The sequence below is a fragment of the Verrucomicrobiia bacterium genome (assembly GCA_035495615.1).
Classification (GTDB): domain Bacteria; phylum Omnitrophota; class Omnitrophia; order Omnitrophales; family Aquincolibacteriaceae; genus DATJFP01.
The window spans coordinates 1-57,671 of sequence record DATJFP010000047.1; the positions used below are offsets into that span (position 1 = coordinate 1).

Sequence of the window (57,671 nt, forward strand, 5' to 3'; positions counted from 1 at the left end):
GGTGCGCATCTCGAGCCTTCCGGGCACTGACCCGTGGGCGGTGACCAGCGTATCGGCGGGCCTTTTCCAGATCGTGGGCGCCCTGCAGATGTCGGTGCCGAATGATACGACGCCGGTGCAGTGGCGCATCAATTCGAGCGGAAATGAAATCAAGTGGAATGCGACCGGTTCCATCGCGAACGTGAAACTGGAATATTCGACCAACGGCGGCACGAGCTGGTCGACGGTGATCGCGTCCACGCCTTCAGGCGCGGGTAATGACAAGAGCTACGCGTGGACGATTCCGTCGAATGCGACGATCACCAACGGCGGCCTGAGATTCCGCGTGCTGGATGCCGCCAACACCAACATCAGCGACACGGCGGACGCGGCCAGTTCGCTCCTGGCGAATTTCGCGATCACGGCGCCGGTGCTTGGGAATGTGTGGGTGGCAGAGAACACGCAGACGATTCAGTGGTCGACGCCGCAGGCGGGCGTGCCGGCGAACGTGAAGATCGAATACGACCTTGGCGGCGGCTGGCAGAATCTGCCGGAAACCGACGGCACGGCCAACGACGGCATCGTGACCAACAGCGGAAGCCGCAACTGGACGCTCGGCACGACGCTGACGACCTCGGCCAAGATCCGCATCTCGGATCCGGCGAACGCGTCCAGCATCATGGTCAGCGATCCGTTCAAGATCCGCGGCAGCCTGACCATGACGGCGCCGAATACGGGCACGGAATCCTGGGAAGTCGGCACGACGAACAATATCACCTGGACGAAAAAAGGCGCGATCACGGCCGTGAAACTGGAGCTTTCCACGGCAGGCGATGATCCGCTGGCTTACGAGCCGCTGGTCGACGACAACGGCCTGGATACGCAGAACATCGACGTGTCGGGTGCGGGGCCCTACACCTTCGCCTGGAAAGTCCCGAATCAACCCGGCATTACGACGACGGCCGCGCGCATCCGGGTGGTCGATGCGTCGGATCCGACGGTCTATGATCCGGCGAACGCGAATTTTACCGTGAAAGGCCGTGTGCAGCTCAGCACGCCGAACGGGGGAGAAAATCTGATCGTCGGGAACCCGTTTGCCGTGACCGGCACCGTCTTCGGCCCCATCAGCAGCGTGAAACTTTACTACTCTAAAAACGGCGGCGCGACCTATGACTTTCCCATGGAAGGCTGCGAGACCGTCGCGGTTTCCACCGGCGCCTTCAGCTGCAACTGGAGCGTGCCGGACATCATAGGTTCCAACCTGAGCGTCAAAGTGACGGACGCCAATAACGCCCTCGTGAATGACGTTTCGGACGCGGTTTTCAGCGTGAAGGGCAGCGTGACCTTGACGGCGCCGGTTTCCGGCAACGTATGGACCGCGGGCAGCGTCAACAACATCGTCTGGGACCGCACCGGCACCATCGGCAACGTCGACCTTTTTTACAACGTGAACAACGGCTCGTGGAACACGATCGCGTCCGGCGTGGCCTCGCCTCTTGCAAGCGGCAATTCCTTCGCCTGGACCGTGCCGACGAGCAACATCGTTTCGGCCAACGTCAAAGTCAAGATCGACAGCCCCAGCCTTTTGTCCTCGGCCGTGTCGAGCTCCTTTACCGTCAAGGGCAGCCTTACGCTGACCTATCCGGATGCGGCGGGCATTGATGTGACCCTCGGCGATACCATGAATGTCACCTGGAACGTGGCCGGTAACATCGGCAACGTGAAAGTCGAATATTATGACGGCACCGCGTGGAGCACGATTACTTCATCGGCTCCCGAGGCGGGCCCGTTTGCGCTGCTGCTCGACGCTCCGAACACGACGGCGGCCACTGCGGCAGCCAAGGTGAGGATCAGTGACGCGGACGACGCCACGGTTTTCGACACCTCCGCGAACGACTTCCTGGTCCGGCCGTTCCTGCAGGTGACGAGTCCCGCGGGCGGCGAGGCCTGGGTCGTGGATTCGACGCACAACATCACCTGGAACAAAATCGGTTCGAACGTGGCCAACGTGAAGATCGAATACTCGACGGACAGCGGCGCGACCTACCCGAACGCCATCACGCTTTCGACGGCCAACGACGGAACGCACCCGTGGCTGATCCCGGACAACATCCAGAACGTCAAAAACATGAAAATCAAGATGTCCAGCCTTCCGACCAGCGATCCCTGGGCCGTGACCGCGCTTTCGACCGGCCTTTTCCAGATTGTGGGCGCGCTGCAAATGGCGGTGCCGAATGACACGACGCCCGTCCTCTGGCGCGCCGGTTCTTCGGCGAACGAAATCAAATGGGACGCCACCGGCTCCATCGCGAACGTGAAGCTGGAATATTCGACCAACGGCGGCACGAGCTGGTCGACGGTCGTGGCGTCCACGCCTTCAGGGGCGGGCGCGGGCAAGAGCTATGGCTGGAACATTCCTTCGAACGTCGCGCTGACGTCCGGCAATTTCAGGATCCGCGTGCTCGACGCGGCCAACACCAACGTGTTCGACGTCGCGGATGCCGCGAGCTCCATGATGACGGATTTCACGATCACGGCGCCTATCGCGGGGAACGTCTGGCAGGCGGAAAATACGCATACGATCACCTGGTCCACGCCCCAGGCCGGTGTTCCGGCAAACGTGAAGATCGAATACAATCTGAACGACGGCAACGGCTGGCAGCCCATCGCCGAAACCTCCGGCACGGCCAACGACGGCATCGTGACCAACACCGGCAGCCAGAACTGGACGCTGGGAACCGGCATTTCCGCCTCCGCCAAGATCCGGATCTCCGACTCGACGAATGCGCAAAGCGCCGTCGAAAGTAATCCGTTCAAGATCCGCGGCAGTCTCACCGTGACCGCTCCGAACAATCTCGAATCCTGGGAAATCGGCACGATCAACAACATCACGTGGACGAAGAAAGGAAATATTTCGGCCGTGAAGCTGGAACTTTCCACCGCGGGAGATGATCCGGCGCAGTATGAGGCGATGGTCGACGCCGACGGCAAAGACACGCAGAACATTGACGTTTCCGGCGCGGGCCCGTACACCTTCGCCTGGAAAATTCCGGACCAGGCCGGCATCAATACCGTCAATGCCCGCGTCCGGATCACCGACGTCTCGGACCCCACCGTGCTTGATCAGTCCAACGGCGATTTCACCATCAAGGGCCGCGTGCAGTTGAGCAATCCCAACGGCGGCGAGACGCTCACCGTCGGGGTGCCGGCGGCCGTCAACGGCACCGTGTTCGGCCCGATCCCGAGCGTGGACCTCTATTATTCCATCAACGGAGGCACGACCTACGACTACCCGGTGGAAGGCTGCGCGACCGTCGCCACCTCCGCCGGTAATTTCAGCTGCAACTGGAACGTGCCGGACCGCGTAGGCCCGAATGTCCGTATCAAGGCTGTTGACAGCGGCAATCCGCTCGTCTTCGATACTTCCGACGCGAATTTCGCCATCAAGGGCAGCGTGACGATTACGGCGCCTGTCTCGGGAAACATCTGGTATGCCGGTGACACGAACAACATCGTCTGGGACCGCACGGGCACGATCGGCAACGTGGACCTTTACTACAACGTCAACGGCGGCGCCTGGACGACAATCGCTTCCGGCATTGCCTCGCCGCTTCTCTCGGGCAACTCTTTCACGTGGAGCGTGCCGACCGACCAGATCGTTTCCGCGAATGTGAAGGTCAAGATCGACGGCGCGAACCTTGTGGCCCCGTCGGTGTCCAATGCGTTTACAGTCAAAGGGAAATTGATCCTGAGCTATCCCGACGCGGCCGGCATCGACCGCTCGCTCGGCGACAACCTGACGGTCACATGGACAGTCGCCGGCGACATCGGGAACGTGAAGGTCGAATATTATGACGGCACGGCCTGGAGCACCATCAGCACGACGGCGCCGCAGGCGGGCCCGTACACGTTCGTGCTGGACGCGCCGAACACGACCGCGGCGACTGCCACGGCACGCGTGAGGATTTCCGACGCCGATGATGCCACCGTGACCGACACGTCCGCCAATGATTTCATGGTCCGGCCGCTGCTGGCAGTCACGAGCCCGGCCGGCGCGGAAGAGTGGGTGGTCGCGACCACGCAGAACATCACGTGGAATCACATCGCCTCCAACGTCGCGAACGTCAAGATCGAGTATTCGAAAGACAGCGGGGTCACTTATCCGGACGTAATCGCGTCTTCGACGGCCAACGACGGCACGCATCCGTGGCTCATTCCGGACGACATCCAGACCATCAAGAACATGCGCATCAAGATCTCTTCTCTCCCGACGACAGACGTCTGGGCCGTCGCGGCGTTTTCCCAGGGGTTTTTCCAGATCATCGGCGCGCTGCAGATGGTGACGCCGAACGACTCGACGGGCGTCAAATGGCGCGTCGGCACGGCGCAGGACATCAAGTGGAACGCGACCGGCTCGATCGCCAACGTAAAACTCGAGTATTCTTCCTCCGGGTCCGGAGGCCCGTGGACGACGCTCGTCGCTTCCGCGCCTTCCGGAGCGGGGACGAATAAGTCTTACACCTGGACAATCCCGATCAATATTCCGTTCGTCAAAGATAATTTCCGGATCCGCGTCCTTGACGCGTTGAACACGAACGTGTTCGACGTGGCGGACGCCAGCAGCTCGATTCTGGGCGACTTTACGATCACTGCTCCCGTCGCGGGGAATGTCTGGCAGGCGGAAAATACGCACACGATCACCTGGGCCACGCCTCAGGCGGGCGTGCCGGCGACCGTCAAAATCGAATATGACCTCAATGACGGAAACGGCTACCTGCCCATCGCGGAGACCTTCGGCACGGCCAATGACGGCGTCGTTTCCAACAGCGGCAGCCAGAACTGGACGCTGCCCGTGGGGCTTTCGGCCGCGGCCCGCATCCGCGTCTCGGATCCCGCCGACATCGATAGCGCGCGCACGAGCGATCCGTTCAAGATCCGCGGCCGCCTGACCTTGACGGCGCCCAATGGCCTCGAGTCCTGGGAAATCGATACGCTGCATGACATCACGTGGACCAAGAAAGGTAACATCGCGGCCGTGAAACTCGAGATTTCGACCGCGGGGGATGATCCGGCGCAGTACGAGGCGCTTGTCGACGCGGACGGCAAGGACACGCAGAACATCGATACGACAGGCGCGGGTCCGTACACTTTCAACTGGAAAATCCCGAACCAGGCCGGTATTACGACGATCAACGGCAGGATCCGGATCGTGGATGCCACGGACTCGACGGTGCTCGATCAGTCCAACGGTGATTTCACGATCAAGGGCCGCGTGCAGGTCCTCACTCCGAACGGCGGCAATTCTCTGACCGTCGGCGTGCCTTACGCGGTCACGGGCTCGGTCTTCGGCCCCATCGCGAACGTCAATCTCTATTATTCGACCAACGGCGGCGCCACCTATGACTACCCGGTGGAAGGCTGCGCCACGGTTGCCGTGAGCCAGGCGGCTTTCAGCTGCAACTGGAATGTTCCGGACATCGTCGGCCTGCCGCTGCGCATCAAGGCTGTCGACGCGAATAACCCGGTCGTGTTCGACACCTCCGACAGCAATTTTGCGGTCAAAGGCGGCGCGACGCTGACCTCGCCGACTTCTTCCAGCGTCTGGATCGCGGGCGAAGCCAACAACATCACCTGGGACAGGACCGGAAACATCGGCAATGTCGATCTGTATTACAGCGTCAATGACGGCCCATTCAACACGATCACGACGAGCGTGCCGTCGCCTCTGGCCACCGGCAACAGCTTCTCGTGGGTGCTTCCGACGACGGCCATCGTATCGAATAATGTGAAGGTCAAGATCGACGGCGCGAATCTCGTCGGGCCGAATGTCACGCAGGCGTTTGCGGTCAAAGGCAAGCTGACGCTCACCTATCCTGATGCCGCCGGCATCGAAACCGTCCTTGGCAATGTCATGAACGTCACCTGGACCGTGGCCGGCGATATCGGAAACGTCAAAGTCGAATACTTTGACGGCACGTCCTGGACGACGGCAACCACCACGGCGCCGGAAGCAGGCCCTTATGCCATGACGCTCAATGCGCCGCTCACGACGGTCGCGACCATGGGCGCCCGCGTCCGCATTTCCGACGCGGACGACGGCACGGTCTCCGATACTTCCTCGAACGATTTTGTGGTCAGGCCGCACCTTCTTGTTCTTACTCCGGGCGGCAGCGAAGCCTGGGAAGTCGGAAGCACGCACAACATCACGTGGGAGGCGATCGGCTCGAATACGGCGAACGTCAAGATCGAATATTCGACCGACAACGGAGCCACTTATCCGAACGTGATCGCGGGTTCCACGCCGAACGACGGATCGTTCGGCTGGCTGATTCCCGACAATATTCAAAGCGTCCAAAACATGAAGGTGCGCATGCAGACCCTGCCGGCGACGGACCCGTGGTCGGTCACGGCGGCATCGAACGGCCTTTTCCAGATCATCGGCAAGCTTCAGTTGACGCAGCCCGGTGACACGACGGGCGTCAAATGGCGCATCAACAGTTCCGGCAATGAAATCAAGTGGAACGCCACGGGTTCGATCGTGAACGTCAAGCTCGAATATTCGACGAACGGACTGACCGGGCCCTGGAGCACGATTGTCTCCTCCACGCCTTCCGGTTCGGGCAATGACAAGAGCTATTCGTGGACGATTCCCTCCAATTTCCCGATCGTGAAGGATAATTTCCGGGTCCGGGTGCTGGATGCCGCGAACACGAACGTGTACGACACGGCGGATGCCGCCAGCTCCACCCTCGCCAACTTCACGTTCGTTGCGCCGGTGTCCGGAAATGTGTGGGTCGCGGAAAGTTCTCAGACGATCACGTGGACGACGCCGGTCAACGGCCTGCCCGCCAACGTCAAGATCGAGTACAACCTGAATGACGGCTCGGGCTGGCAATTGCTTCCCGAATCCGACGGCACGCCGAACGACGGCATCGTGACTAACAGCGGAAGCCGGAGCTGGACCCTGGGCACGGGACTGTCGGCGGTGGCCCGCGTGCGCATTTCAGATGCCCTTGATTCGGACAGCCTGATCACCAGCGATGCGTTCAAGATCCGCGGCTCGCTCACCATGACCGCGCCGAACACGGGCATCGAATCCTGGGAAATCAATACCTTCAATAACATCAACTGGACGAAAAAAGGAAACATCACCGCGGTCCGCCTGGAATTCTCCAACAACGGCGACGATCCCGCGAGCTATGAGCCTCTGGTCGACGCGGACGGCAAAGACACGCAGAATATCGATACCACAGGTCCCGGCCCCTATACCTTTAACTGGAGAATTCCGGACCAGCCGGGCATCACCACGACTTCGGCGCGCGTGCGGGTCCTGGACGCCTCGGATCCGACGGTCTACGATCCCGCCAATTTCAATTTCACGATCAAGGGCCGCGTGTCGCTCACGACCCCGAACGGCGGGGAGACGCTGGGAGTCGGAACGCCTTATGCCGTAAGCGGCTCAGTCTTTGGCCCGATTACGAGCGTGAAGCTCTATTATTCCACTAACGGCGGCCTGACCTATGACTATGCCATGGAAGGCTGCTCGGTGGTGGCCGTGGCGGGCGGCGCGTTCAGCTGCAACTGGAGCGTGCCCGACAAAATCGGCTCGAACCTCCGCGTGAAGGTTGAAGACGCGAACAACCCGCTTGTCTTCGACGTTTCGGATGCGAATTTCTCGATCAAAGGCAGCGCGGTCATCACGGCCCCGATCTCGACCTCGGTCTGGGGCGCCGGCGAAAGCCGCAACATTATCTGGAACGCGAACGGCACGATCGGCAACGTCGATCTTTTCTATTCCAACGACGGCGGCACGAACTGGACCACGATCGCTTCCGGCGTCGCGACCACACTGGCGGTCGGGAATACGTTCAACTGGACGCTTCCCACGGACAACATCGTTTCCCTGAACGTCAAAGTCAAATTGCAGGGCAACGGCCTGATTGCGCCTGCGATTTCGGACGCGTTCACGGTCAAAGGAAAAATTACGCTGACCTATCCGGATGCGGCCGGCATCGAAACCACGCTGGGCGGTACGCTGAATGTCACCTGGACACGCGCAGGCGACATCGGGCCCGTGAAGGTCGAATATTACGACGGGACGAGCTGGTCCCTGATTACCATGAGCGCGCCCCAGGACGGCCCGTACGCCATGCTCCTCGACGCGCCGAACACGACCCTGGCGACGGCGGGCGCTTTGATCCGCGTTTCAGATCCGGACGACGCGACGGTTTCCGACACCTCCTCCAATGCCTTCAAGGTGCTTCCGCTCCTGCAGGTCACGGCGCCGGCCGGCGGCGAATCGTGGAAGGTGAGCGACACGCATAACATTACCTGGAACTTCAAAGGAACGAACGTGGCGACCGTCAAAATCGACTACTCGAAAGACGGCGGCGTCACCTACAACGACGTGATCGCGGCATCGACGGCAAACGACGGCGACTTTGCATGGCTGATTCCGGACAGCATCACGGCGGCCCCGAGCGTGAAGGTGCGCATTTCGAGCCTTCCCGAAGCCGATCTGTTTGCCGTGCGCGCGGTGTCGAACGGCCTTTTCAAAATCATCGGCGGCCTGCTGCTTTCTTCGCCGACAGGCACGGACAAATGGGGCGTGGGCACGGCCCATGACATCAAATGGACGCGCACGGGATCGGTGGCGAACGTCCGTCTCGATTATTCCACCGACAACGGCACCACCTGGAACCAGATCGCGGGTTCGGTTCCGGGCGGCCAGGGCGACACCGGATACACCTGGACCGTCCCGAACGCCGCGGGCATTGTATCGACGACGGTGAAGGCACGCGTTTCCGATGTCACGGACGCGAGTGTGTTCAACGTTTCGCCGACGTTCTCGATCACGCCTTCCTTTATTATTACGGCGCCCGCGCTCGGGCAGAACGTGCCGGTCAACAAGAACTTCACGATCGCGTGGACGCGCCAGGGCCAGAACCCGACCGTGAACCTCTATTATTCCAAGGACGGATTCTCGGGCCCCGGCATTCCGATTGCGCTCGGCGCTTCGAACAACGGTTCCTATGCCTGGGCCGTTCCCGATTTTGCCGAGCTGAGCACCGGCCCGCTGCCTTTGCAGGTCCGCGTGGCCTATCCCGCTGACGAGACCGCTTATGACGATTCGGATGTGTTCCATGCCGTTGCAGGCTTCACGGTCGTGTCGCCGAACGCGGCGAGCGACAAATGGGATGTGGGCAGCGCGCAGACGATCCGCTGGAAATCCACCAGCGCGAATTCGCCGCAGGCCAAAATCCGGTATTCCGTGGACGGCGGCGCGACGTTTCCTTTCACCCTCACTTCCACGGCGGGCAACAGCGGCGCGCCCGATGCGGAACGCACCTGGAGCTGGCCGTCGGTTCCGGATACGATCACGTCTCAGTTCAAAGTGCGTGTCGAAGATGCGAATGATGCGACCGCCTTTGATGATTCCGATGCCAACGCCAAGATCAAGGCTTATTTCGAGGTCCTGACGCCGTCGGCCGTGAACATTACCGCCACCGTAGGATCGACCTACAACATCACGTGGGGATGGGAAGGTACGGTCACAGACGTCCTGTTGTCCTACTCCAAAGACAATTTCGCCACTTCGTCGACGATCAACGGCGGCCTTCCCACGGCCAATGACGGCGTCTACGAATGGACCGTCCCTGACGACATCACGTCTTCGCCGCTGGTGAAAGTGCGCGTCCGCAGCAGCCTTGATTCGGATGCGGTCGACATTTCCGACAACGCGTTCAAAATCCGCGGCAATTTCACGATCACCAAGCCGAACGGCACGGACCGCTTCAAAATCGGGTTGAGTGATACGATCCAGTGGACGACGGTCGGCAATATTCCGAACGTGCGCGTGGTCGCTTACTCCACGCTGCCCGGAGACACCGGGTTCCCGTACACCGCGGCCGCACCGCTCGTCATCGCCAACAGCGTGGCGAACGTCCCCAACGGCAATAAAACCTACACCTGGTCGCCGATCCCGAACATGCCTTCGGCGAACCTGCGCGTGCGCGTCCTCGACGTCAACGATACAACCGTCTACGACGATTCGGATGCCGATTTCCGCATCCAGGGCCAGTTCACGGCCACCAATCCCATGTTCACCGCCGTGCCGGTGGGCTCGACGCAGACGATCACCTGGACGTGGGGCGGCAGCATGCCGAACGCGGTCATCGAATACTCCGTGGACGGGGGAGCCTACGTTCCCATCCAGGAAAACGAGGGCACGCCCAATGACGGCATTGTCACCAACGACGGGTCCTTTGACTGGGTTGTGCCGGACACGATTTCCGCAGACGTGAGAATCCGCATCCGCGATCCGTTTGACAACGAAGTCCAGTCTGTCACCAATCCCTTCAAGATCCACGGCTTCCTGGACTGGACGTTTGCGCAGCCCGCGCAAAAATGGGTCGTCAATGAGAACCATGCGCTGACCTGGACTTCAACGGGGAGCATTCCCAACGTCCTGATTGAAGTTTCCACCAACAACGGCATGAACTGGTCTCCCATCAAGGAAAACGAGGGAACAGCCAATGACGGCATCGTTCCCAATACCGGCACTTACACCTGGAACATTCCCGACACGCCGTCGCCGACCGTCAAGCTGCGCATCTCCGATCCCAACGATCCGACGACGGTCAAAGACGTGACCGGTTTCACGTTCACCATCGACTATTACTACATTACGTGGCAGGTGCGCGACCTCCTGACCAACAACAGTCTGGACCAGTTGACCGTCTCTTCGAGCGACGGCTGGAACGCGTCGGCGCTTAACTCGCCGGTCGTCCACGGCCATCCGGCCGGCACTTACGTCGCCACCTGGACGCGCGTCGAATACGGCGACCAGCAGGTCAACTTTGTGGCCGACAGCGACCAGACCGTGACGATCTTCATGGAAACTCAGGTCGTCCACCTTTGGGAATCCGTGACGGAACTGGCTTATAACGCGGCCGCGGATACCGTCTCCATCGCTTCGACGCTGCGCCGCGATGGCAGCACGGTTTCGGGCGTGGTCAGCTGCACCATTCAATTCTATGACGCGGGCACGCTCATCAAGCAGTTCGACAACAACGGCGCCCCCGATGCCCAGGGCTTTTATAATTTCAACTGGGCCGCTCCCACCGGCCTGCAGTCCGGCAAGGTTTATAACGTCGTCACCACCATGAGCATCGCTTCCGGCGGCGTGTTCAAGACGCCGCGCACGTTCAACATCACCGACACCAAAAAACTGGAGGAGGTGTCTTCCGAAGTCGCGTCGAAGATCGACGTGCCTCTGTCCCAGGTCCGCGACAGCATTTCGAATACCGTGACGAACCAGCTCAGCGCGCAATCGGTCGTGATCCAGGGCCAGCTTGACGCGCAGACGACGGCTCTCAGCTCGCAGTTGAACAACCAGACCTCGCTCGTCTCGAACAAGCTGGACCAGCAAACCACCATTATCCAGACGCAGATGAACACCCTGACCGGTTCTCTCGTCAGCCTCGAGAACGCGACCACCGAGGTCCAGAACGCGACCGACGACGTCAAGTCAGCGACGTCTGACCTCGAAGAAACAAACATGAAATTTGCCGGACGCCTCCTTATTCCCACGTCCGTCCTGCTCGGCGACGACTTCGTCATCCGTTACCGCGGCGGCAAGACGGGCCTGATCCCGTTCCTGCGCGTCCTGAGTAACGAGGGTGAGCCCATCCTGCAGCAGCAGCCCATGAAGCCGGTGCCGGACGTCGAAGGCCTGTACGAATACGTCTTCCCGAGGATCAGCACCGCGGAATTCACGGCGGGCAAGGCTGTCACCGTCATGGTCGAAGAAAACGAGACGGGCAATTTCGAAGCCGGATCGGTCTTCATCGAATCCACGACGCTCAGCGAAGTGCAGGGCCTTGTGGCCGCGGGCATGGGTAAGAGCAAGGAACTGCAGGAAATCAGCGAGCAGATAAAAGGCGTTTCGAACGTGGTTTCCGAAAAAGGCTACATCGGCCAGATGCTGGAAGCGCTCAAGAAGCAGGTCACCGAGATTCCCGAAGTTCTGCGCAAGGACAGGTCGAACAAGAAAATGCAGAACCAGATCCAGGAAGTCGCCGAACAGATCAGTACGCTGGCCGGAGACAAGGGCCTGAATCTGGGCGAGCTCATGGACGTCAGCGTCCAGGAAGGCCTGGAACAGTCCCCGAGCCTGCGCGAAATCCGCAAGCGCTCCGATAAGATGCAGGGCGCCATCGAAGTTGTCCAGCAAACCATTGAACGCGAACTCGTAAACGATGAAACGCCGATCGTGGAAGTCGTTTACTCATAAACGGGCCTCGCGCCCCGGAGAAGCAACGATGAAGACCGTCCCGTCCGCCGCCCCGCAAAAGAAGAGTTCCCCGCGCTTTCTCATGGCCGGCCTCGCGCTTCTCGGGCTGGCGTGCGCGTCCATGGCCACAGCCCCGGACCTGCGTGCGCAGGAAGCCGAACGCGAGCCGGTCACGATCAGCGTGGTCGTCTCCAATCCGTCCAAGGAAAAGACGCAGACCATCCCGGTCAAGATCGACCTGCCGAAGGAAATCACGCCCTCGGAAATCGTCGAAAACGAAGGCCTTCAGGTTCAATACGACGACCAGCGATCCATTTATTTCCTGTACAACTCCAAGGTGGAACTCAAACCCAAACAGACGCGCGTTTTCAACGTCCAGGTCAAAGACGTCTGGTTTATCCCGAAGTCGGCGCTCGCGGAGGTAGGATCCGAAGCGCAGCGGCTGCTCGCCCGCCTGAAGGGGACGGAGTATTACGATTCCGGCAAACGCCTCTATGATCTCATCGGCGAAAAGGTTGCCGGCATCGAGGCCAAGCAGAATGACGAGACGCTCGGGCAAAAGCAGCGCATCGGCGCCTACCGCCTCAATCTCCTTGCCATGGAAGAGATCAAACAGCTGCTCGAGAAGATGGAAAAGATCCTGACGGTGACCGGCGGCGTGCCGACTCCGAACATTCCCGAAAAGCTGAAGTCCGACGCGCCGTCGGCGAAGACGACCTGGATGATTATTTTCGCGATCCTGATTTTCGTGGGATCGGTCGGATTGGTTTTTTTTGTCACCTGGTACCGGAAAGCCGCGGCCGAAAAAACGGTCCGCGACGAATCTCAGGGCGCTATGCCCGGCGATTTGCCGGGAGAGGACGTGAGAAACCGGGTGGCCTGATAAACCCTTCAACCGCGCGGCCGCGCCGCGCCGGAGGTAGGAGAAGTGCTGAAGGTAGTGTTGTTCAGTTCGAAGCAGATGATTTACGAAGGGCAGGCGCGAAGTGTGACCCTGCCCGGGGAACAGGGATGGTTTGAAGTGCACCCCTTCCACAAGCCTCTGCTTACCCGGCTCAAGGCCGGCTCCCTTCTCATCGATAAAACCCCTTTCGCCATCCGGCATGGCGCCGTCAAAGTCAAAAACAACGAAGTCGTCATCATGGCAAGGCCGGTGGGCGCCCTATGAGCCGGAACATCGCGCTGACCATCATTTTCATCATTTGCATCCTTGGGCCCTCGGGCGTATTCGCGGCGACCGGTTTTTCGAGCATCCAGGCCCTGGGCAGAAATCCGTCGGCGGCGCCGAAGATCATGAGCGCCATGACGCTTTGCCTGCTGTTTACCGAAAGCGTGGCGATCGTCGCCTTTCTGATCGCCTGGCAGTTGTTCGCGCCTAATTAAGGAATAACGACCGGGCCCGGGTGACGGGGCCCAAGGAGAAAAAATGCCTTTCGTCGGAACGTTTTTGTTTCTGCTCATTTTTTGCGGGGGACTGCTTTTCATTATGAACCGTGTCCTGAACACCCAGGCGCACCAGGTCACGCGCCAGCTCATGACCATTTCTGAAGAGCAGGACAAGAAAATCACGGAGCTGCAGAAACAGGCCAAGGACAACGAGCTCAAAGCCGCCCAGCTCATCAATGAGGCTCGCCAGGAAGCCGAGCGTGTCAAAAAAGAGGCGCGCGAAAAGGCGGACATGATCCTCGATCAAATGCAGCAGCAGGGCCGGACCGAGGCCGAGCACATCGTCAGCGAGGCCGTGAAAACGCGCGACGCCATGCGGCAGGAAATGGTCCAGCAGATGGAAAAAAAAGTGGTGGTGCGGGCCTGCCAGGTCGTACTGGAGATCCTGTCCGCCGAAGCCCGGAAAAGCGCGCATGAGCAGATGCTCTGCCAGCTCATGGAAGGCGGACTGCAGACGCTCGAGAAGATGGACTCGAGAGAGAAGATCGCCCGCGTCCGGATCGTCAGTGCCTTTCCCCTAGAGAGCGGGCTGCGCGCCAAGATCGAAGAAACCGTGCAGAAAAAACTGGGGCACCTGCCCGAAATCGCTGAGGTCGTCGATGAGAAACTCGTCGCGGGGCTGCGCATCGAATTGGGCCATCTGGTTCTGGAGGGTTCCCTGGCCTCACGCGTGAAGGAGTATCTGAAAAATGCCGCTTAATCCGGCCCGTTCTGCCCAACCGGGAAACGTTTTTGACGTGAGAGAAGTAGGTCGCGTCACGACCGTCAAGGAATTCATCGTCGAGGCCGAAGGCCTGCCTTCCTGCCTGAACGGCCAGAAGGTCGAATTCGAGAACGGCGACGTCGGCATGGTCATGGGCTTCAGCGAAAGCAAGGTGAAGATCCTGGGATTCGGCAATAAATCCGAACTGCACGCGGGCGACCAGGTGTATTCCAGGGGAGAGCCCTTTCACACGCCCGTGGGTGACGCATTTTTGGGGAGAATCATAACGAGCCTCGGAAAGCCGTTTGACGAACGCGAGGCGCCTCAGGCCGACAATTCTTTTCCCATCTTCAAGGACGCGCCCGGCGTCATGGACCGCAAGCCGCTTTCCGACCCGCTCGAGACGGGGCTGCGTATCATCGACGCCGCGTTTCCTCTTGCCAAGGGACAGCGGCAGCTCATCATCGGCGACCAGATGACGGGAAAGACCTCGATCATCACGGATACGATCCTGAACCAGAAGGGCAAAAACGTGATCTGCATTTACTGCGCGATCGGACAAAGCCGGTCGTCGTTCCTCAAGGTGCTGCGGCTTCTGCGGGAAAAAGGCGCCATGGATTATACGGTCGTCTATGCGGGCATCGCTTCCGTGCCTTTGGGCGAACAGTACCTCGCCCCGTATTCGGCCTGCGCGCTCGCGGAATATTTCGCGTCCAAGGGCCGCGATGTCTTCGTGGCCTTCGACGACCTGGGAAAGCACGCCTGGGCCTACCGCCAGCTTTCGCTGCTCTTGCAGCGTTCTCCCGGCCGCGAGGCGTATCCGGGCGACATCTTCTACATCCATTCGCAGCTCCTCGAACGGGCGGGGAAATTCGTGAGTGACCTGGGCGGCGGCACGATCAGTTTCTTTCCGGTCGTGGCGACGATCCAGGGCGACATCACCGGCTATATCCAGACGAACCTGATTTCGATCACCGACGGCCAAATTTATCTGAACACGAACCTTTTTCAAAAAGGCTTCCGGCCGGCCATCGACTTCGGACTCTCGGTTTCCCGTATCGGCAACCGCGCGCAGACCGAAGCGCTCCGGGAGATGAGCGGGAAACTCAGGCTGGAGTACCTTCAGTTCCAGGAATTGCAGCGGATGACCACGATGAAGGCGGATCTTTCCGACTCCGCCGAACAAAGGCTGCGGCGCGGCGAACTCATGAACCAGCTTTTCGTGCAGCCGAACACCAAGCCGTCGCCGCTTGCCGAGCAGCTCCTCTTTCTCTATGGGCTGCGTTCGGGCATTCTCGAGCAAAAGCCGCAGGACTGGCTCCGTTTCCGGGACAACGTGTTTGCGTGGATGCGCCAGCATTATCCGGGCATTCTCGAGGAGATCGGGGCCAAGAAAAAATGGGACGACGCGCTGAAGCAGAACGTGGATGAGGCGTTTAAGCGGTTTTTTTCACCCGGAGGCGCGGCATGATCCCGCTTGTCAAGCTCAAGCGTGAAGTGGAATTCAATGTCGAGCTGAAAAGCATCCTGAACGCGCTGAAGGGTATTGCGCTAAACCGCTTTTACGCGCTCCAGCGCCAGCTCACGGTCTTCGACCGCTTTCCGGCACTCGCCGGCGATATCCTGTCGGGCATCCCGCTGGAAAACATCGATCACCCTTACGTGCGTCCCGCGACCCAGAGGCCGGTGGTGCTGATGGTCACGACCGATTCCGGTTTCATGGGAAGCCTGAACGCGCAGATCGTCAATGCGGGCATCGCGGAAGCGGGCGCGGAGGGATACCTTGCCGTGATCGGGGAAAAAGGCATGGGCCTTATCGGCGACCAGCGCCGGGAGACCAAGCTGTTTCCGGGCATCAAGGAAAAGACCCAGTCAAAACTTGCGACGGAGGTCTGTGAGTTCCTCCTGGGAAAAATTCTGAGCGGGGAATGCGGCCGGCTCATCGTGGTCTTTCCAAAGCCGATTTCGCTCGCGCTGCAGGAAGTCACCGTCGAGACCGTGCTGCCGTGCAGCACCTGGCTGGCCACGGAAAAAAACACGGCCGCGGCGCAGGACGTGATCTGGGAATCCGAGCCCAAAGACATGCTGGCCTACGTCATGACCTTCTGGGTCGAAAACCGGCTGGATTCCGTCTTCGCGATGAGCCGCGTGTCCGAATTGGCCGCGCGCGTCATGCACCTGGAAGGAAGCATCCAGGAGCTGACGTTGCAGGGAAAACATCTCAAACACCAGTATTTCAAGACGCGGCATGCCATGATCGACCGCAGCATGCGCGAAGTGTTCGCCTCGCAGCTCCTTCTTTCGGAAGTCAACCAGATGCTCGCGGCCGAGGAAGAAAGCGGCGGCGGGCCCTTACCCTGAGCGCAGCGATGGATGATTCAAAATCCGGGAAAAAATTGAACGGCTGGGTGGCGGGCGTTGAAGGCCCGGTCGTCGAAGTGAAATTCGACGCCGGCCAGGCGCTGCCCGCGATTTTCGAAATCCTCGAAACAGACACCAAAGACGGACGCAGGGTCGTACTCGAAGTCGCCGAGCACAGCAAGGGAAACATTGTCCGCTGCATCGCCATGTCGTCCACCCTCAACCTTCAGCGGTCGGCTCCCGTCCGCCGCGCCGGGCCTTCGATCGAAGTCCCGGTGGGCGCGGAATGTTTCGGGCGGATCATGAATGTTCTCGGCGAGCCGATCGACAAGCGCGGGCGCATCGAGACGTCCGAGACCAAAGCGATCCGGGTCCACCTCGGAGGAAACAGGCTGGACAAAAAAGAGATCAACGTCCAGAAGGCGGAGCTCCTCGAGACCGGCATCAAGATCATCGATCTGCTTTTTCCCATGGTGAAAGGCAGTAAGACGGGGATTCTGGGCGGCGCCGGCCTGGGCAAAAGCGTGCTGATCCTCGAACTCATCCAGCACATCGCCGAGCGCCATCACGGCGCTTTCGTCTTTACCGGCGTGGGAGAGCGCGTTCGCGAGGGCAATGAACTGTATCATGAAATGAAAACGCACAACCTGCTGTCCCGCGGCATGCTGGTATACGGGCAGATGAACGAGCCGCCCGGCGCGCGTTTCGGCGCGGCCTCCACCGGCATCACGCTGGCAGAATCCATCCAGAAACAAAACCGCGACGTGTTGTTTTTCGTCGATAACATCTTCCGTTTCGTGCAGGCGGGCGCGGAGATTTCCACGCTTCTGGGCCGCGCCCCGTCGGAAACCGGATACCAGCCCACGCTGGCTTCCGAAGTGGCCGAATTTCACGAAAGGATCCGGGCCATGGAAGGTGCGGGATCGGTGACCTCGATCGAGGCCGTGTACGTGCCCGCCGACGACTTGACCGACCTGGCGGTGGTCACGATCTTCACCTACCTGGATTCGATCATCGTGCTTTCGCGCGAACGCGTGCAAATGGGCCTTTATCCCTGCATCGATCCGCTTCAGTCCTCGTCCTCCAACATGGCGCCTGAAATCGTGGGCAGCCGTCATTATAAAACCGCGATGGAGGTGCTGAAAACGCTCAGCCGTTACGAAGAATTGCGGCGTATCGTTTCCGTCGTCGGCGTGGATGAACTTTCCAAGGCCGACCGGACGCTTTACGAGCGCGCCCGGAAGATCCAGAATTTTCTCACCCAGCCTTTCATCGTGGCCGAAGTCTTTTCCGGCACAAAAGGCGTGTATGTGACACTTGATCAAACCCTGGCCGGCTGCGAACGGATTTTGTCAGGCCGCCTGGACCGGCAACCCGAAGAGACTTTCTACATGATAGGAGCCTTGACGTGAACCCGCGCGGAAAAAAATTGGGGGAAATCCTGATCGAAAAACGCATCATCAATGAAACGCAGCTCAAGATCGCGCTCGACGAACAGAAGCAGTCCGGAGAGTTCCTCGGCAAATGCCTTATGGCTCACGGCTGGGCCACCGAAGAGCAGGTCATCCAGGCCCTGTCGGAACAATTCGGGATTCCGTATATCCAGATCAGGCCGGGAGATGTCCAGTGGGAGGTCGCGGGGCAGTATCCTTCCGCCGTATTTACCGAGCACCATTGCTTCCCGATCCGCCAGGACACGGTTTCCGTAACGCTCGCGATTTCCGATCCTCTGAATGCCTGGGTCATGAGCGAAATCCAGACGCACGCCCGGGGCCGCGCCGTGAAGCTGGTGCTCGCCGTGCCATCGCAAATCGAGAAAATCATCGACGAATACACCCGGCGGATTGCCGGAGCAAAATGAGATGAGAAACGCCGCGCATGACAGCTTAAAGGGCCAAAGATCATGAAAAGCAGAATGAAGATCGGCCAGCACCTGGTGGAAAAAGGGCTGATCACCGAAGACCAGCTGAAGCAGGCGCTCGACGCCCAGGCGAAGAAAGACCGATTCCTCGGCGAGATTTTCGTGGAAAACGGATGGGTCACCGAAGAGCAGCTCATGGAATCCCTGGCCGAGCAGTTCAAAATGCAGCTGGTCCGTCTTGCGGAAACGGCTGTCGACCCGAAGCTCAAGGAAGTCTTTCCCCTGAAGGTGGCGCTGCATTACAAGGTCATGCCGCTCGAGCTCAAAGGCACGCAGTTGACGATCGCGATTGCCGCGCCGCAGGACATCCTGCTTCTCGACCATGTCAGCCTTGCGCTCCGGCAAAAGTACGTGTTGAACGCCGTCCTTGCTACCGGGCATGAAATCGACAAGGCCATTTCCCGTTTTTATGGTCTCGGCGCGGAAACCGTGGACAGAATTCTGCTCCGGGAAGGACAGCCCCAGGCCCAGGCCTCGGCCGAGCCCGCGGTTCAGGACATTCAGAAAAGCGAAGAAGCGTCCGTCGTGAAGCTGGTGAATCAGTTTCTGCTGGAAGCCTACCAGCGGAGGGCGACGGACATTCATCTCGAGCCGTTCCGGGACAAGATCCGGCTCCGGTACCGCGTGGACGGTGTGCTCGAAACCGCCGATCTTCCCGACACGATGCGCCGTTTTTTTCCCGCGATCATTTCGCGCATCAAGGTGCTTTCCGGGCTCAACCTCGTGGAAAAACGCGCGCCCCAGGACGGCCGCGGCAGCGTCACCGTGGGCAGCCAGAAGCTGGACCTCAGAGTGTCTGTCCTGCCCAGCTCCGCGGGGGAGGGCGTCGTCATCCGCATTCTGCCCAACGCCATGCTCTATAACCTTTCCGAACTCGGCCTCGAGAGGCGTAACCTCGAGATCATGCAAAAAATGCTGGCCAAGCCTTACGGGCTGATGTTCGTCACGGGGCCGACCGGGAGCGGCAAAACCACGACTCTGTACTCGGCGCTCAAGCAGATCAACACCGAAGAGAGGAAAATCATCACGATCGAGGACCCGGTCGAATACGAGCTTCCGGGCATCATGCAGGTTCCCGTGAATCCCCAGGTCGGCATGGGGTTTGCGCAGGGGCTCCGAAGCATGCTGCGCCATGACCCGGACGTCATGATGGTCGGCGAAGTCCGCGACGTCGAGACCGCGGAACTGGCCATCCGCATTGCCTTGACCGGCCACCTGGTGCTCTCCACGCTGCACACCAACGACGCCGCCTCGGGTTTCGCGCGCCTGACGGACATGGGCATTCCGCCTTACCTGCTTGCGTCTTCGGTGAGCTGCCTCGTGGCGCAGCGCCTGATCCGGAAAATCTGTGACAAATGCAGACAGGAAGTCCCCGGCGTTGTCCCGCGCTCTTTCCACGGGGAGGGCTGCAATGCCTGCCACCGGACCGGCTATAACGGACGCATGGCGATTTACGAAGTCCTTCCTGTCACGGCCGAGATCAAAAAACTCGTGCTTCAGAAAGCCTCGGTCGACGAGATCCGCCAGCTTGCCGTCGATCAAGGCATGACGAGTCTTCAGACCGAAGGCTGGGCGAAAGTCAAGGAAGGGCTGACCTCGCCCGAAGAGGTGCTTCGGATCACAAGCAACGAAACCATGGAGATCTGATGCCTCAGTTTCGATTCCTCGCCAAAGTGAACCCGACGCAGACCGTTGAAGATGTCTTGGAAATGGAAAGCAGAGAGGCTGTGCTGCAGTATCTTTCCAAGATGGGATACACGCCGCTGAAGGTCATCCAGATTCAATCTGCGGCGCCCGCCGCGGGCAAGATCAGCGGCCGCGCGGTTTCTTTCCATCATCTCCAGTCCTTTACGCGTCAATTTGCGAGTCTCATCCGGTCGCAGACGCCGGTCTTGAGAGCGCTCCGCGTCCTGGAAGAGCAGGCGGAAAGCCCGCGCCTGAAAGCGATCCTCAACGCCGTGCTCGATAACATGGAGCGCAACGGCGCGACGCTGTCCGAAGCCTTGCGCTGTTTCCCGGAAACCTTTCCGGCCGATTACGTGAACCTCATCAATGCCGGAGAGCTGGGCGGCGCCATAGAAGAGATCCTGGACAAGCTGGCCGAGAAAATGGACCGCGAAGCCGCGCTGCGTTCGAAGCTGCAGAGCGCTGTCGTTTACCCCGCGTTTGTCGGCGTGATGGGCGCCGTCACGGTGGTCGTCCTTCTTGTTTTTGTGATGCCGCGCATCCTCGTCATGCTGAAACGGCTGCACGTCGAATTGCCCTGGCCCACGAGGGCGCTCATAGCGCTGACGCATATTTTGACGCATCCCTTTTTCTGGGCCGGAGCCGCGGCACTTGCCATCCTCGGGATCATCGTCTGGAAGGGCCTGTCCTCGCAGGCCGGCGAGCTCTTCGACAAACTCTTGCTGCGCGTGCCGGTGGCGGGCCGAGTGGCTCTCTATACGGAAATGGTGAGATTCTGCCGTTCACTGGGACTGCTCATGGACCACGGCGTCCTGATCATCCAGGCGCTGGAGGCCAGCATCGCGGTGGTGGGGAATCGCTGGATCCGCAGCCAGCTGGAGACGCTGCCGAAAATGGTCAGGGAAGGGCATCTGCTGACGGAAGGGATGAAAAAACTCCCTCTGGCTTCGCCGTATCTGCTCCAGACCCTGAAGGTCGGGGAAGAGGGCGGGCGGATGCCGGAAGGATTGCTGGAGGCCGCGAATTTTTTGGAAAGGGAGGCGGTAAGCCGCATGCAGGTGCTGGCGTCGCTTCTGGAACCGGTCATGATTCTCGCGGTGGGAGCGGTCGTCGGATTCATCGTCATGGCCACGATGCTTCCGATCTTCGAAATCAGCAGCTCGATCCGGTGATGGAGACAGAAAAGAACCAGGGTAAAGTCGAAGGTAAGCAGAAAGGAATATTATGGAACCGCGAAAAAAAACGGCCGCATTTTTTGAAAGCCAAAGAGGTTTTACGCTCATCGAACTCATGATCGTGATCATCATCATCGGAGCTCTCGCGGCCCTTGCCGTGCCCAGGCTGGCGGGACGGACCGAGGCGGCAAGGCAAACGGCGGCCGAGGCGGACATTAAGGGAAATATTGCGCTCGCCCTCCGGCTGTATGAAGTCGACAACGGCCGGTATCCGAGCACCGAGCAGGGGCTCCATGCGCTGCTGGAAAAGCCCTCCTCTTCTCCGGTGCCGGCGAATTGGAAAGGCCCTTATCTTGAAGAGCTGCCGATGGACCCCTGGGGCAAACCTTACGATTATAAATATCCCAGCACGCATCCCCCGCGGGATTTTGACCTGGCTTCGCTAGGGCCGGACGGGGTCGCGAGCGATGATGACATCGCAAACTGGCGTCAGGCCGAGGCGTCGAAAACGTGATGCCCCGGGCGGGCCGGAAAAAAGGATGGCTGAACTGCCGGGGGATGACGCTCATCGAAGTTCTGGTCAGCCTCGTCATTCTTTCCACGGCCACGGTTTTCGTGCTCGGAGCCCTTGTCAAGGCCGCCGAAGTCCAGAGGGTGCAGGAGTGCCGGAGCAAAGCCCAGTTCTTCGCACTCTCGAAATTCGCGGCCCTCGAAATGCGCGTCTTGCCCCCCCAAAAAATCGATGAAAAGCAAAAAGGCCGCTTCCAGGACGGCAAGGATGCGTTCGAGTGGGACGTCCAGAACTCGGTCGAAGCCGGGGAAACCCAGGACGAAAACGGCGAAGCGCTTCAAACCCCGCTTATTCTGAAAAGGGAATTGCATGTTTCTTGGAACCAGGGAGAAGAAAAAAACAGCATGTCGTTTCAGACGCTGTCATGGTACCGCCCGCCCGCGGAATGATGTCCGCCGCGGCGACGCGGGCTTCACGCTCTTCGAGCTTCTGATCGCCATGTCGCTGATGACCTTGGCCCTCATGGCCGTGGGCAGCGTGCTCATGGGCGGCTCGCGCATCTGGCAGCGCCTCGAATGCGGCGGCTCGCAGGAACAGATGCTGCTCATCGGATTTCAGGAAATGAAGCGCGACTTGCAGTCTTATCATGCTTTTGTGCCGGTGCCGTTTGACGGGCAATATGAGCGTGTCACGTTCCCGGCGCTCGTGCGAGCCGAAACGGAAGAAGAAAGTGAACTCCGGGAGCCCGGCCGTCTGGCCTATTTTTTCGACAAGCGGAAAGGGCTGTTGTGCAAATCTTCCACGCCGTACCGCACCCTGCGGCAGACCCGGCCCGAAGATCAATGCGTCGTCCTGGCGGAGAATGTCGACAAGGTCAGTCTGAAGTATTACCACTATGACGCGGAACAGAAGTCGTTCGGCTGGTCGGGCACCTGGCGCGATCAAGAACCTCCGCTGTCGGTAGCGGTTGAGGTTGTTTACCATGATTCCTGCACGCTCGAAAAAAGAAAAAAAGGCGTCGAGATCGCGATTCCTACGGGACCAATCGGGTAGCGTTCTCATTCTCACCGTATGGGTGACGGCGCTCCTCGGCCTTATGGCCATAGGCTTCGGCGCGGTCTCGCTTTTTTCCATCAACGCCACGGAGACGCTTCGTTACAGCCTCGAATCGTACGGGGCTGCACGCGCCGGGCTTCCGTACGTCCTTTATCAGCTCGAAAACGACAAGTCCCCTAAATATGACGGAAGCGCCGACGGCTGGAGCGATAATGAATCGCTTTTCCGCGACCATCCTCTCCAAGGCGGTGTTTTCAGCGTCTATCATGAAGTCTTGAACGAATATTCCGGACAAACCGAGCGCAAATACGGTATTCTGGATGAAGAAAGCAAGTTAAATGTGAACCGGGCAAAGACCGATATACTTAAAAATTTGCTCGTGCTGGCCGCCGGGCTCAAAGAAGAGGACGCGGCCGTTCTCGCGAACAGGATTACCGACTGGCGCGATGACGACACCGAACCCACTTTGCCGGGAGGCGCCGAGAAATACGACTATCTTTCCATGCGCGGCGCATACGAACCTAAGGACGGAGATTTGCAAAGCATCGAAGAGCTCCTGCTTGTCAAAGGCATGACCCCTGAAATTTTTTCCTCCATCCGCCCCTATGTCACCGTTTACGGCGACGGCACCGTCAACGTCAACACCGCGGGCAGCAAGGTGCTTCTCTCGCTCGGCCTCAGTGAAGCCGCCGTGAACGGCGTGCGTCTTTTCCGCCTCGGGGGAGACGGCGAGGCAGGGACTCAGGACGACGGCATCGTCACGTCCAAGTCCGCGATCTCCGGCGAATTGGGGACCTACATTCCCATGGAAGACATGAACCGCCTCAACGAGTTGCTTCAGGGAGATCTGCTCGGTGTCAGCTCTTCCACCTTTTCCTTCACGAGCGAAGGCCGTCTCGAGCACGAGGCCGCGCCCGTGATTATCGATTGCGTCCTCGAGCGGACGGGGGAAATCGTGTCATGGTCGCAAAGATAAAAGCGCCTGCGGTTCCGGGTTCGCCGCGCTTCGGCGCGTGGTTCCGCCGTCCGTTAAAGACTTCCCGGTCGCCGCTTGTCGTGCTTTCGATGCACGGAACTTCCGTCAAGGTCTTGGCGGCCGCCGGGACCCCGGAAAAGCCGCGGATTGCGCTCGCCAAAATTCCTATGCCAAGCGACGGTTCGGAAGAAGAAGCCGTCACGCAGCTGCGGCAATTTCTTTCCGCTCACGGCATCAAAGAGCCCCGCATCATAATTTCCTGCGCGTCGTCGTTCGTGCGCGCGGCGCAGCTCAAGCTGCCTTCCACCGACATGAAAGAGCTTCGGACCATGGTGGATCTGGAAGTCGAGAAAAGCAGTCCGGAGGCGAAGGACGAGACCTTGAGTTATTTCTCGCTTCTGGCTTCGCGCCCCGACGGTTATTCCCAGGTCTTCGTGGTCACCTGCCATGCGGACATCGCGAGAAAAGGCGTGAGCCTTGTCGAACGGCTCGGGGGCCGGCTGACGCATGTCACGTGCGATCTCGACGGCTTTCTCATCTGGCTCCGGGAAATCAAAAAAGGAAAAAAAGACGCCGACGCGTGGATCATTCTCGTGGACGTGGACAATGACTGCACGACACTCACGGTCCTGCATAAAAAAAAAGTGATCCTCCACCGATGCCTTTCTTTTGGGGCGCAGGATCCCGCTTGCGAGGACAAGCTTTCGCAGGAATTCGAGCGGTCGGTGGCCCTCCTGAAAGAAGAAGAAGGCGAGGTTTCCATTTCGGAGGTTCTTCTGTCCGGCATGGTCCCCGAATCCTGCGTTTTTCTTGCCGACAAGACGGGAACACCGCTGCCGGTCCGCGTCGTCCCGGCCTTTCCGGGCGCCGAACTTTCGCAGGAATCTTCTCAGGCCTTGACGAGCGGTTCCTTCACCGCGCTCGCGGGCTTCATGTCCGGCGTTCCGCAGGGCGATTTGACGCCGCCGGCTTTGCGGATCCGGCGCCGGTTCGAGCAAAGAATCCGGGCGGGGACGATCCTCATGGGCCAGCTTCTTTTTGCGGCGGTCATTCTCGGGGGCGTCTTCCTCAAGGGGCTTCATGAAAAGACGGGCCATGAAAAAGCACTGTTTGCCAAGGTCAAAGCCACCGAAAAAGACGCTAAGGATGTGGAAACTTCGCTTATGATCCTCAAGGAAATCAAAAAGCGGATGAACGACCGCGGGAATCTGCTGCAATCCATTCTGGACATGAGCAAGGCGACACCGGCGCCCGTTCAGTGGGAAGCGCTGACCTACACCAAGGGCGAGGGCGTCGAATTGAAGGGCTTCTCGCAGGAAATGCCCGAAGTCTTCAAGATGGTGACCGAGCTCGAAAAGTCCGGCCTTTTTTTGCAGGCCAAGCCCCAGCACGTGGCAAAACGCAAAACGGAAAACCAAAGCGACGTCACCGCATTCGAAATCAACGCTCCTTTTTTCCAGGCCGCGGAGGACCATGCGTCTCATTCCTGATTTCTCGAATATCCAGCTCTCGCGGCGCGAGAAAATAATGATCCTGGCGGGAGCCCTTGTGGTGAGCCTCGTGGCCGCGGACAGGCTCGTGTGGTCGCCATGGCGTCAGTACGGCCGGAAACTCGACAAGAGCCTCTCGGAGCTCTCGATGCAGGCCCAAGGCCAGGAGATGCTGCTTTCGAGGCAGGCGAGCGTGCGCGCGGAGGTCGCGGCCTATAAAGATTTCATCCATCCGAGCCGTTCTCCTGAGCTGGAAATGGCGGAGTTCTTGAGGGAAATCGAAGAGCTCGGCCGCCAGAGCAATGTCAGTCTTCCGGAAATTAAGCCTCTTCCCACGAATGCGTCTCAATATTTTACCGAGTTCGGTCTGGAAGTGCGTTTCGAGGCGGGGCTTTTGGACTGGATGAAATTCGTTTATCAGACGGAATCGTCCCATTCCCTTTTCGTCATCGATAAAGCGTCCGCCGCCCGCGCGGATGCGAACTCGGAAATGCTGAAAGGCTCCATGCAGATACGGAAAATGGTCCTCAACGACGATTCGATCGAGGCCTTGAAATGACGGCGCGCGCGCTTGGCGTCCTGGCCGTGGCGGCGGCTTTTCTGTGTTCGCCGCGGGCCCTCTCCGCGGAGGAAAAAAGCCCTCACGATTACGTGACGGTCAAATCGCAGGAAGGCCTTACCTTCAACGTGCCGGAAGACTGGCCGGTCGAAAAAAGAGGCAGCACCGTCGGACCTGTGCCGGTCGAGGAATATCTGGCCATGAAGTTTGCGAAGGTGAACGAGAGAATCGACGCGCTTGAAAAGCGGGTATCCCAACTTGAGTCCGAAGAAGAGAAACGCAAACATGCGGCGCGGCAAAAAATGCTCGGCAGCGAACCTGCCGTAGAAAAATCATCCGAGGAAGAAAAATCATGAGCCGAAAACTCTTTCCTGAAGCGGCGGGAGCCGTCTGTCTTGCTCTCCTTGTTTTCCTGGGCCCGGCCTGTTCGCGCCGGAAACCTCCCGCGGATACAGGCGCGGGGAAAAGCGCTGCGGAAAGCCAGCGCAGCGCGGCCGCGCCGGACGCCGACAAGGAAATCGCCGGCGAAATTTTCGGGGTCCCCGTTCCCGCCGGAAATTACTATTTTGCCAAGCAGGTGCACAGCACTTTCCAGGGGCCCGGGGAGAAGGAAATGACCCCGGAGCAGAAAGAAAAATTTATCTGGCACAACCTCATTCTTCATTATGAGGCAACCCGGCGCGGCATCGCGCCCACAGCCGATGAAATGAAGCAGTGGATCGACAGCGTTTTCCAGGCGCTCGACCTGAAAATAAAACCTTCCGAAAATTCGGCCGCGTATAAAAGCTGGGTTGAAACGACGTTGAAATCGAACGTCGAATTTTTTGAAAACCAAATGCGTTATCTGGCGACGATCGAGAAGCTGCGGCGGGAAGTCGTTCCGGACATGACCGTGCAAGTCAGCGACGAAGAGATCCGGAAAGAATTCTCGAACGTGGAAAACCACGTCGGAGGGGAATACCTCCTCTTCGATAAGAAGGAAGAGGCGCAGGCTTTTTACGAAGCGCACCAGTCTGAAAAGGAATGGGAAGCCTATAAGAAAGATCATGCGGACGCGATCCGGCCTTTTGCCCTCATCACCGAGCAGGCCATCATCGATTTGTGGGGCGTGCCTCAGGAGCAGATCGACGCTTTCCACGCATTGCCGCTGGGAACGGTCGGGGAACCGCTGCCTTTCGGGCAAAAGTGGGGTGTTTTCCGTCTTTTGCAAAAACGCGAGGCCGACCCGTCCAAGCTCGACGACAAACTGAAGGAAGATTACCGCAAGCGCGTTGAAATGAAAAAGAAGTTTGCGGCGCGCGACGAATGGCTCGAGCACATCGACGAACGCGCGAATCTGAAAGTTTATCTGAAACCCCAGGCCGCTGAGGCGGCGCAAAACTCCGCTGCCGCACCTTCCGCGGGAACCGCCTCCTGATCCCGCACGGCGGCAGAGATCCCGGCGAAGTAACGTCCTTGTTTCCCGAGGGCGATTTTGCTACAATTCCGCGCTATGCCTTCTAAACCGCTGACATTCCAAGAGTTAATTCAAAAGCTGAACGAATTCTGGGGCAAAAAAGGCTGCCTTATTGCCCAGCCCTACGACCTGGAAGTGGGCGCCGGCACGTTTTCTCCGCATACCTTTTTGAGGGCGCTCGGCCCCGAGCCCTGGAATGCCGCTTACGTCGAGCCTTCGCGCCGCCCGACCGACGGCCGTTACGGCGAGAACCCTCACCGCACGCAGCACTACTATCAATATCAGGTCATCCTGAAACCCGCGCCGCAGAATTCTCAGGAGCTGTATCTCGAAAGCCTGAAGGCCGTGGGCATTGACCCGCTTTCCAACGACATCCGTTTTGTGGAAGACGACTGGGAATCACCGACGCTCGGCGCCTGGGGCCTGGGCTGGGAAGTGTGGCTGAACAGCCAGGAAATCACGCAGTTCACGTATTTCCAGCAATGCGGCTCGATCGACCTCGACGTCATTTCCACCGAAATCACGTACGGCCTCGAACGCATCGCCATGTTCCTGCAGAAAAAACATTCCATGTTCGACATCGAATGGGTGGAAGGCGTGACCTACGGCGACGTGCATCACCAGGGCGAGCGCGAATTTTCCAAATTCAATTTCGAGGCGTCGAACCCCGAGATGCTGAAGCGCCACTTCGAAGATTACGAAGCGCAGGCCAAACGCCTCATCGAGGAGAAGCTCGTGCTGCCGGCCTACGACGCCTGCCTCAAGACCTCGCATTATTTTAATATGCTCGATGCCCGAGGCGCCGTGAGCGTGAACGAACGCCCGCGCTACATCGGCCGCGTCCGCGCGATCGCACGCGCCTGCGCCCAGGGATTTTTGGAAAGCCGCGAAGCGCTCGGATTTCCGATGGTGAAAAAAGCCAAGTCCAAGGCCGCCAAAAGCGCCAAGAAAAAGAAATAACATGGCCAACCTTCTCGTAGAACTCGGAACTGAAGAACTGCCGTCCGGCGTGCTGGACGTTGTGTATGCCGAGCTTCCGGTGAAAGCCGCGGAAGCGCTGAAGACGGCGCGCCTTTCCTATGAAGACCTCAAGGTCGAAGCCACGCCGCGCCGCATCGCGCTTTTCGTGAGCGGCCTCGCCGTACGCCAGGCGGACGAGAAAGTCGAAATCTCAGGGCCCTCGCTGGAGAAGGCCTATGCCGCGGACGGGAAACCCACGCCGGCCCTCGAAGGATTTTTAAAAAGCAAAGGAGCGGCGGTGAATGATCTCACCGTGAAAGAAACGCCGCGCGGCAAATTCGTGGTGCTCCTGCGCGAAAATAAAGGCCGCGCCGCGGACAAAGTCCTGCCGGAACTCCTGCAGGCGCTTTTCGGCTCGGTTACGTTTCCGAAGAACATGCGCTGGGAACCCACGGGCTTCCGTTTTCCGCGTCCGGCCCGCTGGCTTGTCACACTCCTGGATAAAAAGCCGCTCGCCTTTACCTTCGCCGGGCTCAAAGCATCGAACCAATCCTATGGGCATCGTTTCCTGGCGCCCAAGGCTTTCCGCATTCCCTCGGCCGATTGGGATATCTATAAGAAGCTGCTCAAAAAGGCGCATGTCGCCCTGGATCTGGCGGAACGCAAGGCCATCATCGCCAAAGGCCTGAAGACCAAGTTCCAACAGGCTTCGTTCGACGAAGAGCTTTTGCACACGACGGCGCAGCTCGTGGAAGAACCCGAGCTTCTGCAGGGCAGTTTCTCGAAAGATTATCTCCAGCTTCCCAAAGAAGTGCTGGCCAGCTGCATGAAAAAGAACCAGAAGATTTTCGCCTGTTACGATTCCAAAGGCGCGCTCACCGGAAAATTCGTCGCGGTGCTGAACGGCCGCAAGAGCAACGTCACGGGCATCCGCGCGGGTTATGAGAATGTCCTGGAATCCCGGTTGAAGGACGCGAAATATTTTTATACCGCGGACACGAAAGAAAAGCTGGAAGCGAAGCTTCCGAAGCTCGAGCAGGTGACGTATCTCGGCAAGCTGGGTAACATGCGCCAGAAAACCGAACGCATGGAGAAGCTCGCGGAAAAAATTGCGGCGCTCGCGCATAAGCCCGAGCTGACCGAATCGGTGCGCCGCGCGGCCCGGCTTTCCAAAGTCGATCTCATGACGCATCTTGTTTACGAATTCCCGGACCTCCAGGGCACCGTGGGCCGCGAATACGCGCTGGCGTCCGGCGAATCTCAGGACGTTGCGAAGGCCATCGCTTCGCATTATCTTCCCAAAAGCCTGACGCAGGACTACGCGGCGCTCGGCAAAGAAGGCGATCTCGTCGGCGGTCTTGTCGGCATCATCGACCGTATCGATCTTCTCGTCGGCGCGTTCGGTACCGGCCTCCAGCCGACCGGCAGCCAGGACCCGTTTGCTCTTCGCCGCGCGGGCGGCGCGGTCGTAAAGACGATCCGTGCATGGAACATTTCCTTTTCGGTGGCGGACCTCATGCGCGAAGCCGCCGCGCTGTACGGCAATGCGCTGACGGTGCCGGCCGCGGAGCTCGCCGACAAGCTCATGAAGTTCTTCGAGGAACGCGTGATTTTCGAATTACAGCTGAAGCCGGGGACACGGCCGCATGAAATTTTCAGCGCGGTGTGGCAGTCGCGTCACGACAATTTCGCGGATGTTCTGGAACGGTTCCAGCAGCTAAGCGCGCTGTTCGAGCGCGAGCCGGAGAATTTTATCAGGGCCGGCAAGGTCGTCGAACGCACGAGCAACATCGTGAAAGGCATGAAGGGCGCGGGGGAGAAGAGCATCAATCCGGAGCTTTTGAAGGAACCCCTGGAGAAGAAGCTGTTCGAGCTGCTGGAGAAGGAATCCGGTGAGATCGATAAACGCCTGGACCAGCGGCATTTCGAGGACGCCACCCGCCTTTTCGGAAAGGTTTTTTATGGGCCCATCCATGACTTTTTTGAACAAGTCATGGTGAACGTTGAAGATACGAATATCCGCGAAAACCGCCAGGCTTTGATGAAGCGCATCAACCACCTCTACACGAAGAAACTGGCCGATCTTTCCATGCTGTCCCGGCTGGACTGATATGCTATAATCCCGAATCCCTGAAGCGAGTGTCCCCGGGCATAAGCCCTCCTGGCCGAGTTTCAGCTCCCTGAACGATCAAATCGAACTTATGCAGGTTCTTTTTTTGTACAAACTAACTAAGGAGAAACTAAGGAAATGAAGACCATGACGAAAAGCAAAGGGAAGAAGAGTTCCGGTAAGAAGACGAAATTCGTGTATTTCTTCGGCAACGGAAAGGCCGAAGGCGACGCGAAAATGAAGAACCTTCTCGGCGGCAAGGGCGCGAACCTGGCCGAGATGACCAACATCGGAATTCCCGTTCCCGCCGGCTTCACGATCACGACCGAAAGCTGCGCGATGTACTACGAGAACAACAAGAAGTGGCCCGCCGGTCTCGAAGAGCAGATCAAGGCCAACATCACGCGGCTCGAGCAGACGATGGGCGCGAAGTTCGGCGACCGCAACAATCCGCTGCTCGTTTCCGTGCGCTCCGGCGCCGCGGCCTCCATGCCGGGCATGATGGACACGGTCCTCAACCTCGGCATCAACCCTGAAGTCGTTCAGGGCCTCATCATCAAGACCGAGAATGAACGCTTCGCGTGGGACGCTTACCGCCGCTTCATGCAGATGTTCGGCAACGTCGTCATGGGCGTCGAACATCACCTCTTCGAGCACGTGCTCGAAGAAATCAAGAGCCAGCGCGGCGTCAAGCACGACACCGACCTCACGGCCAATGACCTCAAGGAAGTCGTGAAGGATTACCAGGAAGTTTACCGCAAGGTGACGGGCGAAGATTTCCCGGTCGATCCGTACGATCAGCTGAAGAAGTCGATCAACGCCGTGTTCCAGTCGTGGAACAACCCGCGCGCGGTGCGTTACCGCCAGCTCAACGAAATCTTCGGGCTTCTCGGCACGGGCGTGAACGTCCAGTCGATGGTGTTCGGCAACATGGGAAACACTTCCGGCACGGGCGTGTGCTTCACGCGCAACCCGTCGACGGGCGAGAACAAGTTCTACGGCGAATTCCTCGTGAACGCGCAGGGCGAAGACGTCGTGGCCGGTATCCGCACCCCGGAACCTCTCGACCAGATGGCCAAGACGTGGCCCAACATTTACAAGCAGCTCGTGGCGGTTCGCGCGAAGCTGGAAAATCATTACCGGGATATGCAGGACATCGAATTCACGATTCAGGAAGGCAAGCTGTTCCTCCTGCAGACGCGTAACGGTAAAAGGACTGCCGCCGCTGCCGTTCGCACCGCGGTGGAAATGGTGAAGGAAGGCCATATCACGGAAGACCAGGCCATCCTGCGCGTCGATCCGAAGGTGCTCGACCAGCTCCTGCACCCGATGTTCGATCCCAAGCAGTCCCGCAAGAAAATCGTGAAGGGCCTCCCGGCTTCCCCGGGCGCGGCCACGGGCCGTGTCGTCTTCAATGCGGAAGACGCCGAAGCCTGGGCGGCAAAGGGTGACAAGGTCATTCTCGTCCGCATCGAAACCTCGCCGGAAGACATCGGCGGCATGCACGCCTCCAAGGGCATTCTGACGGCCCGCGGCGGTATGACGTCCCACGCGGCCGTTGTCGCGCGCGGGATGGGCAAGTGCTGCGTTGCCGGCGCCGGTGACATGCAGATCGATTACAAAGCGAAGCAGTTCCATGTCGGTTCCGTTACGGTGAAGGAAGGCGACTGGATTTCGTTGGACGGCAGCCTCGGCGAAGTTTATACCGGCAAGCTCGACACGGTCGAAGCCGAGCTCTCCGGCGATTTCGCGAAGCTCATGAAGTGGGCCGATTCGGCGCGCCGTCTGAAAGTGCGCACGAACGCGGACACACCGCTTGACGCGAAGGTGGCCATCAAGTTCGGCGCCCAGGGCATCGGCCTTTGCCGCACCGAGCACATGTTCTTCGAAGGCGACAGGATCATCGCGGTCCGTGAGATGATTCTCTCGGACACGACCGAAGGCCGTGAGAAGGCGCTCGCGAAGCTCCTTCCCATGCAGCGCCAGGACTTCGAAGGCATCTTCAAGGCCATGGACGGCCTTGCGGTGACGATCCGCCTCCTGGATCCGCCGCTCCATGAGTTCCTCCCGCACGAAGACGAAAACCAGAAGGAAATGGCGAAGGTCATGAACATTTCCCTGGAAACCGTGAAGCGCAAAGTCGCCGCCCTGCATGAATTCAATCCCATGCTCGGCCACCGCGGCTGCCGCCTCGCGATCAGCTATCCGGAAATCGGCAAGATGCAGGCGCGCGCCATCATGGAAGCGGCTTGCAACGTGAAGAAGCAGGGGGTCAAGGTGCTTCCCGAGATCATGATCCCGCTCGTCGGCTTCCAGAAGGAATTCGATATCCAGAAGAAGGACATCGAGGAAGTCGTGCAGAATGTCTTCGCGGAAAAGAAGATGAAACTCCCGTACATGATCGGCACCATGATCGAAATTCCCCGTGCCGCCGTCACTGCGGATAAAATCGCGTCGACCGCCCAGTTCTTCTCCTTCGGGACGAACGACCTCACTCAGATGTCCCTGGGCTTTTCGCGCGACGACTCCGGCTCGTTCCTGGGCACCTACCTCGAGAAGGGCGTCTTTGAAAAAGATCCCTTCCAGAGCCTCGACCAGGAAGGCGTTGGATATTTAGTTCAACTTGGAGTCGAGAAAGGCCGTAAAACTAGGGCTGATCTGAAAGTCGGTATCTGCGGCGAACATGGCGGCGACCCCGCTTCGGTGGAATTTTGCCACCGTGTGGGCATGGATTATGTCAGCTGCTCGCCGTATCGCGTTCCGATCGCCCGCCTGGCTGCTGCTCAGGCTGCGGTCCGCGACAAGCAGAAAAAGAAAAAGTAAGGCGGGTTTTTTCTTCCCGTTTTTTCTAACCTCCCGCCCCGGCCCAAAACCGGGGCGGGGTCTTACCGCAATGTTGGTGTTATGAAGGGAAAGAAAAAGAAAAAAAGGCTGGCCCGGGCTCCTCACCGCAAAACCGTGAAAGAGCCCCGAAAAAAGGGCCGGCCCGCGGCCGCGGTCAAACCGCCCAAGCCGCTCAAAGTGCCTGCCCCCGTTGCCCAAAAACCCGAGAAAAAACCCCACGACAAAAAAGAAAAGCACGAAGGGCCGCTGACCAGGGAAACACGCGACCTTTTGAAGAACGAGGCCTCGCTCGAGGCCCCCATGGACCGCCGCCGGCGCGGGGACAGAGATGAAGAAGGGGGCGAAACGCGCTCCGAAGATGCCTCCGAGCAAACGCTCGACCGCACGGCCATGAAGATCTATCTTTCCCAGATCGAGAACATCCCGCTGCTGACGCCCGAACAGGAAATCTCCCTCGCGGAAAAGATCCAGGCGAGCGGCAGCGAATCCAGCGCCGCGCGCGAGAACATGATCCGTTCGAACCTGCGTCTGGTCATCTCCATTGCCAAGCGTTACAGCAACATGGGGCTTTCGTTCTCGGACCTTGTGGAAGAAGGCAACATCGGCCTCATGCGCGCGGTCGAAAAATTCAATCCGGCGCGCGGCTACCGTTTCTCGACTTACGCATCGTGGTGGATCAAGCAGGCCATCATGCGTGCCTTGTCCAACCAGGGCAAGACGATCCGCATTCCCGTTTACATGTACGATATCATTTCCAAGTGGCGGCGCGTGCGCGATGGCCTCATGCAGAAGCTTTCACGCGTTCCGACGCGCAAGGAAATCGCGAAGATCATGCAGGTGCCGGTGCAGAAGATCAAAGAGATCGAGAATATCGCCGGCCGCCCGAGTTCCTTGAACGCGCCCGTCAGCCTGGACGGCACCGCAGAGCTGATCGACCTCATCGAAGACGACGTGGCCCATTCCCCGGATGCGCGCATGGGCGAACTTTTGAAGAGCGAGAGAATCAAGGACCTGCTCCAGCGCCTGGACGAACGCGAGCGCCGCATCCTGGTTCTGCGCTTCGGACTGGAAAGCGACGATCCGAAGACCCTCGAAGAAGTGGCGCAGGTGTTCGGCATCACGCGCGAGCGCGTCCGCCAGATCGAGGCCGCAGCCCTGAAAAAAATCCGCGCTTTCCTCGTAACCGAGCAAGACCGCCTCGAAGACTACCTGAGCTGATCCATGGACCGTCCGTCCGTTGATCTGAGCGTCCTCAAAGAAACCATTCGCGACGTCCCTGACTTTCCCCAAAAAGGCATCGTCTTCAAAGACATCACGCCGCTTTTGCAGCGTCCGGACACCTTCGCTTTCGTGATCGATTCCCTTGCGGGGGCCCTGTTGGGCCTGGACATCGACGTGATCATGGGGATCGAGTCCCGCGGTTTTATTTTGAGTCCTGCGCTTTCCTACAAGATCAACGCCGGATTCGTGCCGGTCCGGAAAAAAGGAAAGCTGCCCTGGCGCACCCATCAGATGTCGTACACCCTGGAATACGGCGAAGGCATTCTGGAAATGCACCAGGACGCGATCAAGCCCGGCATGCGGGTCGCGTTGGTCGACGATCTCCTCGCGACAGGGGGGACCGGCGAAGCCGCCGCGAAGCTGGCTGAAAAAATGGGCGCGCGCATCGAGAAAATCCTTTTTCTCGTCGAGCTCGGCTTTCTCAAAGGCCGTGAGCGACTTTCCCGCTATGACGTTTTTTCCCTCATTCAATACTGATTTTAGAAGGAGGCCCTGTTATAATGGCCCGCCTTCATCACTCTTATGCCCCGATAGCTCAATTGGATAGAGCGGCGCCGTCCTAAGGCGAAGGTTGCATGTTCGATTCATGCTCGGGGCATAAAATTTTTACCGCTCCGAGCATGAATCAATCGCCGCGCGACGAAGAAGTCGCGCATGCTTGGCGATGGGCGCGAGACGGTGAGCGCCCTTAATTCAGATGCTTTTAACAATGCGCGACGTCTAGGAGCGCCGAGCTCCTTGCCGAGGACGGGCGGTCACCGGAGGCGAGCGAAGCGAGCCGCAGGGACCGATTCATGCGGTGGTGAAGCTCGCAGAAATTTCTAGCATAGATTGTTTGTGGGTGTAACGCTATTTGCAGTAATGACTTGCGACCATAACGTCCACTTCAACCATTCCCACCTCACCCAAAATTCCTACTTAAGATATCCCCGGAGATGCCGTTTTTCAGGATACGGCGTGTCTGCCGCAGGCCTCTGTTGGGCCAAAGCTCACATTCATAACGTCACGGTAAAACCGAAGGCCATACGCTTGACTCATTTCGGGCAAAATGTTAATTTAACGAGTCTCACGTCCAGGGAGACCTCCCGGTGAAGCGCCCTAAGCGTTCATCAAATCTACCGGTCTTCTGGCGACCTTCTTCTCCTTCAATGAGAAAAAAGTCTTCGGCCCTTTTTCTAGCCACTCTTGTTACGCTCCAAGCGACCGTGCCTTCGTATGTCTACGCGCAGAACGTCTCTCCCAAAATGGACGTGGTGCGCGACATCAACGATTTCGAAGAAGCCCGCCGCGAATGGGAACGCCAGCGCGATGCCCAGCTCGAAGAGCTGCGCGAAAAGCAGGCGCGCATCGAAGAAATTAAACAGGCTCTCCTCGCCAAGATCGTCGAACTCAAGCAGGAAAAAAAGCAATGGGAAGGCGAGAAGCAGCGCATCGCCCAGCAGCCCGCCGCTTCCGGCGATAATCAGAAAGCCCTCCAGGAAATCCAGGCCCAGCGCCAGCAGATCGAGCATGAAAAGCTGATTCTCGAAAAAGCCAAAAAGAGCCTTGCCGACGAACGCCGCAGATTCGAAGAACAGTCTGCGCAAAAAGAAATGGCCGCGCAATCCGGTGTTTCCGAGCGCTCGCAGGAATTCGAAAGCAAAATCAGCCAGCTCTCCCGTTCGCTCGAAGAAAAGCAGGACGCGCTTCTCAAGGCCAAACAGGAACAGGTGGACCTGCAGCGGCGTCTCACGGAAAAAGAATCCGAACGCAGCGAAAAGGTCAAGAATTGGACGGACGAGCTTTCCAAGAAAGAAGCCGCGCTGCGTCAGCAGGCTCAGGAAATCCTGACCGAGCGTCAGGCCCTCGACAGCGAAAAGACGGAATTGATGAAGCAGAAGGTCGCGCTTGAAAAGCAGGCGCAGGTTACCTTGGGCGCTCCCGGCAAGTCCGCGGATTTGGAGACGCGCGAAAAAGAGCTCGATCAGCAGTTCGCGGAGCTCAACCGGCAAAAGCAAAAAATCGAGCAGGAACAGGAAGTCGTAAGGGCCACACTGCAGGAACGCCAGGCCGATCAGGAACAATCGCTCAAAGAACTCCAGCGCCGGGAACAGATTGTGGCCACTCAGATCAAGACTCTGGAAGCCAAGAGCGCGGAACTGGACAAGCGCGAACAAGCGCTGCTTTCGCGGGAAGCCCAGGCCCCCAAGGCCGGCACCGTGAACCAGACGGCCGCGGTGCAGAAGATGGTGGCCGAACTCGTCGGGACCAAAGAAGACGTCGAACGCCAGAAGCAGGAATTCCTGCGTGAAAAGGCGCTTTGGGAAGCCAACAAAAAAAGAGAGCAGGACAAGCTCGCCTTTGCCGCGCAGCAGGCGAACGAACAATCTCTGGCCGATCAGGAAAGACAGCGCGCCGAAGTGAGCCGCAAGGCCGCGGAGCTCGAAGCCAAGATCCGCCAGTACGAAGACAAGACCGTCGAGCTGGAGCAAAGCGAGACCGATCTCAAGCAGAAATGGCAGGATTTCCAGAACCGTCAAGCCGAGATCGAAAGCAAGGGTATCCAGGTCACTTCGAAAGAAAGCGCCATGCAGCAGACGCTCTCGCAGCTGGTCACCTCGAAGGAAAAACTGGCCGAGGAGCAGCAAGCCTTCGAAAAAGACCGCGCGGCCTGGGAAGACAAGCGCAAGCAGGTCCAGGCTGAGCTGGCCAACCAGATTGCCGCCTATAAAAAGGAACGCACGGACGCCGAGGCCGATCTCGACCGCCGGCAGAAAGAACTGGAACAGAACGTCGCGGCCTTCGACACCAAAGCGCAGGCTCTTCGCGACGAGGAAGCCAAGCTGACGGCTTCGAAGACCGAGCTGGACCAAAAGACGACGGCCCTGGAAACGGACAAGGCCAAGCTGAAGGAAACCGAAGACAAGGTCCAGCAGAAGATCGTGCAGCTGATCGAGACCAAGCAGAAGCTCGATGCGGACGCCGCCAACCTCGCGTCCGAAAAAACGAAGCTGGACTCAGCACAGCAGGCGCTGGCTGCGGAAAAACAGAGCTGGGAAACTGAACAAAGCCAAAAATCGGCGGCGCTCGATAAGCTCAAACTGGATTTCGACAAGCGCGACGCCGAACTCCGCACGGGCAAAGAAAAACTCACCCAGGTCGTCACCGTCCTCAAGCAGAAAGAAGCCGACCTCTCGGCCCGCCAACAGGACTTCGCGGCCCAGAAAGTGGAATACGAAAAGGCCAAGATCGCCTGGGAAACCGAAAAGCAAAAAGTGCTCCAGAACCTGGACCTGCAAAAGCAGAACCTGGCCTCCGAAGCGCAGCAGAAAAATCTTGCGATCGAAACGCAGCGTGAAGGCCTGGAACGCATGTCCAAAGAACTGGCCGATCAGAAGACGAAGCTCGAGAGCTATCAGAAAGAACTCGACTCGCGCAAAGCGGCTCTGGCGCAAAGCCAGACCGATCTTGCGGCCAAGGAAGACGTGCTCAAGCAGAAGATCGGTGACTTCGGCAAGATCAAGGTCGAGTTCACTGACGAAAAAACCAAGTGGGAAACCGAGCGCGCGGCCAAGGATCAGGAACTGGCAAACCGCGCCCAGGACCTGGATGCCGCTGCGCGCGAGAAGGCCGACCAGCTCGAACGCGAACGCGCGGACATGACGGCCAAGATGGACCAGGAAAAAGCCGCGATGCAACAGGGCTTGCAGCAGGAAAAGGCGACGATGGCCCAGAACCTTCAGAAGGAAAAGGCCGGGATCGCCAAGGACCTCGCGGAGCTCGACAAGCGCAAGGGCATTCTGCTCGAGCTGGACAAGCAGCTTCAGACGCGCAAGCTCGACCTGGACAAGCGCGAGCAGGCTATCGCCGATGAGCGCAAGCAGCTCGAGGCCGAAAAGAATGCCCAGCAGCAGAAGACTGCGGAATCGACTCAGCGAGAACAGGATCTGCAGGATGAAGCCGCGCGGCTCGCGGACCAGCAGAAAGCGCTCGATGCGGAAAAGGAAAAGCTGAACGCCGACAAGGCCGCGCTCGAAAAGACCTCGCAGGAGCTGCGCGACAAAGACGCGGATGTCAGTGACAAGCTCCAGCAGCTCGAAAAGCGCAAGGACATCCTGATCGAGCTCGAGGCGCAGGTGGAAGACGGCAATCGCAAGCTCGAAGCCGCTAAAAAAAGCAATTCCGCCGAAGAATCTGCTCTCGCCGAAGAAAAACGCAAGATTCAAAGCGAACAGGACAGTTTGCGCCAGGACAAGCAGGCGTGGGAAGAACAGCGCGCCACGGCCGAAGGTGTGCTTTCCGAACGCGAGTCCAAAGTCGAGCGTGTCCGCGAGTCCCTTACCGCCCAGATCGCGAGCCTCAAAGAGGAGCGCGCCCGCTGGGAAGCCGAACGCCAGAAATCTACGGACGAGATCGCCGCCCGTGAAAGCGAACTTGACCGCATGAAGCTCGATCTCGAAAATAGGACCCGAGAGCTGCAGCAGATGAGCGATTCGTCCGATGCGGCCGCCCAGCAGGCCAAGGCCGATTATGAACGTCAAAACGCCGCGCTGGAACAAAAGAGAATCGACTTCGAGAAAGATTTCAAGGCCCGCCAGGATGCGCTGAACGCGGAAACGGAAAAAGCGCGGGCCGCGCTGGAAAACCAGAAACAGAGCACCGCCGCCGAAATCCAGAGACAGCGGGAAGCCCTGGAGGCGGAAAGCCAGACGACACGGCTCCAGCTCCAGCAGGAACGGACCGAGACTTCCGAAGGCATCCGCAGAGACCAGGAAGCCGCGCAAAAGGAACTCGCGGACGCCCGCGAGCGCCAGCAGCAGGAGCTGAACGCCAAATCTGCCGCGGTCATGAATGAGCTGGCTCAGGCGCGGCTCAATCAGGAAGCGGCCTTGAAACAGCGTTCAGCGGATATGGAAAAGCAGCTGGCATCTCTCCGTGCCGTGACCGATGCGGAAATTAAAAGGAAGACCGAAGCGCTCGACGCGGAAGTCGAACGCGTCAATGCCGATCTTGAACGCAAGAGGCAGGCCTTTGCGGCGCAGCAGGCAGAACTCGACAAGGCCAATGCCGACCTCGCGCAAAAACAGGTCGAACTGCACGATGCGCAGGCCAAACTCGCCGAAGGCGAAGAAAATCTCAAGGCGGGCCAAGCTTCTCTCGAACAAGAGAAAAAGCGCCTGGCCGACCTGCAGGAAGCGATTCGCGCTAGCCAGGAGAAGATCCTGATCGACACAGCGCAGGTCAAAAAGAAGGAAGACGCCTTCCGCGAAAAACAGGCGGAATACGACAGGCTCACCAAGGACAGCACGACGCTTCAGAGCGAAGCCGTCCAGATCCGCCGGGATCTGGATGCGGAAAAGGCCGAGCTCGAAAACCAGAAGGCCGTCCTTGCCGGGCAGCAAACGGCGCTGCAGGATAAAGAAGCCGCTCTTGCCAAACAGAGCGAACAGGTTTCACAGCGCGAGGCCGCTCTCCAGAAGCAGACCGCGGATCTTCGCTCTGAGTACGAGTTGAAACAGACCGCCCTTAAAGCGACTTCGCAGCAGGTGGATGAAGAAAAGGCGCGCATCGATCAGTCCTGGAACGAGCTGCACGAAGCCGAAGGCGTGCTCCAGCAGAAGGTCCAGGAAGTGAAAGTCGAAGAGGCCAAGCTGCACAGCGACCGGGAGCATTACGAAGACCTGCAGCGCTCATTCGAAACGGAAAAGAAAGCGGCCGAACTGGAATGGGAAAGACAGAAGAGCCAGCAGTCGGTGGATTTGGAAGCGGAAAAAGCGCGCCTCGACAAGATGCGGTCCGTTCTCGACACGGAAACCGCCAAGCTGCAGGACGAAAAGACCAAGCTGAAGCAGTGGATGGACCAGGTGGAAGAACGCCGGACCACGCTCGCGCAGCGCGAAGCGGAATTTAAAAACATGGATGGGGAAATCTTCAAGACTTCGGCGGATCTCAAAGCCGAGAAAACACAGCTCGCCGACGAGCATGCACGGATCGAGGAAGAACGCAACAAGCTTGCGGAAGACCGCAGCGTTCTCGAAGACGAACGAAAGGCCTACGAACTCGCCCGCAATGCCCAGATGAATTGGCAGACCGAGCATGATAAACGCGAGCAGGCCCTTGCTGCCGAGGGCAAGGACATTGAACAGCGCAAGCTTGTCCTCGAGGAGAAGGAAAAGGCGTTTAAGGATTTCCAGGCTCAGACCAATGCCCAGGAACTCAAGCTCCAGGAGCGCGAGCAGGCCGTCAAAATTAAAGAAGACGAGATCCAGCAGCAGGTGGCCGTCATCAGCGAAAAGAACCGCAAGCTCGTCGATGACGAGGAAAAATTCGGACTTGTGAAATCGGAATACGAAGCATGGCAGCGCGAGAAGGACGTCGCCGAACATGAGCTCGTGCTCCAGAAACAGAAATATAACGCCTGGGAAAAGAAGCTGATCGAAAGTGAACGCGCGATTCAGGAGGCGAACAAGCTTATCGCCGACAAGCAGGCAGACCTCGACAGGCGCGCGGGGCTTTTGGACGAGCGGGAAAGCGCTTTCCAGACCTACCGGGATGAAGTTGCCAGAGCTTCCGAAAAGGTGGAAGCCGCCAAGCAGGACGTCACCTTCCGCCAGCGCAAAGTCGCCATGCAGTCCGACTCTTTGAAGGAAGAGCTTGCCGAAGTCGAGAAGCTCAAAGCCGCGTATCATTCCGCAAAAAACGTGTCCAAAGGCGAGTACATCGAGCCTAAAACTGCGGTGAAAAGTCCTTTCGACGCGTCACGCATCAACGTGAGGCGCGATCTTTTCCGTCAAAAGGACCTGGGATCCGGTGAGGCGGCCGATACGGTGGTCGCACGCGAATCTGCCGGCGATGATCAGAGCGCGTTGGCATTGTGGGAAGAAAAGCTTAAAAAACGCAATGGAGACCTGCAAAAGCAGAAGGAAGTCCTGCTCTCGGACCCGGCAGGCACCTTTGACCGGAATAAAAGCTGGTCTTCTTCGCCGTCGTCCAAAACGGACGAGCTGAAAAAGAACGCTTCCGACGAGTCTTCTCTCGATGAAGTTCCCTCTCTCTTCAAAGGCCGGGCCTCGGCCTCTCCGACCTGATTCCGCCGTCCCGGTAAGGGCAGGTGTTTTTTAGGATAGCCGTGCCTTCCGTCTTTCGCTAAAATACTTCAATCCATGAGCCCTGCCAAAATCCATGAAAAAAAGACCCTCTTGAGAAAGCAATTACGCTCCCTTGTCCAAAGTCTCAAGAAAAGGGATCTCCGGCGGAAAAGCAAAAAAATCACCGCGCTGCTTCTTCAAAGCCGGTGTTATCAAAAGGCCGAAAACCTGCTCGTGTATGTCCCAGTGGCCGGGGAAGTCGATACATGGCCTGTGCTCCGGCGCAGCCTGGCACTTGGCAAAAAAGTCTTCGTGCCGCGTGTCAGCGCGAAAAACGGGTCCATGAGTATTTACAGAATCGACGATCCCGAAAGGGGCTGGATCGCGGGCTGTTACGGGGTCCTGGAACCGCGGGCTGTGGCGGCAAGGCGCGGCAATCCTTCGCGGCTGGACATGGCGGTGGTGCCCGGCCTGGGGTTCAGCCGTTCCGGCGCGCGCCTGGGGCGCGGCAAAGGGCATTTTGACAAGTTTTTGAAAAAGGCCGGCAAGGCAGTGAAGATTGGCCTGGCGTTCCGGGAACAAATCGTGGCGAAGATTCCCATGGCCGGGCATGATGTGCGCATGGATAAGGTGATCACGGATTAGCCCATGGAAGAAGACATCCTCTACGAGTTTTCGGAAACGATAGCGGCGGGCGGACGGAAGGTTTATACGGTCTCCGACCTGAACCGCGAAATCCGCTCGGTACTGGAAAATCAGTACGCCTCGATTTGGGTCGAGGCCGAGATTTCCAATTTTAAATGGCATACGTCCGGGCACATGTACCTCTGCCTCAAGGACGATAAGGCCAGCATCAGCGCGGTCTTTTTCAGCCGGCTCAACCAGCATCTGAAATTCCGTCTGGAAGATGGCCAGAAGGTCCTGGTTTTCGGACGGCTTTCGCTTTATGAGCCGCGGGGGCAATATCAATTCTACATCGAGGCCGTCGAGCCCAAGGGCGTCGGAGGCCTGCAGCTGGCGTTTAACCAGCTGAAAGAGAAGCTTCAGAAGGAAGGCCTGTTCGCGGCCGAGCGCAAAAGAAAGATCCCGGCATTTCCGCGCGTGGTCGGCGTGATCACGTCGCCGACCGGAGCCGCGGTCCGCGACATTTTGAACGTCATGAACCGGCGCTTTTCCGGGACCCAGGTTTTGATTTCGCCCGTGCGCGTGCAGGGCGAAGGCGCGGCGCGAGAAATCGCCAAGGCCTTGGAGGAAATGAACCGTTCGTGTCCCGAGGTGGAAGTCATCATCTTGGGCCGCGGCGGCGGAAGCATCGAAGACCTCTGGCCTTTTAACGAAGAGATCGTGGCGCGGGCCGTGCACGCCTCGCGCATTCCCGTGATTTCGGCGGTGGGTCATGAAACCGACTGGACGATCTGCGACTGGGTCGCGGATCTTCGGGCACCCACGCCGTCGGCCGCGGCGGAGCTCGTAGTGCAGTCGCGTGAGGAAATCCAGGTCCTGTTTGAAAGCCTGGGCAAAAGGATGAAGAGCGCCCTGCTGTACCGGCTGGAAAACGCGAGAAGCCGCCTGGAAGGCCTGGAACAAAGCTACGCGCTGAAGCAGCCGGTCTATCTCGTGCAGCAGGCAGGCCAGCGCTTTGACGAATTGCTGAAGCGCCTGCATGGCGGCATGAAATCGGTCATCGCGGAAAGCGGTGCGCAGTTCCGGGAAGAGGCCGCGAAGTTGCACAGCCTGAGCCCGCTGGCCGTCCTCGACCGCGGCTATTCGATTACTCAGAACGAGAAGGGCGGGCTTTTGAAAGACGTCCGCGGCTTGAAAGCGGGGGACACGATCACGACCCGCCTGGCGCGGGGAAGCGTCAAATCCAAAGTCGTCGAAGCAACGCCTCTCAAAGGAGAATAAAATGGGATCCGAAGACATCCAGTTCGAAAAAGCCATCGAGAAGCTCGAGAGAATCGTCGAAGAACTTGAATCCGGGGAAGTCGCCCTGGAGCAGGCGCTCGCGAAATACGAAGAAGGCGTGAAGCTTTCCCGGCTTTGCCAGGGCAAGCTCGCGGAAGCGGAAAAGAAAGTCGAGATCCTGACGCGCACGCTTTCCGGGGAATTGTCACGGCAGCCTTTTGATCCGGAAAATGAAAGCGCCGGAGAAACCAAAAAAACAGCCTCGCGCAAGTCTCCGAAGGGAAAAAGCGCGGCCTCAAACGGGGAAGACGACATCCTTCTATGAGCTACGAAAAAGACTTCAAAAAATACATCGACCTGGTCGAACGCAAGTTAAAAGAAGTCCTGCCGCCGCCGGGGCAGCATCCCAGCGCGCTGCAGGAACCTTTGACCTATGCGGTCCTGTCCGGTGGCAAGCGGTTCCGTCCGGTCATTACCCTGGCGGCCTGTGAGGCCTGCGGGGGCAAGATCGAAGACGCCCTGATCCCGGCGGTTTCGATCGAGCTGATCCATTCCTATTCCCTGGTCCACGACGACCTTCCGGCCCTGGATAACGACGAGCTCCGGCGGGGGCAGCCCACGGTGCACAAGCGTTTCGGTGAGGCCATTGCCATCCTGACCGGGGATGGGCTATTGACCCTGGCTTTCCAGGTCCTGGCCGGCATCAAGCCCGCCAAAAAGGCGGTGGACATACTTACGGAAATATCGACGGCAGCAGGAACTTATGGTATGATCGGCGGTCAAGTGGCCGACCTTACGACCGATAAGGCGGATCTGGACCTGCCGACGCTTGATTTCATTAATGTCCATAAAACCGGGAAGTTGATTCGCGCGAGTGCCGTGGCCGGGGCTTTGGCTGCGGAAGCGGATAAGAACGACCGGGAACGGATGCTGAAATACGGCGAGTTTCTCGGGCTCGCGTTCCAGTCCGTGGACGATCTGATGGACGGGGACGGCTACTTAAAGATCATGAAAGCCCGGGAAGTCCGCATGAAAGTCCGCGACTTGATCGCCAAGGCCAAAAAGGAAATCCGGGCCCTGGGAGTTAAAGCGGAAAATCTTATCCGGCTGGCCGACGTGCTGCTGGACCGGGTGCCAAAGGAGACCGACGTTCATGCCCCGATGGATTCATAAAATCAATTCGCCGCGCGATCTGAAAAAGATCCCGCTCGAAAAGCTCCCCGAAGTCGCGGACGAATACCGTCAATACCTCATCGAATGCGTTTCCAAGACCGGCGGCCATCTGGGCGCCAGCCTGGGTGCGCTGGAGCTGAACATCGCGCTCCATTACGTCCTGGAATCGCCCAAAGACAAGATCTGCTGGGACGTGGGCCACCAGGCTTACGTGCACAAGATGATCACGGGCCGGCGCGACCGCATGCTGACCCTGCGCCAGCCGCACGGCATCAGCGGTTTTCCTTCTCCTTTCGAAAGCGAGCACGATCCCTTCATCGTCGGCCATGCCAGCACGGCCATTTCCCAGGCGCTCGGCCTTGCCGCGGCGCGCGACCTGAACAAGACCGACGAAAAAGTGGTCGCAGTGGTGGGCGACGGTTCAATCACGGCCGGACTCGCGTACGAAGCGTTGAACAATGCCGGGCATCTCAAAAAGGACATGCTGATCATCCTGAACGACAACAAGATGTCGATCGCCAAGAACGTCGGCGCCATCAGCAACTGCCTGAATCGCGTCATCACCAATCCCATTTACAACCGCATCCGCCTGGAAGTTGAACACCAGCTCGACAAGTTTCCGCGCCTGCGCAAGTTCACGACGAAAAATCTCGAAGGCCTTAAAAGCATCCTGGTCCCGGGCATTCTTTTCGAAGAACTCGGCTTCCGTTATTTCGGCCCCATAGATGGGCATGACGTGGTGGCTCTCGTCCACACGCTGCGTAAAATCCTTTCGCTGAAAGACTGCAGCTTCCTCCACATCGTGACCGAAAAAGGCAAAGGCTATCCGTTTGCCGAAAAGGACGCGGAAAAGCTGCACGGCGTCACGCCGTTTAACGTGGCGACGGGCGAGAAAATCCAGGGCGAGGTCAAGAAGGAAGGCGCGCCTTATACGAAGGTGTTTGCCAAGGCGCTTACCAAAATCGCGCGCGAGAATCCGAAAGTCGTGGCCATTACCGCGGCCATGCCCACCGGCACGGGCCTCTTGGAATTTCAGAAGGAATTTCCGGACCGGTTTTTCGACGTGGGTATCGCGGAACAGCATGCCGTCACGTTCGCGGGCGCGCTGGCCAAGGGCGGCATCAAGCCCGTCTGCGCCATTTATTCCACGTTCCTGCAGCGCTCGCAGGACAGCCTGCTGCATGACGTCGCGCTGCAGCGCCTGCCCACGGTGCTTTGTCTGGACCGCGCGGGCCTTGTCGGCGCGGACGGCGCCACGCACAACGGCGTCTTCGACATCAGCTACCTCGGCCATATCCCGCATGTCGTGATTGCCGCGCCGAAAGACGAGTTCGAAATGGAACAGATGCTCCGGCTTGGTATCGATTACCCGCACATCTTTGCCATTCGATACCCGCGCGGCAACGTGCCCCTGGAAGCCGCCAATCTTCCCCAAAATGCTTTCGGCATCGGGGAAGGAGAAGTGCTCCGCGAAGGCCAGGATGGGACGATCCTTGCGTTCGGCACGATGGTCTTCACCGCGCTGAAGGCGGCTGAACTTCTCAAGGAAGAAGGCTTTGAAGTGCGTGTCGTGAACATGCGCTTTGCCAAGCCTCTTGACGAAGTCCTGATCCTGCAGTCGCTGGAAAAAAGCCCGTTTCTCTTTACGGTCGAAGAGCACGTCCTGACGGGCGGTTTCGGCTCCAAGGTCCTCGAATTCCTGGAATCGCGCGGTGTCACGGGCGCCGCGTTGAAACGGTTCGCGCTGCCGGACGAATTCATCGAGCACGGCGCGCAGGATGCGCTCCTTGACCAGTTCGGCCTTTCCGCGGAGAAGATCGCGGCTCAGGTCCTGAACGAGATCAAATTCCGGAAGCAAGACGTCGTTTCGGACCCGAACATCGCCTGATCTCCGGTGGATTCCATGAGAAAAAAGAAAACACCCCCCGCCGCACCGCGGAAAAAATCCCGTCCCATGACCGCGGGAATTTTCGTCAACCCGGACAAGTCCGCAGCCCTGACTCTCCTGAAAGAACTCCGCCGTTGGTTTGCCGCGAAAGGCATCCTCGTGGAAGATTCGCGCTCGCGGCCGATCCAGGAGTGGATCAAAAACTGCGCTTTCGTGGTCTGCCTGGGAGGCGACGGGACGCTGCTTTCGCTGGCAAGGCAAATGCACGAAACGTCGGCCCCGGTCCTCGGCGTGCATCTCGGGAATCTGGGCTTTCTCACCGAGGTGAAGAAACACGAAGTTTTTTCGGAGCTCGAAAATTTTCTATCGGGCAAGTCTGAGATCGAGGAGCGCCTGATGATCCGCTGCTCGGCCGTAAGCAAGGGGCGCAGGACCCCGCGCGATTTCCTGGCGCTGAACGACGTCGTGATCGGCCGCGAAGGCCTAACACGGCTTTTGAAGCTGCGCGTGCAGGTGGGCGGGGAAGTGCTGACCAATTTTTCCGGCGACGGGGTCATCGTGGCCACGCCGACCGGATCGACCGCCTACTCGCTTTCCGCGGGCGGCGCGGTCGTGCACCCGACCCTGCAGGTCATGATGATCACGCCGATCTGTCCGCACGCGTCGTCGCTGCGGCCCATCGTCGTGTCGAGCAATGAGAAGATCCGGATCGCGCTGGAAAATCACGGGTCCGGTGCCAAGGCGCTGCTCACCGCCGATGGCCAGGACACGCTGGAGATCGACGCGAGTTACACGGTGGAAGTCACGCGGTCCAAACTGCCGCTGCGGCTGATCAAGAGTTCGAAACGCGGTTACTATGAAACCCTGCGCGAAAATTTTAAATTTCCTTCGTAAGGAGAAGTTATGGCCAAAGTACTGGTAGTGGACGACGAAAAATTCATCTGCGAGGAATTCCGTGATCTCATGGCTGAGGACGGCCATGACGTGGACATTGCCTTCAACGGCCAGGAAGCTCTCAAGAAGGTCGCGGAAAGGGATTACCACGTGATTTTTCTCGACGTGCTGCTGCCGCGGATGGAAGGCCGACAGATTTTCGAAGAAATCAAAAAAATCAAAAAGGTCCCGGTGGTGTTCATGTCCGGCTATCTTCCTCCGAACAAAGAGAAAGAGGCCCTGAGCCTGGGCGCCCTGGCCTGCCTCAAGAAACCTCTCGACCTCGAACAGGTCAAAAAGATCATCGATGACGCCTCCCGATAAGAACTCGCCGGAAACCCGCGCTGTCCGTGTCCGTTTTGCCCCGTCGCCTACGGGATACCTCCACATCGGCGGCGTGCGCACCGCGCTGTTCAATTATCTTTACGCGCGCAACCAGGGCGGGAAATTCCTGCTCCGCATCGAAGACACGGACCAGCAGCGCTCGAAAAAGGAATTCGAGGACGAAATCGTCAGCTCGATGAAATGGCTGGGGCTTACCTGGGACGAAGAGCTCGTTTACCAGAGCAAGCGTCTCGACCGCTATCACGAAATCGCGGACAAATTGATCGCCGAAGGAAAGGCCTACGAAAAGACCGAGGACGGCAAGAAGGCCGTCTGGTTTAAAATCCCTCACCGCGAAGTCATTTTCACCGATCTGGTGCATGGTCCGACGAAATTCGACACGTCGCTGTTCGAAGACCTCGTCATCATCAAATCCGACGGTTTTCCCACGTATCATTTTGCCTGCGTCATCGACGACCACGACATGGAAATCAGCCACGTGATCCGCGGCGATGACCACATCTCGAATACGCCGCGCCACATCCTGCTGTATGAAGCCCTGGGCTGGAAGCCGACCAAATACGCGCACCTGCCGCTCATCGTGGGCGACGACAATGCGCCGCTCTCCAAACGGCACGGCACCGTGGCCGCGGGCCATTACCGCGACCAGGGCTTTTTGCCGCAGGCGCTCGTCAATTTCCTGGCTTTGCTGGGATGGGGTGCGGCCTCGAACGAGGAGATCTTCACGCTTCAGGAGCTTTGTCAGAAATTCAGCCTGAAAAAAGTGAACAAGGCCAATGCCCGGTTCAATCTCGAAAAGCTGCTGTGGATCAATGCCCAGCACCTGAAAAATTTGCCGAAGGCGGATTACGTGAATGCCATTTCCGCTTTTTATCCCGAAGAGTCGCGCGCCATGGCGCCCGAGGTGTGGGAAAAGATCGTGCTCCTTTTTCAAACCCGCATCAAGACGTTTCGCGATCTGAAAACCGAAGCCTCGTACGTTTTCGAAGAGCCCGCGGCCTATGATGAGTCTCAGGCAGCCGCGTATCTTTCCCGTCCGGAAGCTGCGGCGGCTTTCGAAGCCTGGGTCCAGAAGGCCGGGGCCCTTCCCGATTTCAATGACGACAAGGCGCTCGAAGCCCTCACGCGCGACGTGGCCAAGGAGAACGGGCTGGAAGCCAAAGACATGATCCATCCGCTGCGTTTTTTTCTTACGGGAAAGACCGTGAGCCCGGGCCTCTTCGAGCTGATGAACGTCCTGGGAAAAGAAAAGTGCCTGCGCCGCATTACCCGCTTTACGGGAAAGAAATCCCTGGCGCCCTGAGGCCCTATGTCCGACTGTTTGTTTTGCAAAATCGTGAAGGGCGAAATTCCGTCGCGCGTCGCCTATCAAGACGAACGCGTCTTTGCCTTTCACGACATCAACCCCCAAGCCCCCGTCCACGTGCTGGTGATCCCCAAGAAACATATCCCGCGTATCGCCGAGATGGGGGAAGGCGACGCCGCTCTCATGGGGGAAGTCCTCGAATCGGCGCGGAAGATCGCTTCGCAAAACAAATGGAAGGACTACCGGCTGGTCATCAATGACGGACCCGAAGCCGCGCAAACGGTCTTCCATGTCCACCTGCACCTCTTGAGCGGGCGCCGCATGACATGGCCTCCGGGCTGAACCCTCCGATTCACACCGCCGCAATCCCTTTCTCCTGCTTGTTTTAACGCACTTTGCTTCTTCGCAAACCGGAGGTTATTCTTTTGAGAAGAGCCCTTATGCCCGACGACGCGCTTATTATGAAAGAAGTCTATAGTCCTGCCGACATCGCCCTCCTCTGCAAAAAGGACGTTGCGGAGGTCCGGAGCTGGATGGAGCAGGGGCTTTTGCGCTGCTTCCAGGTCACGGGCGGGCATTTGCGCGTGACGCATGAAAGCCTGTCCGATTTCATGGAGGCCGGTAAGATCGAGAAGCCGGGCGAATGGAATGCGGCGCCCCAAAAACTGCGCGTGCTCGTTGTCGAGGATGATCCGGACTTACTTGAAATCATTTCCGAACTATTGAAAGAAGAACCGCGCATCGAAGTCCGCGCGGAAAACAACGGCTTCACCGCGGGGCTGCAGATTGCGGGCTGGTATCCCGACCTGGTGCTTCTCGATTTTCTGATGCCGGGCATCAGCGGCTTTGAACTTTGCGCGCGGCTGCGCGAGAACGAAAAAACTTCGGACCTGCCCGTCCTGGCCATGACCTCGCTGACTTCCATCGACAAGAAACGGGAAATCTACGAATCGGGGGTTTCCGATTTCCTGGGCAAGCCTTTCCGGAGTCAGGATCTCCTGCACAAGGTCCGGCTCCTTCTCGGCCTGGACCCGGCTTACCGCACCGCTTCCACAGGGGCGAAGAAAGCCTGATTTGCAAATTTCCCTGCCATTTTCCTCCGGAGTCATTCTAAAACTGTCCTCTTGTGCGCCGCATGAGGAATGCTTATAATAGCGGCTTCCGATGCCGGCCATTTTACTTTTTGGGGGATGGTGTAACGGTAGCACGACAGACTCTGGATCTGTCTGTCTAGGTTCGAATCCTAGTCCCCCAGAACTTTCGGCTGGGAACCTGGATTCGGAAACCAGGAAGTGAGGGACGTATGGATAAAAAAACGCTTTATGAAAAAGCCGAGCATGCGTTTAATCAGGCTTTTGAGGCCGCGAAACAGTCAGTCAAAGTAGTTTCGGAAAAGGCTGGGGAAGCCGCCCAGGTCACCAAACTGCTCATCGAAAAGGCGGCCCTGGAGCATCGCGTCACCAAGAAGTTTGCCCAGATCGGAAGCAGCGTTTACGAACAGTCGACCCGCGAAGGCCGCATTGACGCCGGCAACGAACGGGTCAAGGCCCTCATCGAGGAGACGAAAAAACTCGACGCCGAGCTTGCGCGCGTCGAGGCCGCCCTCGAGCAAGAAAAGATTTTTAAGAAGGAAAACCGAGTTTAGAAGTTTTGGGAAGCTTCGCGCTTCCTCACGTGCGATCGTGGTGGAATTGGCAGACACACTAGCTTGAGGGGCTAGCGCCGCAAGGCATACAGGTTCAAGTCCTGTCGGTCGCACCATTTGCTCTTTTTATAATTTATAAAACGACCGACAGGACTTGAAGGCCGAAGCCAGGTGGCTTCGGCACGCTCGGCAGACCTTGACGGTCTGCTCTTCGCAGGGAGCACCTGTTTTGAAACGGGACCTACGTCACGTTTCAAGGTGCGGGCGGTTACCGGGGCCACAGGCCACGGAACCAAGTCCCCAAACAAGGTCGCACCATCGGCCGAAGGCCGATAAGATTTTTTTCTTAACGCATCCACATCTCGAAAGGCCCTCCCCATGCAAGGACAGCAGATGATCCCTTCTCATGTTTTTCGTGAATATGACATCCGCGGCATCGCCGATAAAGAATTCTCCGACGAGCTCGTCACGTCCATCGGCCGCGCGTTTGCCACGCTTCTTGCCAGGGAAAATAAAAACCACATCGCGGTCGCTCATGACATGCGTCCCAGCTCGGACCGTCTTCACGCCGCGCTGATCAAGGGGCTCATGTCCGCGGGCGCCCACGTCGTGGACCTGGGCCTCGTTCCCACGCCCGTCCTTTATTTTTCCGTCTCTCATCTGAAACTGCAGGCCGGCATTTCCATCACGGGCTCGCATAATCCGGTGGAATACAACGGCTTCAAGCTGCACCTCGCGGACCGCCCCTTTTTCGGCGCGGAAATCCAGGAGCTGCGCAAGCTCATCGAGTCCGGCAAGTTCCTTCAGGCTCCCGGCAAAGTGGAGAAGGGGACGATCCTCTCAGAATACAAAAACTACGTCCGCGGCCTTTTTAAATTCAAAAGGAAGATCAAGGTGGTCGTGGATTCCGGGCACGGTATGGGCGCGCTTGTCGCTCCCGATCTCATCAAGAGCCTGGGCCATGACGTCATCGAACTCTATTCGAATCTTGACCCGGCCTTTCCGGACCATCACCCCGACCCGTCCGAACCCAAAAACCTCGTGGATGCGCAGAAAAAGGTCCTCGAGAAAAAGGCGGACTGCGGCATTGCCTTTGACGGCGATGCGGACCGCATCGGGCTCGTGGATGAAAAAGGGGAAGTCATTCCGGGCGACAAGATCCTGCTGCTCGCCGCGCGCGCGATCCTGAAGAAAAAACCCGGTTCCACCATCATTGGCGACGTGAAATGCTCGCAGGCCGTGTACGACGACATCACGAAAAGAGGCGGGAAGGCCGTCATGTGGAAGACCGGCCACTCGCTCATCAAGGCGAAGATGAAGGAAACGCACGCGGAGCTCGCGGGCGAAATGAGCGGGCACATGTTTTTCGTGGACCGCTGGTTCGGCTTTGACGACGCGATTTACGCGGCGTGCCGCGTGCTGGAAATCCTGGACGAAGATCCGCGCCCCTTGTCGCAGCACCTGGCGGACCTGCCGCCGCTTTTTTCCACGCCGGAACTCCGCGTGGACTGTCCGGACGACGTGAAATTCGATCTCGTCAAAAAAGCCGTGGCCGAATTCAAAAAAGAATACAAGGTGATCGACACCGACGGCGCGCGCATCCTTTTCAACGACGGATGGGGCCTTGTCCGTGCCTCGAACACCCAGCCCGTTCTCGTCCTGCGCTTCGAGGCCACGAGCCAGAAGCGGCTTCTCGAAATCCAGAGCCTCGTCGAATCCAAACTCAAACAGCTGGGCGGAAAGGCCTGATCCCATGCCCCCGGCCGGCCGGTGGGCCGTAATCATGGCGGGCGGGCGCGGCACGCGTTTCTGGCCCGAGAGCCGCAACGCCATGCCCAAGCAATTCCTGGCCATGTTCGGCAGGAAGACCCTTCTCGAAGAAACTGTGGACCGTCTGGCCCCGGTTGTTTCCAAATCTCACATCTTCGTCGTCACTCAAAAAGACAAGACCGGCCTCGTCCGGAAAAAAATCCATGCACCAGCCTCGCGCGTTCTCGGCGAGCCCGTGGGGCGGAACACGGCGCCGTGCATGATTTACGCTGCGGCGCTCATCGCGCGTAAAGACCCCAAGGCCGTCCTGGCCATGCTTCCCGCGGACAACCGCATTGAAAACGTGCCTGTGTTTCGCAGGGCGCTGAAAGCCGCCTATGCTGCGGCCTCAAAAGAAGGGCTTCCGGTAACTTTTGGCATTCGGCCCGGATACCCGCATACGGGCTACGGCTACCTGGAAATGGGGAAAGAGGCCTGCCGCGCCGGAGGCTTCAAAATTTACCGGCTCAAGCGCTTTCATGAAAAGCCGAACCTTCCCCGCGCCAAGGCCTTTTTTAATTCCGGAAAATTTTTATGGAACAGCGGCATGTTCGTATGGCGCGCGGACCGGCTGCTGGAAACGGCGCGGAAATTCCTGCCCGAGGCGTACGAACTCGCGCGGTTCATGACGGAAAAAGATGCGGCGCGGCGGCTGGAAAAATATTTCCACAAAATGCCGAACATCTCTATCGATTACGGCCTGATGGAAAAACTCGGCAGCGGTATTTTGACGCTTCCAGTCGACATCGGCTGGAGCGACGTGGGCGGATGGAAGACTCTCGCCGAGCTGCTCGGCAAGCCCGGCGCGGACAATGTTCTGGTAGGCGATGTCGTGCCCGTGCGCAGCCGCGGCAACTTCGTGAAAATGAACGGCCGCATGGCCGCGCTGGTCGGCGTGCAAAATCTTGTCGTCATCGACACGCCGGACGCGCTCCTTGTCTGCGCCAAAGACCAGACCGAAGCCATCCGCGAGGTCGTGGACGAAATCAAAAGGCGCGACTGGAACCACTACCTCTAGCTTTCCGGACTGACGTGAAGACCTTCAAGTGCATCCTCAAAAAAGGAAAAGAGAAACCGCTGCAGGGCCGTCATCCCTGGGTGTTCTCCGGCGCCATTGACCAGATCGAAGAAGGGCTCGAAGCCGGTGATCTGGTAAGCCTCTTTTCCGCGGGCGGCGACTTCCTGGGAACGGGCTACATCAATCCCGCGTCGCAGATTGCGGTGCGCGTCCTGGAATTCGGTAAGGAGCCCGTGGGCGAGGCGCTTTTCGAAAAGAAATTGCGCGCTGCGGCGGCGCTGCGCGAAACCTTTGGCATCCTGAACGAAAAGACAACGGCCTGCCGTCTCGTGCATTCGGAAGGGGACTTTCTGCCCGGACTGATCGTGGACAAGTACGGCGATACTCTTGTCGCGCAGTTTTTGACCGCGGGCATGGAGCGGTGGAAGGAAACGCTCGCGGGCCTGCTGGAAAAAGTCTTCAAGCCCGAGGGCATTTTCGAGCGCAGCGATTCGGACATGCGCGAGAAAGAAGGCCTGGAAAAGCGTTCCGGTTTATTGGCGGGCAAGGAGCCTCCGGCGGAAATCGAGATCTTGGAAAACGGCCATGTGTTTCTGATTGACGTCCGCGCGGGACAGAAAACGGGTTTCTTCCTGGACCAGCGGGAAAACCGGGCCTCGATCGGAGCCCTTTCCCAGGGCCGCAAAGTCCTGAACTGTTTTTCTTATACGGGCGGATTTTCGGTATATGCGGCCAAGGCCGGGGCTTCCCGGGTCGTGTCCGTCGAACTTTCCCAGCCGGCCCAGGACACAGCGCGAAAAGCGTTCGAGCGGAACGGGCTAAAAGGCGATTTCGAATTCGTGCGCGAAGACGTGTTCGACTATCTCCGGAAAACGAAAGAGACTTTCGATCTGATCGTCCTCGACCCGCCGGCCTTCTGCAAAACCAAGGGCCAGGTGCCCCAGGCCTGCCGCGGTTACAAGGATATCAACCTCTGCGCCCTCAAGAAACTTGCCCCGGGCGGACTGCTTTTCACGGCCTCGTGTTCGACCTACATGACGCCGGACCTTTTCCAGAAAGTCGTGTTCGGCGCCGCCAAAGACGCGGGCCGGGACCTCCGCATCGTCCGCAAAACCTCCCATGCCCCCGACCATCCGGTCAGCATTTTCCACCCCGAGGGCGAATACCTGAAGGGCCTCCTTTGCCAGGTGCTTTAAGCAACACGTTAAGGAAACCCGGCAAAATTACGATCTATCAAGTATACTAATGACAGTTTAGTTCTGGACCCTCTCAACCCGCATTCGAAAGGGAACCTCCATGGACATTCTTGAAGACAAGAGCCTTAGCGAAGGTAAACGCAAGGCGCTCGAGCTGGCCGAAGATTCGCGCGAGCAAGAGTGGAAACACCCCAGTTTCGCCGCCGAACTATTTAAAGGAAGAGTCCGCTGGGACCTCATCCTCCCTTATCCCGAACAGAATGCGGAAGACAGGAAAATCGGGGACGAATTCCTCAAAAAACTCGAGGCCGTGCTCCGCGAGCACATCGACCCGGACAAGGTCGACCAGACCGGCGAAGTCCCGGCCGAGGCGCTGAAGGCGCTGGCCGAGATCGGCTGCTTTGCCATCAAGATTCCCAAAGAATACGGCGGCCTGGGCATGAGCCAGGTCAATTATAACCGCGCCATCCACCTGGTGGCGAGCTACTGCTCTTCGACTGCGGTTTGGCTTTCCGCGCATCAGTCCATCGGCGTTCCGCAGCCTTTGAAACTCTTCGGAACCGACGAGCAAAAGAAAAAGTACCTTCCGCGTTTTGCCAAGGGCGCGATCTCGGCTTTTGCGCTCACCGAACCCGACGTCGGCAGCGATCCGGCGAAAATGACGACAACCGCGGTGCCGGTCGATGACGGCAAGAACTTCATTATCAACGGCGACAAGCTCTGGTGCACGAACGGACCCAAGGCTGACATCCTGATCGTGATGGCGCAGACACCGCCCAAAGTCGTCAACGGCAAGGAAAAGAAGCAGATCACGGCCTTTATCGTGGAGCGTGCCTCTGGCGGAATCGAAGTCTTGCACCGCTGCCGGTTCATGGGCCTCAACGGAATTCAGAACGGACTCTTGCGCTTCAAGAACGTGAAGGTGCCGCGGGAAAACATCGTGGGCGGGGAAGGTCAGGGGCTGAAGATCGCGCTGACTACCTTGAACACGGGAAGATTGACGATGCCCGCCGCCGTGACGGGCGGCTCCAAGTGGTGCCTGAAGGTGGCGCGGCTCTGGTCCAAGGAACGCGTCCAGTGGGGCCATGAGATCGGCCAGCATGAAGCCGTGGCGCACAAGATCGCGACCATGGCCGCCACGATTTTTACGATGGATGCCGTGACCTACATCGCCTCGGAAATGGCGGACCGGCATCTTTTCGACATCCGCCTGGAAGCGGCCATGGCCAAACTCTGCTGCACGGAAGCGAGCTGGAAAGTCGTTGACGGGACTCTCCAGATCCGCGGCGGACGTGGTTACGAAACCGGGCCTTCGCTGAAGGCCAGGGGCGAAAAAGGCTATGCGGTCGAGCGCATGATGCGCGACGCCCGTATCAACACCATCATCGAAGGCACCAGCCAGATCATGCGTCTTTTCATCGCGCGCGAAGCCATGGACACACACGTGCGCAAGATCATGCCCATCATGTCGCGTAAGACGAAACCTGGCGAAAAGCTGGCGCTCGCGGGCAAGGCCTTCAAGTTTTACAGCACGTGGTATCCGAAGCAGTTCATCCCCGCGTCGCAGCTTCCGAAAGACGTCGCGATTCCCGGCGCGCTCAAACCGCACATGAAATACATCGGCGGCGCGGCGCGGCGCCTGGCCCGGAACCTGTTCCATGCCATGGCCATCAACCAGCAGAAGCTCGAATCCAAGCAGCAGCTCATGTCGCGCCTCGTCAATATCGGTACCGACCTTTTTGCCATGGCCTCGGCCTGTTCCAAGGCGATCCGGCTGAAGGAAAAGGGCACGGCCGACGCCAATTCCGTGGCGCTTGCTGACTTGTTCTGCCGTCAGGCCAAGGGCCGCATCGAAAAGCAGTTCCGCGGCCTGTTCTCCAATAGCGATGCCTTTGCGTACAACCTCGCCCAGGATGTCCTGGAAGGCAAGTACGCCTGGCTGGAGAACGACATTATCTTCCCGGCCTAAGTCAGGAAGCCCCTTTCCTAAAGCCGTCAAAGTTGGTACAATACCTGCTTTAACCCCAGCGTCTTGACGATCCAACCTCCGGTTTATCTTCAGACAGTCTATTTAAGGGGAGAGGTTTCTCTTATTTATGGAAGACAAGAAAACAGCCGCGGAAAAAAACAAGGAAAACAGCGCTTACCTGAAGGGCACGGTTCCTGACGCCGTCCTCTCGGACAGCTCGCACTTCACGAGTGACGAAAGCGCCCTGCTCAAATTTCACGGCACCTATCAGCAGGACGACCGCGACGTCCGCGGCGCACGCGTGAAGGAAAAGAAAGAGCCTCTCTACGGAATGATGGTCCGCTCCAAGATTCCGGGAGGACGCCTGACCGCCGCGCAATATCTCAACCACGACGACCTCGCCGGCCTGTACGGCAACGGCACGCTCCGGATCACCACGCGCCAGGGCTTTCAGTTCCACGGCGTCCTGAAAAAGAACCTCAAAGCCGTCATTCGCAGCATCAACGAAAAGCTCGGCACGACCAGCGGCGCCTGCGGCGACATCGTCCGCAACGTCATGGCCTGCCCGGCGCCGGCCTCGGACCGCTCGCGCATGAAAGTGTTCGAGC

The 57,671-nt window shown here is 58.6% G+C and carries 40 protein-coding genes, 3 tRNA genes and 1 pseudogene (1 of these 44 running past the window's edge); all 44 read left to right on the top strand.

Annotated features, from left to right (window positions below; all coding sequences use genetic code 11):
* Positions 1 to 40 precede the first annotated feature (40 nt).
* The gene (locus tag VL688_06230; protein ID HTL47646.1) at positions 41 to 12,274 is read left to right on the top strand and encodes a hypothetical protein; all 12,234 of its coding nucleotides are present in this window, start codon (positions 41 to 43) and stop codon (positions 12,272 to 12,274) included.
* Positions 12,275 to 12,302: 28 nt separating this feature from the next.
* Positions 12,303 to 13,157: a hypothetical protein gene (locus tag VL688_06235; GenBank protein HTL47647.1), complete on the top strand. Its 855-nt coding sequence runs from the start codon at positions 12,303 to 12,305 to the stop codon at positions 13,155 to 13,157.
* 45 nt (positions 13,158 to 13,202) lie between these two features.
* Entirely contained in the window at positions 13,203 to 13,442 is a 240-nt protein-coding gene (locus VL688_06240; protein ID HTL47648.1) for a hypothetical protein, read from the top strand.
* Positions 13,439 to 13,657: a hypothetical protein gene (locus VL688_06245; protein ID HTL47649.1), complete on the top strand. Its 219-nt coding sequence runs from the start codon at positions 13,439 to 13,441 to the stop codon at positions 13,655 to 13,657. The genes VL688_06240 and VL688_06245 overlap by 4 nt, the downstream gene beginning before the upstream one ends.
* Before the next feature lie 43 nt (positions 13,658 to 13,700).
* Complete coding sequence (locus tag VL688_06250) at positions 13,701 to 14,420, top strand: F0F1 ATP synthase subunit delta (GenBank protein HTL47650.1); 720 nt, start codon at positions 13,701 to 13,703, stop codon at positions 14,418 to 14,420.
* A gap of 37 nt (positions 14,421 to 14,457) precedes the next feature.
* Entirely contained in the window at positions 14,458 to 15,894 is a 1,437-nt protein-coding gene (atpA, locus tag VL688_06255; GenBank protein ID HTL47651.1) for a F0F1 ATP synthase subunit alpha, read from the top strand.
* Positions 15,891 to 16,784, top strand: coding sequence for a FoF1 ATP synthase subunit gamma (locus VL688_06260; protein ID HTL47652.1), 894 nt, complete (start codon positions 15,891 to 15,893; stop codon positions 16,782 to 16,784). The genes atpA and VL688_06260 overlap by 4 nt, the downstream gene beginning before the upstream one ends.
* Positions 16,785 to 16,792: 8 nt before the next feature.
* Positions 16,793 to 18,196, top strand: a complete 1,404-nt coding sequence (gene atpD, locus VL688_06265) for a F0F1 ATP synthase subunit beta (protein HTL47653.1) — start codon at positions 16,793 to 16,795, stop codon at positions 18,194 to 18,196.
* Positions 18,193 to 18,645, top strand: a complete 453-nt coding sequence (locus VL688_06270; GenBank protein ID HTL47654.1) for a hypothetical protein — start codon at positions 18,193 to 18,195, stop codon at positions 18,643 to 18,645. The genes atpD and VL688_06270 overlap by 4 nt, the downstream gene beginning before the upstream one ends.
* A gap of 42 nt (positions 18,646 to 18,687) precedes the next feature.
* Positions 18,688 to 20,352, top strand: coding sequence for an ATPase, T2SS/T4P/T4SS family (locus VL688_06275; GenBank protein ID HTL47655.1), 1,665 nt, complete (start codon positions 18,688 to 18,690; stop codon positions 20,350 to 20,352).
* Positions 20,352 to 21,563 carry a type II secretion system F family protein gene (locus tag VL688_06280; GenBank protein ID HTL47656.1) on the top strand — a complete coding sequence of 404 codons (1,212 nt, stop codon included), beginning with the start codon at positions 20,352 to 20,354 and terminating at the stop codon, positions 21,561 to 21,563. Before VL688_06275 ends, VL688_06280 begins: the two co-directional genes overlap by 1 nt.
* Before the next feature lie 52 nt (positions 21,564 to 21,615).
* The gene (gene gspG / locus VL688_06285; protein ID HTL47657.1) at positions 21,616 to 22,080 is read left to right on the top strand and encodes a type II secretion system major pseudopilin GspG; all 465 of its coding nucleotides are present in this window, start codon (positions 21,616 to 21,618) and stop codon (positions 22,078 to 22,080) included.
* Positions 22,080 to 22,526 (top strand): type II secretion system protein, encoded by a 447-nt coding sequence (locus VL688_06290; protein HTL47658.1) that lies wholly within the window; start codon positions 22,080 to 22,082, stop codon positions 22,524 to 22,526. Before gspG ends, VL688_06290 begins: the two co-directional genes overlap by 1 nt.
* Positions 22,447 to 23,130 carry a prepilin-type N-terminal cleavage/methylation domain-containing protein gene (locus VL688_06295; protein HTL47659.1) on the top strand — a complete coding sequence of 228 codons (684 nt, stop codon included), beginning with the start codon at positions 22,447 to 22,449 and terminating at the stop codon, positions 23,128 to 23,130. The genes VL688_06290 and VL688_06295 overlap by 80 nt, the downstream gene beginning before the upstream one ends.
* A gap of 43 nt (positions 23,131 to 23,173) precedes the next feature.
* Positions 23,174 to 24,109 carry a hypothetical protein gene (locus VL688_06300; GenBank protein HTL47660.1) on the top strand — a complete coding sequence of 312 codons (936 nt, stop codon included), beginning with the start codon at positions 23,174 to 23,176 and terminating at the stop codon, positions 24,107 to 24,109.
* Positions 24,094 to 25,599 carry a PilN domain-containing protein gene (locus VL688_06305; GenBank protein ID HTL47661.1) on the top strand — a complete coding sequence of 502 codons (1,506 nt, stop codon included), beginning with the start codon at positions 24,094 to 24,096 and terminating at the stop codon, positions 25,597 to 25,599. The genes VL688_06300 and VL688_06305 overlap by 16 nt, the downstream gene beginning before the upstream one ends.
* Positions 25,583 to 26,158: a hypothetical protein gene (locus VL688_06310; protein ID HTL47662.1), complete on the top strand. Its 576-nt coding sequence runs from the start codon at positions 25,583 to 25,585 to the stop codon at positions 26,156 to 26,158. Before VL688_06305 ends, VL688_06310 begins: the two co-directional genes overlap by 17 nt.
* Complete coding sequence (locus VL688_06315) at positions 26,155 to 26,514, top strand: hypothetical protein (GenBank protein ID HTL47663.1); 360 nt, start codon at positions 26,155 to 26,157, stop codon at positions 26,512 to 26,514. Before VL688_06310 ends, VL688_06315 begins: the two co-directional genes overlap by 4 nt.
* The gene (locus VL688_06320) at positions 26,511 to 27,575 is read left to right on the top strand and encodes a hypothetical protein (protein ID HTL47664.1); all 1,065 of its coding nucleotides are present in this window, start codon (positions 26,511 to 26,513) and stop codon (positions 27,573 to 27,575) included. Before VL688_06315 ends, VL688_06320 begins: the two co-directional genes overlap by 4 nt.
* A 90-nt stretch (positions 27,576 to 27,665) precedes the next feature.
* Positions 27,666 to 28,574: a glycine--tRNA ligase subunit alpha gene (locus tag VL688_06325; GenBank protein ID HTL47665.1), complete on the top strand. Its 909-nt coding sequence runs from the start codon at positions 27,666 to 27,668 to the stop codon at positions 28,572 to 28,574.
* A 1-nt stretch (position 28,575) separates the two neighbouring features.
* A complete protein-coding gene (gene glyS / locus VL688_06330) occupies positions 28,576 to 30,684 on the top strand; it encodes a glycine--tRNA ligase subunit beta (protein HTL47666.1) in 2,109 nt (702 codons plus the stop codon).
* A gap of 138 nt (positions 30,685 to 30,822) precedes the next feature.
* Entirely contained in the window at positions 30,823 to 33,507 is a 2,685-nt protein-coding gene (ppdK, locus tag VL688_06335) for a pyruvate, phosphate dikinase (protein ID HTL47667.1), read from the top strand.
* A gap of 81 nt (positions 33,508 to 33,588) precedes the next feature.
* Positions 33,589 to 34,746 (top strand): RNA polymerase sigma factor RpoD/SigA, encoded by a 1,158-nt coding sequence (locus tag VL688_06340; GenBank protein HTL47668.1) that lies wholly within the window; start codon positions 33,589 to 33,591, stop codon positions 34,744 to 34,746.
* A gap of 3 nt (positions 34,747 to 34,749) precedes the next feature.
* Positions 34,750 to 35,286 (top strand): adenine phosphoribosyltransferase, encoded by a 537-nt coding sequence (locus VL688_06345; protein HTL47669.1) that lies wholly within the window; start codon positions 34,750 to 34,752, stop codon positions 35,284 to 35,286.
* A 47-nt stretch (positions 35,287 to 35,333) separates the two neighbouring features.
* Positions 35,334 to 35,407, top strand: a tRNA-Arg gene (locus VL688_06350).
* Between the two features lie 607 nt (positions 35,408 to 36,014).
* Positions 36,015 to 41,876, top strand: coding sequence for a hypothetical protein (locus tag VL688_06355; GenBank protein HTL47670.1), 5,862 nt, complete (start codon positions 36,015 to 36,017; stop codon positions 41,874 to 41,876).
* Positions 41,877 to 41,987: 111 nt separating this feature from the next.
* Positions 41,988 to 42,521: a 5-formyltetrahydrofolate cyclo-ligase gene (locus VL688_06360; GenBank protein HTL47671.1), complete on the top strand. Its 534-nt coding sequence runs from the start codon at positions 41,988 to 41,990 to the stop codon at positions 42,519 to 42,521.
* Positions 42,522 to 42,524: 3 nt separating this feature from the next.
* Positions 42,525 to 43,781 carry an exodeoxyribonuclease VII large subunit gene (xseA, locus tag VL688_06365; GenBank protein ID HTL47672.1) on the top strand — a complete coding sequence of 419 codons (1,257 nt, stop codon included), beginning with the start codon at positions 42,525 to 42,527 and terminating at the stop codon, positions 43,779 to 43,781.
* A gap of 1 nt (position 43,782) precedes the next feature.
* Positions 43,783 to 44,019, top strand: a pseudogene (locus VL688_06370) (exodeoxyribonuclease VII small subunit).
* A gap of 83 nt (positions 44,020 to 44,102) precedes the next feature.
* Positions 44,103 to 44,954, top strand: coding sequence for a polyprenyl synthetase family protein (locus tag VL688_06375; GenBank protein ID HTL47673.1), 852 nt, complete (start codon positions 44,103 to 44,105; stop codon positions 44,952 to 44,954).
* On the top strand, positions 44,935 to 46,842 hold the full coding sequence (gene dxs / locus VL688_06380) for a 1-deoxy-D-xylulose-5-phosphate synthase (protein HTL47674.1): 1,908 nt from the start codon (positions 44,935 to 44,937) through the stop codon (positions 46,840 to 46,842). Before VL688_06375 ends, dxs begins: the two co-directional genes overlap by 20 nt.
* A 15-nt stretch (positions 46,843 to 46,857) precedes the next feature.
* Positions 46,858 to 47,736, top strand: a complete 879-nt coding sequence (locus VL688_06385; GenBank protein ID HTL47675.1) for an NAD(+)/NADH kinase — start codon at positions 46,858 to 46,860, stop codon at positions 47,734 to 47,736.
* A 9-nt stretch (positions 47,737 to 47,745) separates the two neighbouring features.
* The gene (locus VL688_06390; protein ID HTL47676.1) at positions 47,746 to 48,099 is read left to right on the top strand and encodes a response regulator; all 354 of its coding nucleotides are present in this window, start codon (positions 47,746 to 47,748) and stop codon (positions 48,097 to 48,099) included.
* Positions 48,083 to 49,423, top strand: coding sequence for a glutamate--tRNA ligase (gene gltX / locus VL688_06395; protein HTL47677.1), 1,341 nt, complete (start codon positions 48,083 to 48,085; stop codon positions 49,421 to 49,423). Before VL688_06390 ends, gltX begins: the two co-directional genes overlap by 17 nt.
* Positions 49,424 to 49,429: 6 nt before the next feature.
* Positions 49,430 to 49,768 (top strand): histidine triad nucleotide-binding protein, encoded by a 339-nt coding sequence (locus VL688_06400; GenBank protein ID HTL47678.1) that lies wholly within the window; start codon positions 49,430 to 49,432, stop codon positions 49,766 to 49,768.
* Positions 49,769 to 49,866: 98 nt separating this feature from the next.
* Positions 49,867 to 50,499, top strand: coding sequence for a response regulator (locus VL688_06405; protein HTL47679.1), 633 nt, complete (start codon positions 49,867 to 49,869; stop codon positions 50,497 to 50,499).
* A gap of 111 nt (positions 50,500 to 50,610) precedes the next feature.
* Positions 50,611 to 50,681, top strand: a tRNA-Gln gene (locus VL688_06410).
* A gap of 48 nt (positions 50,682 to 50,729) precedes the next feature.
* Positions 50,730 to 51,071, top strand: a complete 342-nt coding sequence (locus VL688_06415; GenBank protein ID HTL47680.1) for a hypothetical protein — start codon at positions 50,730 to 50,732, stop codon at positions 51,069 to 51,071.
* Positions 51,072 to 51,102: 31 nt separating this feature from the next.
* Positions 51,103 to 51,187: transfer RNA gene (locus tag VL688_06420), tRNA-Leu, on the top strand.
* Between the two features lie 277 nt (positions 51,188 to 51,464).
* Positions 51,465 to 52,820 carry a phosphomannomutase/phosphoglucomutase gene (locus tag VL688_06425; protein HTL47681.1) on the top strand — a complete coding sequence of 452 codons (1,356 nt, stop codon included), beginning with the start codon at positions 51,465 to 51,467 and terminating at the stop codon, positions 52,818 to 52,820.
* A gap of 4 nt (positions 52,821 to 52,824) precedes the next feature.
* The gene (locus VL688_06430) at positions 52,825 to 53,898 is read left to right on the top strand and encodes a sugar phosphate nucleotidyltransferase (GenBank protein HTL47682.1); all 1,074 of its coding nucleotides are present in this window, start codon (positions 52,825 to 52,827) and stop codon (positions 53,896 to 53,898) included.
* Positions 53,899 to 53,912: 14 nt separating this feature from the next.
* Complete coding sequence (locus VL688_06435) at positions 53,913 to 55,094, top strand: class I SAM-dependent rRNA methyltransferase (protein ID HTL47683.1); 1,182 nt, start codon at positions 53,913 to 53,915, stop codon at positions 55,092 to 55,094.
* Positions 55,095 to 55,194: 100 nt separating this feature from the next.
* Positions 55,195 to 57,063: an acyl-CoA dehydrogenase family protein gene (locus tag VL688_06440; protein HTL47684.1), complete on the top strand. Its 1,869-nt coding sequence runs from the start codon at positions 55,195 to 55,197 to the stop codon at positions 57,061 to 57,063.
* Positions 57,064 to 57,190: 127 nt separating this feature from the next.
* Positions 57,191 to 57,671, top strand: the 5' portion of a protein-coding gene (locus VL688_06445; GenBank protein HTL47685.1) for an NADPH-dependent assimilatory sulfite reductase hemoprotein subunit. It continues 1,235 nt past the right edge of the window; the window shows 481 of its 1,716 coding nt (coding positions 1–481); the start codon lies at positions 57,191 to 57,193; its stop codon lies beyond the right edge, outside the window.

Bases quoted from the DNA above. Each gene is read 5' to 3' on its own strand.
- VL688_06235 (HTL47647.1), top strand. From the start codon at position 12,303: ATGAAGACCGTCCCGTCCGCCGCCCCGCAAAAGAAGAGTTCCCCGCGC.
- VL688_06245 (HTL47649.1), top strand. From the start codon at position 13,439: ATGAGCCGGAACATCGCGCTGACCATCATTTTCATCATTTGCATCCTT.
- VL688_06250 (HTL47650.1), top strand. From the start codon at position 13,701: ATGCCTTTCGTCGGAACGTTTTTGTTTCTGCTCATTTTTTGCGGGGGA.
- VL688_06260 (HTL47652.1), top strand. From the start codon at position 15,891: ATGATCCCGCTTGTCAAGCTCAAGCGTGAAGTGGAATTCAATGTCGAG.
- atpD (HTL47653.1), top strand. From the start codon at position 16,793: ATGGATGATTCAAAATCCGGGAAAAAATTGAACGGCTGGGTGGCGGGC.
- VL688_06275 (HTL47655.1), top strand. From the start codon at position 18,688: ATGAAAAGCAGAATGAAGATCGGCCAGCACCTGGTGGAAAAAGGGCTG.
- VL688_06280 (HTL47656.1), top strand. From the start codon at position 20,352: ATGCCTCAGTTTCGATTCCTCGCCAAAGTGAACCCGACGCAGACCGTT.
- gspG (HTL47657.1), top strand. From the start codon at position 21,616: ATGGAACCGCGAAAAAAAACGGCCGCATTTTTTGAAAGCCAAAGAGGT.
- VL688_06290 (HTL47658.1), top strand. From the start codon at position 22,080: ATGCCCCGGGCGGGCCGGAAAAAAGGATGGCTGAACTGCCGGGGGATG.
- VL688_06295 (HTL47659.1), top strand. From the start codon at position 22,447: ATGTTTCTTGGAACCAGGGAGAAGAAAAAAACAGCATGTCGTTTCAGA.
- VL688_06300 (HTL47660.1), top strand. From the start codon at position 23,174: ATGGCCATAGGCTTCGGCGCGGTCTCGCTTTTTTCCATCAACGCCACG.
- VL688_06305 (HTL47661.1), top strand. From the start codon at position 24,094: ATGGTCGCAAAGATAAAAGCGCCTGCGGTTCCGGGTTCGCCGCGCTTC.
- VL688_06310 (HTL47662.1), top strand. From the start codon at position 25,583: ATGCGTCTCATTCCTGATTTCTCGAATATCCAGCTCTCGCGGCGCGAG.
- VL688_06315 (HTL47663.1), top strand. From the start codon at position 26,155: ATGACGGCGCGCGCGCTTGGCGTCCTGGCCGTGGCGGCGGCTTTTCTG.
- VL688_06320 (HTL47664.1), top strand. From the start codon at position 26,511: ATGAGCCGAAAACTCTTTCCTGAAGCGGCGGGAGCCGTCTGTCTTGCT.
- glyS (HTL47666.1), top strand. From the start codon at position 28,576: ATGGCCAACCTTCTCGTAGAACTCGGAACTGAAGAACTGCCGTCCGGC.
- ppdK (HTL47667.1), top strand. From the start codon at position 30,823: ATGAAGACCATGACGAAAAGCAAAGGGAAGAAGAGTTCCGGTAAGAAG.
- VL688_06340 (HTL47668.1), top strand. From the start codon at position 33,589: ATGAAGGGAAAGAAAAAGAAAAAAAGGCTGGCCCGGGCTCCTCACCGC.
- VL688_06345 (HTL47669.1), top strand. From the start codon at position 34,750: ATGGACCGTCCGTCCGTTGATCTGAGCGTCCTCAAAGAAACCATTCGC.
- xseA (HTL47672.1), top strand. From the start codon at position 42,525: ATGGAAGAAGACATCCTCTACGAGTTTTCGGAAACGATAGCGGCGGGC.
- VL688_06375 (HTL47673.1), top strand. From the start codon at position 44,103: ATGAGCTACGAAAAAGACTTCAAAAAATACATCGACCTGGTCGAACGC.
- dxs (HTL47674.1), top strand. From the start codon at position 44,935: ATGCCCCGATGGATTCATAAAATCAATTCGCCGCGCGATCTGAAAAAG.
- VL688_06385 (HTL47675.1), top strand. From the start codon at position 46,858: ATGAGAAAAAAGAAAACACCCCCCGCCGCACCGCGGAAAAAATCCCGT.
- VL688_06390 (HTL47676.1), top strand. From the start codon at position 47,746: ATGGCCAAAGTACTGGTAGTGGACGACGAAAAATTCATCTGCGAGGAA.
- gltX (HTL47677.1), top strand. From the start codon at position 48,083: ATGACGCCTCCCGATAAGAACTCGCCGGAAACCCGCGCTGTCCGTGTC.
- VL688_06400 (HTL47678.1), top strand. From the start codon at position 49,430: ATGTCCGACTGTTTGTTTTGCAAAATCGTGAAGGGCGAAATTCCGTCG.
- VL688_06405 (HTL47679.1), top strand. From the start codon at position 49,867: ATGCCCGACGACGCGCTTATTATGAAAGAAGTCTATAGTCCTGCCGAC.
- VL688_06415 (HTL47680.1), top strand. From the start codon at position 50,730: ATGGATAAAAAAACGCTTTATGAAAAAGCCGAGCATGCGTTTAATCAG.
- VL688_06425 (HTL47681.1), top strand. From the start codon at position 51,465: ATGATCCCTTCTCATGTTTTTCGTGAATATGACATCCGCGGCATCGCC.
- VL688_06430 (HTL47682.1), top strand. From the start codon at position 52,825: ATGCCCCCGGCCGGCCGGTGGGCCGTAATCATGGCGGGCGGGCGCGGC.
- VL688_06440 (HTL47684.1), top strand. From the start codon at position 55,195: ATGGACATTCTTGAAGACAAGAGCCTTAGCGAAGGTAAACGCAAGGCG.